This is a genomic window from Microbacterium sp. Root1433D1 (assembly GCF_001426835.1).
Classification (GTDB): Bacteria; Actinomycetota; Actinomycetes; order Actinomycetales; family Microbacteriaceae; genus Microbacterium; species Microbacterium maritypicum.
Genome location: NZ_LMFN01000003.1, coordinates 906,802 through 961,255, shown reverse-complemented (window position 1 = coordinate 961,255; position 54,454 = coordinate 906,802). Strand labels below are relative to the sequence as shown.

General features: G+C 68.9%; 59 protein-coding genes, 1 tRNA gene and 1 riboswitch (2 of these 61 running past the window's edge). Of the genes, 13 read left to right on the top strand and 47 right to left on the bottom strand.

Annotated elements, in window-relative coordinates; all coding sequences use genetic code 11:
• Positions 1-616 carry the 5' portion of a hypothetical protein gene (locus tag ASD13_RS15600; RefSeq protein WP_055871083.1) on the bottom strand. Its footprint begins 236 nt before the window's first position, so the window shows 616 of its 852 coding nt (coding positions 1-616); the start codon lies at positions 614-616; its stop codon lies beyond the left edge, outside the window.
• Positions 613-1,257, bottom strand: coding sequence for a SatD family protein (locus ASD13_RS15595; RefSeq protein WP_055871080.1), 645 nt, complete (start codon positions 1,255-1,257; stop codon positions 613-615). Before ASD13_RS15595 ends, ASD13_RS15600 begins: the two co-directional genes overlap by 4 nt.
• A 60-nt stretch (positions 1,258-1,317) precedes the next feature.
• Between ASD13_RS15595 and ASD13_RS15590 the strand changes: the two genes are divergently transcribed.
• Positions 1,318-1,914, top strand: a complete 597-nt coding sequence (locus ASD13_RS15590; protein ID WP_055871078.1) for a DUF1349 domain-containing protein — start codon at positions 1,318-1,320, stop codon at positions 1,912-1,914.
• Positions 1,915-1,941: 27 nt separating this feature from the next.
• Here ASD13_RS15590 and argH read toward each other — a convergent pair whose 3' ends face one another.
• From argH to ASD13_RS15495, 19 genes are all read right to left on the bottom strand, one after another.
• Positions 1,942-3,372 (bottom strand): argininosuccinate lyase, encoded by a 1,431-nt coding sequence (gene argH / locus ASD13_RS15585; RefSeq protein ID WP_055871075.1) that lies wholly within the window; start codon positions 3,370-3,372, stop codon positions 1,942-1,944.
• Positions 3,372-4,301 carry an ornithine carbamoyltransferase gene (gene argF / locus ASD13_RS15580; RefSeq protein WP_017828583.1) on the bottom strand — a complete coding sequence of 310 codons (930 nt, stop codon included), beginning with the start codon at positions 4,299-4,301 and terminating at the stop codon, positions 3,372-3,374. Before argF ends, argH begins: the two co-directional genes overlap by 1 nt.
• Positions 4,298-5,503, bottom strand: a complete 1,206-nt coding sequence (locus ASD13_RS15575; RefSeq protein WP_055871072.1) for an acetylornithine transaminase — start codon at positions 5,501-5,503, stop codon at positions 4,298-4,300. The genes argF and ASD13_RS15575 overlap by 4 nt, the downstream gene beginning before the upstream one ends.
• On the bottom strand, positions 5,500-6,417 hold the full coding sequence (gene argB / locus ASD13_RS15570) for an acetylglutamate kinase (protein ID WP_017828581.1): 918 nt from the start codon (positions 6,415-6,417) through the stop codon (positions 5,500-5,502). The genes ASD13_RS15575 and argB overlap by 4 nt, the downstream gene beginning before the upstream one ends.
• Positions 6,414-7,571, bottom strand: a complete 1,158-nt coding sequence (gene argJ, locus ASD13_RS15565) for a bifunctional glutamate N-acetyltransferase/amino-acid acetyltransferase ArgJ (protein WP_055871069.1) — start codon at positions 7,569-7,571, stop codon at positions 6,414-6,416. The genes argB and argJ overlap by 4 nt, the downstream gene beginning before the upstream one ends.
• Positions 7,568-8,620 (bottom strand): N-acetyl-gamma-glutamyl-phosphate reductase, encoded by a 1,053-nt coding sequence (gene argC / locus ASD13_RS15560; protein WP_055871066.1) that lies wholly within the window; start codon positions 8,618-8,620, stop codon positions 7,568-7,570. The genes argJ and argC overlap by 4 nt, the downstream gene beginning before the upstream one ends.
• A 239-nt stretch (positions 8,621-8,859) precedes the next feature.
• Positions 8,860-11,010, bottom strand: coding sequence for a bifunctional hydroxymethylpyrimidine kinase/phosphomethylpyrimidine kinase (locus ASD13_RS15555; RefSeq protein WP_055871063.1), 2,151 nt, complete (start codon positions 11,008-11,010; stop codon positions 8,860-8,862).
• Entirely contained in the window at positions 11,007-11,855 is an 849-nt protein-coding gene (gene thiM, locus ASD13_RS15550; protein ID WP_055871060.1) for a hydroxyethylthiazole kinase, read from the bottom strand. Before thiM ends, ASD13_RS15555 begins: the two co-directional genes overlap by 4 nt.
• A riboswitch (TPP riboswitch) is annotated at positions 11,846-11,940 on the bottom strand. Its footprint overlaps the gene before it by 10 nt.
• Before the next feature lie 6 nt (positions 11,941-11,946).
• Positions 11,947-12,909, bottom strand: coding sequence for an NAD-dependent epimerase/dehydratase family protein (locus ASD13_RS15545; protein ID WP_055871057.1), 963 nt, complete (start codon positions 12,907-12,909; stop codon positions 11,947-11,949).
• A gap of 82 nt (positions 12,910-12,991) precedes the next feature.
• Complete coding sequence (gene pheT, locus ASD13_RS15540; protein ID WP_055871055.1) at positions 12,992-15,502, bottom strand: phenylalanine--tRNA ligase subunit beta; 2,511 nt, start codon at positions 15,500-15,502, stop codon at positions 12,992-12,994.
• Positions 15,502-16,542: a phenylalanine--tRNA ligase subunit alpha gene (gene pheS / locus ASD13_RS15535; RefSeq protein ID WP_055871052.1), complete on the bottom strand. Its 1,041-nt coding sequence runs from the start codon at positions 16,540-16,542 to the stop codon at positions 15,502-15,504. Before pheS ends, pheT begins: the two co-directional genes overlap by 1 nt.
• Before the next feature lie 42 nt (positions 16,543-16,584).
• Positions 16,585-17,487, bottom strand: a complete 903-nt coding sequence (locus ASD13_RS15530) for an amino acid ABC transporter permease (protein ID WP_055871050.1) — start codon at positions 17,485-17,487, stop codon at positions 16,585-16,587.
• Positions 17,484-18,131, bottom strand: coding sequence for an amino acid ABC transporter permease (locus ASD13_RS15525; RefSeq protein WP_055871047.1), 648 nt, complete (start codon positions 18,129-18,131; stop codon positions 17,484-17,486). The genes ASD13_RS15530 and ASD13_RS15525 overlap by 4 nt, the downstream gene beginning before the upstream one ends.
• A gap of 80 nt (positions 18,132-18,211) precedes the next feature.
• Complete coding sequence (locus tag ASD13_RS15520; protein ID WP_055871044.1) at positions 18,212-19,129, bottom strand: glutamate ABC transporter substrate-binding protein; 918 nt, start codon at positions 19,127-19,129, stop codon at positions 18,212-18,214.
• Positions 19,130-19,184: 55 nt separating this feature from the next.
• Positions 19,185-19,934 carry an amino acid ABC transporter ATP-binding protein gene (locus ASD13_RS15515; RefSeq protein ID WP_017828570.1) on the bottom strand — a complete coding sequence of 250 codons (750 nt, stop codon included), beginning with the start codon at positions 19,932-19,934 and terminating at the stop codon, positions 19,185-19,187.
• Positions 19,935-20,185: 251 nt separating this feature from the next.
• A complete protein-coding gene (locus tag ASD13_RS15510; RefSeq protein ID WP_055871041.1) occupies positions 20,186-21,148 on the bottom strand; it encodes a TAXI family TRAP transporter solute-binding subunit in 963 nt (320 codons plus the stop codon).
• Entirely contained in the window at positions 21,145-22,521 is a 1,377-nt protein-coding gene (locus tag ASD13_RS15505; protein WP_055871039.1) for a sensor histidine kinase, read from the bottom strand. The genes ASD13_RS15510 and ASD13_RS15505 overlap by 4 nt, the downstream gene beginning before the upstream one ends.
• Positions 22,522-22,524: 3 nt before the next feature.
• Positions 22,525-23,196 carry a response regulator transcription factor gene (locus ASD13_RS15500; RefSeq protein ID WP_055871036.1) on the bottom strand — a complete coding sequence of 224 codons (672 nt, stop codon included), beginning with the start codon at positions 23,194-23,196 and terminating at the stop codon, positions 22,525-22,527.
• A gap of 35 nt (positions 23,197-23,231) precedes the next feature.
• Positions 23,232-24,044, bottom strand: coding sequence for a TrmH family RNA methyltransferase (locus tag ASD13_RS15495; protein WP_055871257.1), 813 nt, complete (start codon positions 24,042-24,044; stop codon positions 23,232-23,234).
• A gap of 57 nt (positions 24,045-24,101) precedes the next feature.
• On the opposite strand from ASD13_RS15495, the gene ASD13_RS15490 reads away from it, so the two are divergent.
• Complete coding sequence (locus ASD13_RS15490; RefSeq protein ID WP_082531531.1) at positions 24,102-24,554, top strand: ribosomal maturation YjgA family protein; 453 nt, start codon at positions 24,102-24,104, stop codon at positions 24,552-24,554.
• 8 nt (positions 24,555-24,562) lie between these two features.
• Here ASD13_RS15490 and rplT read toward each other — a convergent pair whose 3' ends face one another.
• The 3 genes from rplT to infC form a co-directional block, all read right to left on the bottom strand.
• Positions 24,563-24,949, bottom strand: coding sequence for a 50S ribosomal protein L20 (rplT, locus tag ASD13_RS15485; protein ID WP_017202428.1), 387 nt, complete (start codon positions 24,947-24,949; stop codon positions 24,563-24,565).
• A gap of 34 nt (positions 24,950-24,983) precedes the next feature.
• On the bottom strand, positions 24,984-25,178 hold the full coding sequence (gene rpmI / locus ASD13_RS15480; RefSeq protein WP_017828564.1) for a 50S ribosomal protein L35: 195 nt from the start codon (positions 25,176-25,178) through the stop codon (positions 24,984-24,986).
• A 73-nt stretch (positions 25,179-25,251) separates the two neighbouring features.
• Entirely contained in the window at positions 25,252-25,875 is a 624-nt protein-coding gene (gene infC / locus ASD13_RS15475) for a translation initiation factor IF-3 (protein WP_127482140.1), read from the bottom strand.
• Positions 25,876-26,130: 255 nt separating this feature from the next.
• Here infC and ASD13_RS15470 point away from each other — a divergent pair, with 255 nt between their 5' ends.
• Complete coding sequence (locus tag ASD13_RS15470) at positions 26,131-26,529, top strand: DUF1844 domain-containing protein (RefSeq protein WP_017828562.1); 399 nt, start codon at positions 26,131-26,133, stop codon at positions 26,527-26,529.
• On the opposite strand, the gene ASD13_RS15465 is transcribed toward ASD13_RS15470, so the two are convergent.
• The 7 genes from ASD13_RS15465 to ASD13_RS15435 form a co-directional block, all read right to left on the bottom strand.
• Positions 26,530-26,943, bottom strand: a complete 414-nt coding sequence (locus ASD13_RS15465; RefSeq protein ID WP_055871030.1) for a hypothetical protein — start codon at positions 26,941-26,943, stop codon at positions 26,530-26,532.
• A gap of 22 nt (positions 26,944-26,965) precedes the next feature.
• Entirely contained in the window at positions 26,966-27,763 is a 798-nt protein-coding gene (locus ASD13_RS15460) for an SseB family protein (RefSeq protein ID WP_055871027.1), read from the bottom strand.
• On the bottom strand, positions 27,747-28,493 hold the full coding sequence (gene priA / locus ASD13_RS15455) for a bifunctional 1-(5-phosphoribosyl)-5-((5-phosphoribosylamino)methylideneamino)imidazole-4-carboxamide isomerase/phosphoribosylanthranilate isomerase PriA (protein WP_017828559.1): 747 nt from the start codon (positions 28,491-28,493) through the stop codon (positions 27,747-27,749). Before priA ends, ASD13_RS15460 begins: the two co-directional genes overlap by 17 nt.
• Before the next feature lie 103 nt (positions 28,494-28,596).
• A complete protein-coding gene (gene hisH, locus ASD13_RS15450; protein ID WP_055871024.1) occupies positions 28,597-29,232 on the bottom strand; it encodes an imidazole glycerol phosphate synthase subunit HisH in 636 nt (211 codons plus the stop codon).
• Complete coding sequence (hisB, locus tag ASD13_RS15445; protein WP_055871021.1) at positions 29,229-29,846, bottom strand: imidazoleglycerol-phosphate dehydratase HisB; 618 nt, start codon at positions 29,844-29,846, stop codon at positions 29,229-29,231. The genes hisH and hisB overlap by 4 nt, the downstream gene beginning before the upstream one ends.
• Complete coding sequence (locus ASD13_RS15440; protein ID WP_055871018.1) at positions 29,843-30,928, bottom strand: histidinol-phosphate transaminase; 1,086 nt, start codon at positions 30,926-30,928, stop codon at positions 29,843-29,845. Before ASD13_RS15440 ends, hisB begins: the two co-directional genes overlap by 4 nt.
• Before the next feature lie 66 nt (positions 30,929-30,994).
• A complete protein-coding gene (locus tag ASD13_RS15435; protein WP_055871014.1) occupies positions 30,995-31,363 on the bottom strand; it encodes a LysM peptidoglycan-binding domain-containing protein in 369 nt (122 codons plus the stop codon).
• Positions 31,364-31,652: 289 nt separating this feature from the next.
• Here ASD13_RS15435 and lexA point away from each other — a divergent pair, with 289 nt between their 5' ends.
• Both lexA and ASD13_RS15425 read left to right on the top strand, forming a co-directional pair.
• A complete protein-coding gene (gene lexA / locus ASD13_RS15430) occupies positions 31,653-32,339 on the top strand; it encodes a transcriptional repressor LexA (RefSeq protein WP_017828554.1) in 687 nt (228 codons plus the stop codon).
• Positions 32,340-32,465: 126 nt separating this feature from the next.
• Entirely contained in the window at positions 32,466-34,346 is a 1,881-nt protein-coding gene (locus tag ASD13_RS15425) for a S9 family peptidase (protein ID WP_055871010.1), read from the top strand.
• 10 nt (positions 34,347-34,356) lie between these two features.
• On the opposite strand, the gene smpB is transcribed toward ASD13_RS15425, so the two are convergent.
• The 3 genes from smpB to ftsE all read right to left on the bottom strand — a co-directional run bounded on the left by smpB (position 34,357) and on the right by ftsE (position 36,908).
• Positions 34,357-34,833 carry an SsrA-binding protein SmpB gene (smpB, locus tag ASD13_RS15420; RefSeq protein ID WP_017828552.1) on the bottom strand — a complete coding sequence of 159 codons (477 nt, stop codon included), beginning with the start codon at positions 34,831-34,833 and terminating at the stop codon, positions 34,357-34,359.
• A gap of 63 nt (positions 34,834-34,896) precedes the next feature.
• The gene (gene ftsX, locus ASD13_RS15415) at positions 34,897-35,811 is read right to left on the bottom strand and encodes a permease-like cell division protein FtsX (protein WP_017828551.1); all 915 of its coding nucleotides are present in this window, start codon (positions 35,809-35,811) and stop codon (positions 34,897-34,899) included.
• Positions 35,808-36,908 carry a cell division ATP-binding protein FtsE gene (ftsE, locus tag ASD13_RS15410; protein WP_055871007.1) on the bottom strand — a complete coding sequence of 367 codons (1,101 nt, stop codon included), beginning with the start codon at positions 36,906-36,908 and terminating at the stop codon, positions 35,808-35,810. The genes ftsX and ftsE overlap by 4 nt, the downstream gene beginning before the upstream one ends.
• Positions 36,909-37,091: 183 nt before the next feature.
• On the opposite strand from ftsE, the gene ASD13_RS15405 reads away from it, so the two are divergent.
• Together ASD13_RS15405 and ASD13_RS17435 are read left to right on the top strand one after the other, a co-directional pair.
• Positions 37,092-38,153, top strand: a complete 1,062-nt coding sequence (locus ASD13_RS15405; protein WP_055871004.1) for a DUF2510 domain-containing protein — start codon at positions 37,092-37,094, stop codon at positions 38,151-38,153.
• A gap of 198 nt (positions 38,154-38,351) precedes the next feature.
• Positions 38,352-39,422, top strand: a complete 1,071-nt coding sequence (locus tag ASD13_RS17435) for a DUF2510 domain-containing protein (RefSeq protein WP_162246301.1) — start codon at positions 38,352-38,354, stop codon at positions 39,420-39,422.
• Between the two features lie 54 nt (positions 39,423-39,476).
• Here the strand turns inward: ASD13_RS17435 and prfB are convergent, their stop codons facing one another.
• Positions 39,477-40,586, bottom strand: coding sequence for a peptide chain release factor 2 (gene prfB, locus ASD13_RS15395; RefSeq protein WP_017828547.1), 1,110 nt, complete (start codon positions 40,584-40,586; stop codon positions 39,477-39,479).
• A gap of 121 nt (positions 40,587-40,707) precedes the next feature.
• Here prfB and ASD13_RS15390 point away from each other — a divergent pair, with 121 nt between their 5' ends.
• Together ASD13_RS15390 and ASD13_RS15385 are read left to right on the top strand one after the other, a co-directional pair.
• Positions 40,708-41,967 carry an MFS transporter gene (locus ASD13_RS15390; protein WP_055870998.1) on the top strand — a complete coding sequence of 420 codons (1,260 nt, stop codon included), beginning with the start codon at positions 40,708-40,710 and terminating at the stop codon, positions 41,965-41,967.
• Positions 41,964-42,524, top strand: coding sequence for an NUDIX hydrolase (locus tag ASD13_RS15385; protein WP_055870995.1), 561 nt, complete (start codon positions 41,964-41,966; stop codon positions 42,522-42,524). The genes ASD13_RS15390 and ASD13_RS15385 overlap by 4 nt, the downstream gene beginning before the upstream one ends.
• Positions 42,525-42,537: 13 nt before the next feature.
• Here the strand turns inward: ASD13_RS15385 and ASD13_RS15380 are convergent, their stop codons facing one another.
• Genes ASD13_RS15380 through ASD13_RS15350 form a run of 7 tightly spaced genes read right to left on the bottom strand, consistent with a single transcriptional unit; the run spans position 42,538 to position 47,022 of the window.
• Positions 42,538-42,978, bottom strand: coding sequence for a pilus assembly protein TadG-related protein (locus ASD13_RS15380; RefSeq protein ID WP_055870992.1), 441 nt, complete (start codon positions 42,976-42,978; stop codon positions 42,538-42,540).
• Positions 42,975-43,430 (bottom strand): hypothetical protein, encoded by a 456-nt coding sequence (locus tag ASD13_RS15375; RefSeq protein WP_055870988.1) that lies wholly within the window; start codon positions 43,428-43,430, stop codon positions 42,975-42,977. Before ASD13_RS15375 ends, ASD13_RS15380 begins: the two co-directional genes overlap by 4 nt.
• Positions 43,399-43,800, bottom strand: coding sequence for a TadE/TadG family type IV pilus assembly protein (locus ASD13_RS15370; protein ID WP_055870985.1), 402 nt, complete (start codon positions 43,798-43,800; stop codon positions 43,399-43,401). The genes ASD13_RS15375 and ASD13_RS15370 overlap by 32 nt, the downstream gene beginning before the upstream one ends.
• Position 43,801: 1 nt before the next feature.
• The gene (locus ASD13_RS15365) at positions 43,802-44,014 is read right to left on the bottom strand and encodes a hypothetical protein (protein ID WP_055870983.1); all 213 of its coding nucleotides are present in this window, start codon (positions 44,012-44,014) and stop codon (positions 43,802-43,804) included.
• Between the two features lie 21 nt (positions 44,015-44,035).
• Positions 44,036-44,911 carry a type II secretion system F family protein gene (locus ASD13_RS15360; RefSeq protein WP_235562616.1) on the bottom strand — a complete coding sequence of 292 codons (876 nt, stop codon included), beginning with the start codon at positions 44,909-44,911 and terminating at the stop codon, positions 44,036-44,038.
• Positions 44,912-44,971: 60 nt separating this feature from the next.
• The gene (locus tag ASD13_RS15355; RefSeq protein ID WP_055870978.1) at positions 44,972-45,829 is read right to left on the bottom strand and encodes a type II secretion system F family protein; all 858 of its coding nucleotides are present in this window, start codon (positions 45,827-45,829) and stop codon (positions 44,972-44,974) included.
• Complete coding sequence (locus ASD13_RS15350; RefSeq protein WP_200942489.1) at positions 45,826-47,022, bottom strand: CpaF family protein; 1,197 nt, start codon at positions 47,020-47,022, stop codon at positions 45,826-45,828. Before ASD13_RS15350 ends, ASD13_RS15355 begins: the two co-directional genes overlap by 4 nt.
• Before the next feature lie 142 nt (positions 47,023-47,164).
• On the opposite strand from ASD13_RS15350, the gene ASD13_RS15345 reads away from it, so the two are divergent.
• Both ASD13_RS15345 and ASD13_RS15340 read left to right on the top strand, forming a co-directional pair.
• A tRNA-Leu gene (locus ASD13_RS15345) sits at positions 47,165-47,246 on the top strand.
• 96 nt (positions 47,247-47,342) lie between these two features.
• Positions 47,343-48,122: a DedA family protein gene (locus ASD13_RS15340; RefSeq protein WP_055871254.1), complete on the top strand. Its 780-nt coding sequence runs from the start codon at positions 47,343-47,345 to the stop codon at positions 48,120-48,122.
• A 36-nt stretch (positions 48,123-48,158) separates the two neighbouring features.
• Here ASD13_RS15340 and ku read toward each other — a convergent pair whose 3' ends face one another.
• Complete coding sequence (gene ku, locus ASD13_RS15335) at positions 48,159-48,968, bottom strand: non-homologous end joining protein Ku (protein WP_055870975.1); 810 nt, start codon at positions 48,966-48,968, stop codon at positions 48,159-48,161.
• A gap of 90 nt (positions 48,969-49,058) precedes the next feature.
• Between ku and ligD the strand changes: the two genes are divergently transcribed.
• Positions 49,059-51,011 (top strand): non-homologous end-joining DNA ligase, encoded by a 1,953-nt coding sequence (gene ligD, locus ASD13_RS15330; RefSeq protein ID WP_055870962.1) that lies wholly within the window; start codon positions 49,059-49,061, stop codon positions 51,009-51,011.
• A gap of 16 nt (positions 51,012-51,027) precedes the next feature.
• Here the strand turns inward: ligD and ASD13_RS15325 are convergent, their stop codons facing one another.
• From ASD13_RS15325 to murI, 4 genes are all read right to left on the bottom strand, one after another.
• Complete coding sequence (locus tag ASD13_RS15325) at positions 51,028-51,948, bottom strand: cation diffusion facilitator family transporter (RefSeq protein WP_055870959.1); 921 nt, start codon at positions 51,946-51,948, stop codon at positions 51,028-51,030.
• 111 nt (positions 51,949-52,059) lie between these two features.
• Positions 52,060-52,653 (bottom strand): RdgB/HAM1 family non-canonical purine NTP pyrophosphatase, encoded by a 594-nt coding sequence (gene rdgB, locus ASD13_RS15320; protein WP_055870955.1) that lies wholly within the window; start codon positions 52,651-52,653, stop codon positions 52,060-52,062.
• 2 nt (positions 52,654-52,655) lie between these two features.
• Positions 52,656-53,393, bottom strand: coding sequence for a ribonuclease PH (rph, locus tag ASD13_RS15315; RefSeq protein WP_055870952.1), 738 nt, complete (start codon positions 53,391-53,393; stop codon positions 52,656-52,658).
• Between the two features lie 52 nt (positions 53,394-53,445).
• On the bottom strand, positions 53,446-54,276 hold the full coding sequence (gene murI / locus ASD13_RS15310; protein ID WP_055870948.1) for a glutamate racemase: 831 nt from the start codon (positions 54,274-54,276) through the stop codon (positions 53,446-53,448).
• Positions 54,277-54,339: 63 nt separating this feature from the next.
• On the opposite strand from murI, the gene ASD13_RS15305 reads away from it, so the two are divergent.
• A protein-coding gene (locus ASD13_RS15305; protein ID WP_055870944.1) for a nicotinate phosphoribosyltransferase crosses the window boundary here: on the top strand, positions 54,340-54,454 show its start. 1,211 nt of this gene lie beyond the right edge of the window; the window shows 115 of its 1,326 coding nt (coding positions 1-115); its start codon is at positions 54,340-54,342; the stop codon falls past the right edge of the window.

The following is a 54,454-nucleotide window of genomic DNA, read 5'->3' as shown; positions in this document are numbered from 1 at the left end:
TGAATCCGCTGCGCGGGTCGCGTGGCGCCGGCACCACGTCGGTGGCGGCGTCTCCCCCGGTGGCGGCGTCGCTCCCGGTGGCGGTGTCGCTCCCCGCATCGGAGGCCACCGCGACTTCGGCGCCCACGGTGGTGGGCGCCGTCGTCGGCGCCGAAGTCGGGGCCGACATCGGGTCGGTGGGACGCCAGGTGTGCTCGCCGTCGAGCGCCGCACGCACCACGAGGTTCGAGGACTCGAGGAGGAACACCCCGGCACCCAATGCCAGCATCGCGAGATCGAAAGGGACCTCTCCGAACGGCGATCGGAGTTGCCAGGTCGCGCCGATCAGACCGACGTCGGAGCGCGCACCGAGCCAGACGACGGCGCCGACGCTCACGATGGCGAGCAGCACGGCGGGCCAGAACCCCAGCGGCGCCGTGCGTTCGGTGGGCATGCACCACACCCAGAGCGCTCCGACGACGAGCGCGAGGACCATGGGCAGGAGGGCATCGCTGACGCTGCCCAGCAGCAGGAGGATGACGGCGACGGAGAGGTAGCCGATCCATCGACGCGGTGCGAACTGACGCACCAGGTCGGCCGCGCCGACCGCCAGGAGGATGAATCCGGCGACGATCATGCGCGTTCCCCTCGGAGTGCAGCGACACCCTCGATGAGCGCCGCCGTGCCGGCGGTGCGCAGCGACTTCGAGACGCTGGGCTGCGTGATGCCTTCTTCGGCCGCGAGTTCCTGCTGCGATCGTCCGAGCAGGCGGCCGTAGGTCAGGCGCCGTTCGCGCTCGCTCATCGCACCGACCAGCTCGTCGCGGACGAGGAGGTAGGCGTTCGAGGCGGCGATCGTGCTCTCCATGACCTCATCCTGCCGGGGGGCTCCGACAATCCAGGTCCGCGTGCGTGGCACGGAACGTCCCTCGCGCGCGTGCACGGTCTCGATCGCGGCCCGAGCCGCGTACCACCCCGGGCCGTCGGCGAGCTCGCCGTGGACGGATTCGACCGGCCGCACCTCGCCCACTCCGATGCCGAACCGGAAGGCGATGCCGTCGGGCAGCCTCAGCTGGATCATCAGGAGCGACACCAGCGCGTCACCCAGGTCGAGGTAGACACCCTGCTGCTCGTCTCCTACGGTGGGCGTGAGCGGCTGCGTCGCCAGCGGGAGATCGGCTTCGACTCCGGCGATGGTGTCGTCGAGAACACGTTGCGCGGCAGTGCGATCGTCGAGCCGCCGAGAGCCCACGATGTCAGCGAGTACCGCGATGACCATGGGATAACCGTAACACGAATAACTCTCGACTTATGCTCTATCCGGCTATATGTTGAGAACATGCCTGAATCGCACATCATCCCCTGGTCCGACGGAACCTGGACGAACGCTCCCACCTCCCCCTCCGAACTGCCGGTCGGATCCGAACACCTCGACGTCACGGCTGTAGAGGGCAGCGACGCCTGGCGGCACACCGCCTACGGCTTCGTGCACGACACCGAACACGCGCTGCTCGCCCCGCTCGCCGTCGGAGAGGCGATGGAGGTCTCGTTCCGCGCGCCGTGGGACGGCCAGTTCGACCAGGCAGGGGTGTTCGTGCGCATCGACGACGAGCACTGGATGAAGACCGGTCTCGAATACGCCGACGACCATCTCGGGCTCGGTGCCGTGGTCACCGCCGGAGGCTCCGACTGGTCGGTCGGCCACGTCGACGAGTGGCTCGAGAGCGAGATCACGGTGCGCGTCAGTCGCTGGGCGGACTCGCTGATCGTGCGCGCTCGCGCCGACGACGGCCCCTGGCGTCTCGTCAGGGTGGCACCGTTCGACGGACAGGCCACGGCTTCGGCCGGGCCCTTCCTCGCGGCGCCGACCCGCGCCGGACTCACGGTGCGGTTCACCCGATGGGAGCGGTCGGCGGCCGACACCGAGCTGCACTGAGCTGCGGGCGGCCGCCGACTCGCGCGGCTAGAGCCCGAGAGCGTGGGCGGCGGCCTGTGCGCGCGCGACGAGCTCTGCCCGCTGCTCCGCGACCCGGACCGGGGCGGTACCGCCGACGCCGGTCCGGGACGCGACCGATCCCTCGATCGTGAGGACTTCACGCACCTCGGGCACGAGATGCGGAGACACCGAGAGCAGCAGTTCGTCGGAGGCGTCCTCCAGACCGATCCCCTGCTCCTCGCATGCACGCACGAGCGCGCCCGAGATCTCATGGGCGTCGCGGAACGGCACCCGACGCTTCACCAGCCACTCCGCGACGTCGGTCGCGAGGGAGAAGCCCTGCGGTGCCAGCGCCGCCATGCGCTCGGTGTCGAAACGCAGCGTCGCGATCATGCCTGCGAAAGCGGGGAGCACGACCTCGAGCGTCTGCACCGAATCGAACACCGGCTCCTTGTCCTCCTGCAGATCGCGGTTGTACGCGAGCGGGAGGCCCTTGAGGGTGGCCAGCAGCCCCGAGAGGTTGCCGATGAGGCGCCCGGACTTGCCCCGCGCGAGCTCCGCGATATCGGGGTTCTTCTTCTGCGGCATGATGCTCGACCCGGTCGAGTAGCCGTCGTCGAGAGTGACGAAGCCGAACTCGCGGGTGTTCCAGAGGATGATCTCCTCGGACAGGCGCGAGATGTCGACGCCGGTCATCGCCGTGATGAAGGCGAACTCCGCCACCACATCGCGGGCGGCGGTGCCGTCGAGCGAGTTCTCGGCGGGGCGGTCGAGGCCCAGCTCGGTCGCCACGAGTGCGGGATCGAGGCCGAGCGTGGAACCCGCCAGCGCTCCCCCGCCGTAGGGCGAGACACCGGCGCGGCGACGCCAGTCCACGAGCCTCTCGAGTTCGCGCACCAGCGGCCAACCGTGTGCCTGGAGGTGGTGGGCGAGCAGCACCGGCTGCGCATGCTGCAGGTGAGTGCGTCCGGGGAGGATCGCTCCCGGGTGCGCCTCGGCCTGGGCGACCAGCGCATCGATCACCCGCAGGATGTCGCGGGCGATCACGCGCGCGTGGTCGATCAGATACATGCGCACGAGAGTGGCGATCTGGTCGTTGCGGCTGCGACCGGCACGCAGGCGCCCGCCCAGCTCCGGTCCCAGCTCGGCGATCAGCGCCTGCTCGAGTGCGCCGTGCACGTCCTCATCCGTCGGCACAGGGCGCAGGGTGCCGTCGGCGACCTTGCGCGCCACGGCATCCAGTCCCTCGTGCATCCGCTGCGCCTCATCGGGTTCGAGGTACCCGGCTGCGGCGAGCGCGGTGGCGTGAGCATGCGAACCGGCGATGTCGTACGGCGCGAGGATCCAGTCGAAATGCGTGGAGCGGCTCAGCTCCACCAGCTCGGGCGAGGGGCCCGTGGCGAAGCGGGCGCCCCAGAGCGCGCCCTCGTTGGTTCCTTTGTGCGTCGAATCGCTCATCACGCGTCCTTCTTGCCGAGAAGCCAGACCAGGAGCGCCTTCTGCGCGTGCAGCCGGTTCTCCGCCTCGTCCCACACCACGCTCTGCGGACCGTCGATCACGCTGGAGTCGACCTCGTAGCCGCGGTCGGCGGGGAGGCAGTGGATGAAGATCGCCTCGGGGTCCGCCAGGGCCATCGTCTCGGGGGTGACCTTGTAGCCGCCCAGATCGCGGATGCGCGCGATCTTCTCCTCTTCCTTGCCCATCGAGACCCAGGTGTCGGTCACGACGACGTCGGCACCGGCCGCAGCCTCGACCGGGTCGGTGTAGAGGGTGATCGAACCACCGGTCTCGGCGGCACGGCGATCGGCCGCCTCGATGACATCGGCGCGAGGGGCGTAGTCCTCCGGTGAGGCGATCCGCACGTGCATTCCCGCCGTGACCCCGGCGAGGGCGTACGAGTGCGCCATGTTGCTCTGCCCATCACCGAGGAAGGTGAGCGTGAGCCCCTTCAGGTCGCCCTTGTGCTCACGGATGGTGAGCAGGTCGGCGAGCAGCTGGCAGGGGTGGAAGTCGTCGGAGAGCGCGTTGATGACCGGCACCCGAGTGCCTTCGGCCATCTCCTCGAGCCCGGACTGCGCGTAGGTGCGCCACACGATGGCGGCGACCTGGCGCTCGAGCACGCGTGCGGTGTCGGACGGCGTCTCCTTGCCGCCGAGCTGGCTGCTCGCGGTCGAGATGATCAGGGGCGAACCGCCGAGATCGGCGATCCCCACCGCGAACGAGACGCGGGTACGCGTGGAGGACTTGTCGAAGATGACCGCGACCGTCTGGGGACCGGCGAGGCTCTTGTCGGCCCACCGATCCTTCTTCAGCTCGATGGCGAGATCGAGGATCTCGGCCTGCTCGGCGGGGGTCAGATCGTCGTCACGCAGCAGGTGGCGGGTCATGCGGATACCTTTCCGGCAACAGAGGCCTGGATGTCGGCGAGAGCGGCCGTGAACAGCTCGCGGAACTCGGCGAGCTCGGTGTCGCCGATCGTGAGGGCCGGCGCGATGCGGACCGTCTCGGGATTGGCGGCGTTGACGATGAGGCCGCGCTCCTGGGCGGCCGCGACGACCGCACCGGCGACCGGGGCGGTCAGAGCCACACCGACCAGCAGACCGCGTCCGCGCACACCCTCGATCAGAGGCGAGTCGATGCCGAGGATCATGTCGCGCAGCTCGACGCCGCGCTTCGCGGCGTTCTCGACCAGTCCGGCACTCTCGATCTCGGCGAGCACCGCGTCGGCGACAGCGGTCGCGAGCGGATTCCCCCCGAAGGTGGAGCCGTGCGATCCGGGCGTGAAGAGGGCACTGGCGGCGCCGAACGTGACCAGCGCGCCGATCGGGAAGCCGCCGCCGATGCCCTTCGCGAGAGTGATCGCGTCGGGAGTGATGCCCTCGTGGCTGAACCCGAACCACGCGCCCGTGCGACCGGCGCCGGTCTGGATCTCGTCCACGATCAGCAGTGCACCGTGAGCGAGGGACAGCGAGCGCGCGGCGGCGAGGTACCCCTCCGGCAGCTCGACGACTCCGGCCTCGCCCTGGATGGGTTCGACGATGAGGGCCGCGACGCGGTCGTCCATCGCCGCTTCGAGGGCCTCGATCGTGGCCGGGATGTGCTCGACACCGGCCGGCATCGGCTCGAACGGCGCACGCATCGACGCCTTCGCAGTGAGCGCGAGCGACCCCATGGTGCGACCGTGGAAGCCGTTGTCGAGCGCGAGGATGCGCGGCCGCTCGGTGCCGCCGTGCAGCCGGGCGAGCTTGAAAGCGGCTTCGTTGGCCTCGGCGCCCGAGTTCGAGAAGAACACCCTGCCGTCGATGCCGGCCCCCGCGAGACGCTTGAGCCGTGCGGCCAGGGCGAGCTGGGGCGGGGTGGCGAAGTAGTTGGACACATGGGCGAGCGTGGCCGCCTGGGTCGAGACCGCCTTCACGAAGGCTGGGTGCGCGTGTCCGAGAGAGGTCACGGCGATACCCGCCAGGAAGTCGAGGTGGCGTCGGCCGTCGGCATCCCACAGGTAAGAGCCCTCGCCGCGGACCAGCAGTGCGAGCCGCTCCCCTGCGTTGAGCACGAGATCGCGTGCCGCATCCTCCTGCCAGACGGTCATCCCGTCACCTCCGACTTCCCCAGGACCACTTCGGTCCCGATTCCCTTGCTGGTGAAAAGTTCGACGAGCACCGAATGCGGCACCCGCCCATCGATGATCGCTGCCGCGTCGACGCCGCCCTCGACCGCGTCGAGGCACGCCCGCATCTTCGGGATCATCCCCGACTCGAGCTTCGGCAGCATCTCGATGAGCGCTTCCGAGGTCAGGTGCGAGACGAGCGAGTCACGGTGGGGCCAGTCGGCATAGAGCCCCGGCACATCCGTGAGGATCACGAGCTTGCGCGCGTGCAACGACACCGCGAGGGCGGCGGCCGCGGCATCCGCGTTGACGTTGAGCGACTGACCGGGGTGGTCGAGGTCGGGCGCGATGCTCGACACCACCGGGATGCGCCCGGCTGCGAGGTGGTCGAGCACGGGGGTCGGATCGACCTCGACGACATCGCCGACGCGTCCGAGGTCGACCTCTTCCCCGTCGATCACGACACCGCGGCGGCGTCCGCCGAAGAGGCCGGCATCCTCACCGCTGAGACCTGTCGCGATCGGACCGTGCGAATTGATCTTGGAGACGAGCTGCGGGTTGACCTGGCCGGTGAGGACCATGCGCACGACGCTGATCGCCTCGGTGTTCGTGACGCGGTAGCCGCCCTTGAACTCACTGGGGATCTCGAGACGCTGCAGCATGTTCGAGATCTGCGGACCGCCGCCGTGCACGACCACCGGCATCACTCCGACATAGCGGAGGTAGGCGATGTCCTGCGCGAAGGCGTCTTGCAGCTCCTCCGACACCATCGCGTTCCCGCCGTACTTGATGACGACGATCTGGTCGCGGAACTTCTTCAGCCACGGCAGCGACTCGATGAGGGTGGTGGCCTTCTGCGCGGCGACCTCGGCCGGGGTGTCCTGGATGTCGGTCATGAGGCGTACGCGCTGTTCTCGTGCACGTAGTCATGGGTGAGGTCGTTGGTGAGGACGGTGGCCGTCGCCTCGCCGACCTTGAGGTCGATCACGAGGTGCGTCGCGCGCGGGGTGAGGTCGACCTCTTCGCGAGGACGGTCGGGACCGCCCTCGGTGCACACCCGGACGCCGTTCATCCAGACGTCCACGTCGTAGGGGTCGAACTGCGCGCTCGTGGTGCCGATCGCCGCGAGCACGCGTCCCCAGTTGGGGTCGTTGCCGAAGATCGCGGCCTTGAAGAGGTTGTTGCGCGCGACGGACCGGCCGACCTCGACGGCGTCCTGCTCCGACACCGCGTGCTGCACCTCGATCGTGATGTCGTGGCTCGCGCCCTCAGCATCGCCCTGCAGCTTGACCGCGAGCTCCTGGCACAGCTCGGTGAGCGCTGCGGCGAAGTCGTCGAGGTCCGGCACGACGTCGGATGCGCCGTTGGCGAGGAGGGTCACCTGATCGTTCGTCGACATGCAGCCGTCGGAGTCGAGGCGGTCGAACGTCCGGCCCGTCGCGCGGCGCAGCGCCTCGTCGGCCTGAAGCGGCTCGAGGATCGCATCGGTGGTGAGCACCACCAGCATCGTGGCGAGGCCGGGCGCGAGCATGCCCGCGCCCTTCGCCATGCCGCCGATCGTCCAGCCGTCGCGGCTGATGACCGCGGTCTTCGCGACCGTGTCGGTGGTCATGATGGCGTGCGCTGCGCTCTCGCCACCATCGGCGCTGAGCTCCGCGATCGCCTGCGCGGTTCCGGCGAGCACCCTGGCCCGGAACGTCTCATCCCCGGTGCCGATGAGACCGGTCGAGCAGATCAGCACGTCGCCGGCGCTCACGCCGAGGAGCTCGGCCGCCTTCTCGGCGGTCTGATGCGTGGTCTGGAACCCGAAGGATCCGGTGAAGCAGTTCGCCCCTCCGGAGTTGAGCACCACGGCCTCCACCACGCGGTCGGCGACGGCCTGCTGCGACCAGATGATCGGGTTGGCCTTGGCCCGGTTGCTCGTGAAGACGGCGGCGCCGACCTTGCGCGGTCCACGGTTGACGACCACGGCGACGTCCGGCTTGCCGGTCGACTTGAGCCCTGCGGCGACTCCGGCCGCTTCGAATCCTGCGGGGGCGGTGACGCTCACGGCGCGACTCCGTTCACTGAGAGGGCGCGGGCTTCGGGAAGCCCCAGCGCGATGTTCATGGATTGGATGGCTGCTCCCGCTGTGCCCTTGACGAGGTTATCGACGGCGGTGACCACGGTCACCCGGTTCGCGGCACGATCGATGGCGAGGCCGATCAACGCGGTGTTGGCGCCGAGCACGTCGGCCGTGCGCGGGAAGCGTCCCTCCGGGAGCAGGTGCACGAAGGTCTCGCCGGCGTAGGCGCTCTCCCAGGCGTCGCGGATCTGCGTGTCGGTCGCGCCATCGACGATCGGCGCGGTCGAGGTGGCGAGGATCCCCCGCGACATCGGCACCAGCACGGGGGTGAACGAGATCCGGATCCCGTCGGCGTCCGCGCCGGAAGCCGCGGCGAGCGCCTGACGGATCTCCGGGATATGCCGGTGCGTCCCGCCGACCGCGTAGGGGTTGGCGGTGCCGAGGATCTCGCTGCCGAGGAGGTTCGTCTTGAGGCTCTTCCCCGCTCCCGACGGGCCGACGGCGAGCACCGACACGATGTCCGAGGGGTCGATCACTCCGGCGGCGACGCCCGGAGCGAGGCTGAGGCTCACGGTCGAGGCGTTGCAGCCGGGGGCGGCGATGCGCGTCGCTCCCCGGAGGTGCTCGCGCTGCTTGGCCCCGCCGACGACGAGTTCCGGCACGCCATAGGTCCACGGATCGTGGAAGGCACCGCCGTAGAACGCATCCCATGCCGAAGCCGAGGTGAGCCGATGATCGGCCCCGGCATCGATCACGAGAGGGGCATCGCCCAGAGCGTCGGTGTACTGCCCCGACTGCCCATGCGGGAGCGCGAGGAACACGATGTCGTGGCCGGAGAGGATCTCCGGCGTCGTGTCCTGCAGGGTCAGGTGCGCGAGGGAGCGCAGGTGCGGCTGGTGGTCAACGAGAGGCTGTCCGGCGTTCGAATGCGCCGTGACGGTGCGGATCTCCACGTCGGGATGATCGGCCAGGAGGCGCAGAATCTCGCCGCCTGCGTAGCCGGATGCGCCGGAGACGGCGACGGAATACGTCATGCTTCTACCTTAACGGTCGGGCCCGCGAGGAAATCGGGGCCGGGGACGGGGCCGGAGGCGGCGACACCGGCACTCGACCGCCGTGCGGGCACAGGCAGGAGGGCGGGGTCGCCTACAGTCGGCGGCCGCGGCGTCGGCGCACAGCGATGACGCTCGGAGCGAGCGTCGAAGAAGCGGTGGCGGCCGAAGGCATGTCGCGACAGTAGCGCGGCCCCGGCGGCCACCGCAAATCCGCTCCGTCATCTGAGACGCTGCGGCCCCATCGGCGCGGCGAAGAACGCCAGCTCGTGGGCGCTCGACGCCTCGAACGCCCGGCGCATGCGTGCCCGTGTTCCGGGATCCGCCTGTGCCGCGGCGTCGGCGACGTAGGCGACCGCCGTCCGTGTGGCCTCCTCGAATGCCGGATCCGCGTACGTCGCGAGCCACGAGGCGTACGGATGCCCCGCAGCTCGCGCGTACTCCCCGAACTCCCCCGCGTGCAGGCGCCGCCCGAGATCGGTGTAGAGCCAGAAGCACGGGAGGACAGCGGCGATGATCTCCGCATAGTCGCCGCCGAACGCGACGGAGCGCAGATGGTCGAGGTATGCGGTCGTCGCGGGCGCCGGCTCTGCGGCGAAGGTGGCCGCACTCACGCCGTGCGAGGGGGTGAGCCATGAGGCGTGCAGCTCGAGTTCGCCCACGATGGAGCCGCGGGCGGAGTCCGCCCAGAAGGCCTGCTCGTCGGATGTCGGTGCCAGCCGGGCCGCCTCGGCGAGCACACGCGCGTACTCCCGCAGATACAGGGCGTCCTGTGCGAGGTAGAACAGGAACGGCGCGCGCTCCAGCGTCCCGGCGGCGAGCGCACGGATGAACGGCAGCTCCTCGATCCCCGTACGGATCGCGGCGATGCCCCGCCACCATTGCGTGGCGACGTCGCCCGCCGCGGGTCGGGTCTCGGCGCCCCCACGTTCCCAGAGTCCGGCGAAGTGGTTGATCGGCCCGTGTCCACGACCCACGCGCAGTGCGTCTCCTGCGCGCAGGGACTCGCGGAGCCAGTCCCGCGCGGCGCTGACGGCATCTCCGGGCTCTTCGCCACGAGCGAGCAGGGTCGCGAGCGCGGACGACAGCGAGCAGCCGGTGCCGTGCGTGTTCCGGGTCGGGATCCGGGGAGCGATGAACTCCTGGCGCAGCCCTCGCCGCGCATCGACCAGCGCATCGGGGGCCTCGTCGCCGGGAAGGTGGCCACCCTTGACGAGCACGGCTGCTCCCACCTCGGCGGAGAGCTGCTCGGCCGCGGAGATCGCGTCGTTCCAGTCGGCGAGGTCGCGCCCGGCGAGCACCGCCAGCTCGGCGAGGTTCGGGGTCACGAGCGTCGACAGTGCGAGGAGATCGCGCAGCGCCCGTTCGGCGTCCGGATCCAGCAGTCGGTCCCCCGAGGTCGCCACCATCACGGGATCGAGCACGACGACGGGCGGACGCACAGCGTCGAGCCAGGCTCCCACCGCGCGGATGACGTCGGCGTCGGCCAGCATCCCGATCTTCACGGCATCGATCACGATGTCGTCCGAGACCGCGTCGAGCTGCGCGCGGAGGAACTCCACGGGCGGAACGTGCACCGCTCGCACTCCCCGCGTGTTCTGCGCGGTCAGCGCCGTGAGCACGGCCATGCCGTATCCGCCGTTGGCGGCGATGGACTTGAGGTCGGCCTGGACGCCCGCGCCTCCCGAGGGGTCGCTTCCGGCGATGCTGAGCACCCTCGGGACGGAGCCGCTGAGCCAGCGTCGCCGGAACTGCCGGGCGGTGGTGGCGGGATCGTCGGCGGCACACAGCGCCGAGACCACGGCGAGCCCGGCCGCACCGGCCTCACGAAGGGCCTCGGTGTCATCCATGCCGACCCCGCCGATCGCCACGCACGGCAGCGCGCTTCGCGACACGAGGCCGCGAAAGCCCTCCACGCCGAGAGGGGCAGGGTGATCCGGTTTGGTGGTGGTCGGACGGATCACCCCGACGCCCAGGTAGTCGACCGTGCCGGAGGGCAGAGCCTCGACCGCGTCGAGGTGCGCCGGGCTGTTCGCGGTGAGGCCGATCAGAGCCTCCGGTCCGAGTACCTCGCGTGCACGCAGCACCGAGGCATCACCCTGTCCGAGATGCACGCCGTCGACCCGTGCGCCGCGCTCGCGAGCGGCCACGGCGGCATCCAACCGATCGTTCACGACCAGAAGAGCGCGGCCGTCGATCGCCTGCGACAGTGCCAGCAGCTGATCGACCGTCTCGGCGTCGGTCGCGTCCTTGTCACGAAGCTGCACGATGCGCACGCCGCCGTCGACCGCGCGGCGGACGGTCTCGACGACGCCACGGTCTCCGCAGAGGGCCGCGTCCGTGACGAGGTAGAGCGAGAGATCGGCGTTCACAGGGCACCGCCTTCGATGCGTGCGGCAGCTCGGATGTCGTCGGCGCCCACCGCGGCGAGCGCATCCAGCAGGGCGACGGCGAAGCTGCCGGGCCCTGCCGATACCGCTGCCGCTCGTTCCGCCGCGATCGTGTAGACCAGGCTCGCCGAGGCCACGGCGCTGAGCGCGTCATGCGTCGTCGCTCTGGCCGCTCCGAGGAAGGCGGCCATCACCGCACCGAGAGCGCAGCCTCCGCCGGTCACTCGGGTCAGCAGTTCGTGACCGTTGGACACGCGCAGCACCCGCTCCCCGTCGGTGATGAGGTCGACCGGCCCCGAGACCGCGACGACGCCGCCCGTGCTCCGAGCCAGCGAGAGGGCTGCATCGGCCGCGGAATCTGTGCTGTCGGTGGCATCTACCCCGCGACCGCCCGCGCTCAGCCCCGCGAGGGCCAGGATCTCGGAGGCGTTGCCGCGGATCGCGGTGGGGCGGTGCCCGACGAGCTGATGGGCGAGTGCGGTGCGAACCGGGAGCGCGCCGATCGCGACCGGGTCGAGCACCCAGGGCGTGCCGGACGCGACGGCACCGGCGACGGCCTCCAGAGTGGCCGCGCGCTGTTCGGGCGTGGGTGTCCCCAGGTTGATCAGCACCCCGGAGGCGATGCCGGCGAACATCCCCGCCTCATCGACGATGTCGACCATGGCGGGAGCGGCACCGAGAGCCAGCAGGACGTTGGCGGTGAACCCGGTGACGACCGCGTTGGTGATGCAGTGCGTCAACGGGGGCGCTTCTCGCAGCACCCCCAGCAGGGTCGCGGCATCGCCGGCGAGGTCGTGGGTGGTCTCAGGACGCAGAAGATCGCTCATCGCGACATCCCTTCGCTAGTACGAACTAGATCAGGTTCGACGGGTCTGTTCTCAGCCGCGGATTGCGGCACCCCGTGTCACTGCTCGCAGTCTAGCGATCGGCCAGCAGAGCCTTCTCCTGCGCCCGCGTGAGTCCGGCCCGGCGCTCCCTGTCCACGCCGCGCACCCGTTCGTCGGCGACGACGCGTCGAGCGGTGTCGGCGAGGGGGCGCAGGTGTCCCCCGCTGTCGTGGAATGCGCTGTTCGAGCGGGTCATGAAGCCGGACATCTCGGGAGGAAGCCACAGCGGAAGCGAGAGCGGACCTGCCCAGTGCGCGACGCCGTGTGCTCGCAGCCACTCCTCGTCGGCGACCACCGTCTCCCCGGTGTGCCCTGCCTCCTCGCGCACGGTCTGCAGCAGTTCGGCGAGGGGATGCTCGTCCCCGATCGCGTTGACCGCTCCGCTCCGCGTGGCGGCGACAATGTAGGCGGCCACGTCGTCGACGTCGATCACCTGCGCGCTGCGCCTCTCGAGCGGAGGCAGCAGCACGGGCTCCTCCCCGGCTCGGGAGAATGCCGCAGCCCAGTACCCGAAGCGGTCGCTGGGGTCGCCGTCCCCGACGATGAGTCCGGGTCGCACGATGAACGCGCGATCCCCCAGCATCGTGACGGCGTCTTCGGCCGCCGCCTTCTGCGGGCCGTACTCGTACTCGTCGCCGGGGCGGGCGGCAGGATGCCGCGGCGCCGATTCATCGGCGCCGACCGTGGCGTCATCGGCGTACACCGAGAGGGAGGACACGTACGTCCATCGCGCCGTGCGGTCTCCGAGAGCCTCGACCGCTGCCACGACGTGCGCGGCCTGAGAGGAGATGTCGACGACGTGATCCCAGTCCTTCCGCGCGAGCGCGGCGTAGATCCCAGGGTCGTCACGGTCGCCGGTCACGAGCACCGCTCCTGCCGGCGCGAGGCGCTCGCCCCGGGCCAGACATGTCACGGCCGCTCCGGACTCGAGCCATCTCCGGGCGATCCGCCCGGAAAGCCACCCCGTCCCGCCGAGGATCAGAACATTCGTCATGGCTCCATGCCACCAGCAACCGCTGCGAGAGGGAAGCCCTCTCCGCTCAGGGCAGAGGGCCCCCTCCGGGACAGCGCATCGCTCAGTCGCGGAGCGCTGCTCCGAATCGCTGCGCGGCGACGTCGACACCCGCGAGCTTGGCCGCGGTGGCCTCGGCCGCCGTCAGGGTGCGATCGTCGGCGCGGAATCGCAGAGCGAAGGTGAGGCTCTTGGAACCCTCCGGCACGCCGTCTCCGCGATAGTCGTCCACGAGACGCACCGATTCCAACAGCGCACCGGCTCCCTCGGCGAGGGCGGCCTGCACATCTGCGGCCGGAACTTCGGCGGGCAGTGTGAGCGAGACGTCCTGCGTGGCGGCGGGGAACGTCGACAGCGATGCGGCGACGACGCGACCACCGGCGAGCGACAGGATGCGGTCGAGATCGAGCTCGAACACGGTCGCACGCCCGGGGAGGTCGGCCCCTTCGGCCACGGCGGGGTGCAGCTCGCCGACGTAGCCGACCTCTTCGCCCGCGACCAGGAGCGATCCTGTGCGTCCGGGGTGGAGTGCCGCACGCTCGGCCTGCACGACGTCGATCTCGACGCCGGCCGCTGCCGCGATCACGCGGACGGCATCCAGCGCCTCGACGAGACCGGCGGCCTCGGCGGGGCGGCCGGGCTGGCGCGGGGCGACGTTACCGGTCAGCAGCGCCGAGATGAACCGGTGCTGCGGCGGGATGGAGGCGTTCAACTGCGCGAGGGTCTCGTCGGACGGACGCTCGCCCAGCGGCGGCACGTCTTCCGTGCCGTACTCCACTCCGGGCTCCGGCAGGAAGACGACACCCGTCTCGAAGATCGCGAGGTCGGTGAGACCCCGCGAGATGTTGCGGTGCGCGGTCTGCAGCAGGCCCGGGATGAGCGATCGACGCAGGTACGGAGCCTGCCCGTCGAGCGGGTTCGCCAGACGGATGCTCGGCAGGTGCGCGCCCGAGGCGGATCCGTGCAGGTCGTTCTGCACATCGGTGGTAAACGGGAATGACGGCGTCTCGACGAGCCCCGCTGCGGCCAACGCATCGGCCACCCGGCGGCGACCCTGCTGGTGCGCCGTGAGTCCGCGGCCGGACGGAGGCGTCGGCAGCACCGAGGGGATGCGGTCGAGCCCGTGGATGCGGGCGACCTCCTCTGCCAGCGTCCACTTGTCGGTGAGGTCGGGGCGCCAGGTCGGCGGGATCACGGTCCAGCCGGAACCCTCCTCCGACGCGGTGACATCGGCGCCGATGGTGGTCAGTGCGCCGGTGATCTCGTCGTCGGTGTAGTCGACGCCGATGAGCCCCTGTACGAAGCCGGCGGGAAGCTCGATCTCGCCGACGAAGACCTCGGCGAACAGTGCGCCACCCTCTTCGGTGAGCGTGCCTCCGGCGAGCTCGACCATGAGGTCGGCGGCACGGCGGGCGGCGACGAAGGGGATCAGCGGGTCGACGCCGCGCTCGAAGCGCTTGGATGCCTCGCTGGGCAGCTTGTGCCGGCGCGCCGACCGGGCGATGGTCGTCGGGTCGAAGTTCGCGGCCTCGATCAGCACGTTCCGCGTGGTGTCGCTCATCTCGGTCGTGCCACCGCCCATGACGCCGGCGAGGCCGATCGGGCCGGACTCGTCGGTGATGAGGAGGTCTTCGACGTGCAGCGTGCGCTCGACACCGTCGAGGGTGGTCATCTTCTCGCCGGGGTTCGCGCGACGAACGGTGATGCCGCCGGCGAGCTTGTCGAGGTCGTAGCCGTGCAGCGGCTGACCCAACTCGAGCATCACGTAGTTGGTGATGTCGATCAGCACGCCCAATGAGCGCATGCCCGCGAGGCTGAGCCGCGCGACCATCCACGGCGGCGTCGGACGCGAGGGGTCGACGCCCCGGACGACGCGCGTCACGAACTCGCTCGCGCCGATGTTCCCGCGCACGGGGGCGACGTCCTCGACGACGGTGGTGTGTCCGCTGCCAGGCTGCAGCTCGGCGAAATCACGCTCAGCGGGGTCGCGGAAGGTCGCCCCGGTGGCGTGCGAATACTCACGGGCGACGCCGCGCAGGGAGAAGGCGTAGCCGCGGTCGGGTGTGACGTTGATCTCCACCGCGACGTCGTCGAGACCGAGCAGCGCGATCGCGTCGGTGCCGACAGGCGCATCGATGCCGAGGTCCGAGAGCACGACGATGCCGTTGTGCTCATCCCCGAGGCCGAGCTCGCGGGCCGAGGCGATCATGCCGTCGGACACGTGACCGTAGGTCTTGCGCGCGGCGATCGGGAACGGACCGGGCAGCACGGCGCCGGGAAGCGTCACGACGACCTTGTCGCCGGCGACGAAGTTGTGCGCGCCGCAGACGATGCCGCGGATGCCACCGTGCTCTTCGCCGACATCGACCTGGCACCAGTTGATGGTCTTGCCGTTGGACTGCGGTTCGGCGTCGAGCGAGACGACCTGCCCGACGACCACGGGACCCGTGATGTCGAAGCGGTGCACGTCCTCTTCCTCGAAGCCGACGGTCACCAGCGCCGCGAGGACATCCTCGGGCGTGGCATCCGCTGCCAGATCGACGTACTCACGCAACCACGAAAGCGGGACGCGCATCACACCACCATCCCGTACTGCTCGCTGAATCGGACATCGCCCTCGGCCATGTCGCGCATGTCCTGGACGTCGCTGCGGAACATCAGTCCTCGCTCGATGCCCATGCCGAACGCGAAGCCGCTGTACACCTCGGGGTCGATCCCGGCGGCGCGCAGCACGTTCGGGTTGACCATGCCGCAGCCACCCCACTCGATCCAGCGCGCGCCGCCCTTGAAGGTCGGGTGCCACAGGTCGAGCTCGGCGGAGGGCTCGGTGAAGGGGAAGTAGTTGGTGCGGAAGCGTGTCTCAGCCTCGGGGCCGAAGAGCTGCTTGGCGAAGTGGTCGAGCGTGCCCTTGAGGTGTGCCATCGTGATGCCCTTGTCGATCACGAGACCCTCGAACTGGGTGAACACCGGAAGGTGCGTGGCGTCGAACTCGTCGGTGCGGTACACCCGCCCTGGGCACAGCACGTAGATCGGCACCTCGCGGTCGAGCATCGAGCGCACCTGCACGGGGCTCGTGTGCGTGCGCATCACGAGGTGGCGCGAGGTCGGGTCGACGTAGAACGTGTCCTGCTCCTGACGGGCAGGGTGGTCGACGTCGAAGTTCAGGGCATCGAAGTTGAACCACTCGTGCTCGAGCTCCGGCCCCTCCGCGATCTCCCAGCCCATGCCGACGAAGATGTCGCAGACCTGGTCCTGCAGGAGGGTGAGCGGGTGGCGCGCGCCGGCCCGCGTGCGCGAGGGCACGGCGGTGATGTCGACACGCTCGGCCTCGAGTCGCGCGGCGACCTCGGCCTCGGCGAGCTCGGCCTCCTTCGCGGCCAGCGCCTGGGTCACCTGCCCTCTCCCCTGACCCACGAGCTTGCCGAACGCGGCCTTGTTCTCGGGGGCGACCTGGCGCATCGAGGCGTTCAGGACCGCGAGCGGCGATCCGTCGGCGACGTGTGCGGCGCGAGCCGCTTTCAGCTCGGCGGTGTCGGCGGCTGCGGCGATCGCCGTGAGGGCGTCGGCGACAGCGGCTTCGACCGCTTCCGGGGTGATTTCAGGAGACTCTGACACGAGAATCGAGTCTACCGGGGGCTCGTGGGTCCCTTTCGCGGATCAACGCGTCTTCTCGGACCCGTCTCCCTGCAGGACGATGAGCGAGGTGTTCGTCTCGCCGCCGTGCTGACGGGGATCCTGCACCGCCGGCCCGGCTTTCGGCGAGCGCTTGGCCCGACGCTGCAGGCGGTAGGCGATGTAGGACAGCAGCAGACACACGGCCACGTACATCGATCCGCCGACGATCGCCGCGGGGATCAGCGGCGACCCGTAGGGCGCCTGGTTGCCGATCTGGTTGATGACGTAGAGGAGCTCCTGGTACGTGATGATGAACCCGAGCGCGGTGTCCTTCAGCGCGACGACGAGCTGCGCGATGATCACCGGCATCATCGCTCGCACGGCCTGCGGGATCAGGATGAAGTACATCACCCCGGTCTTTCGCAGTCCGATCGCGTAGCCGGCTTCCTTCTGCCCACGGGGCAGCGACTCGATGCCGGCACGCAGCACCTCGGCGAGCACGGAGCCGTTGTAGACGATCAGGGCGATCACGACGGCCCAGTACGGCGGCATCTTCACACCGATCACGGGGAGGCCGTAGTACAGCAGCATCATCAGGATGAGCACGGGCACCGCTCGCAGCACCTCGATGATCCACCGGACGGGCTCACGCACCCAGGCGTGCTCCGACAGGCGCCCGATGCCGAGCAGGAAGCCGAGGGCGATAGATCCGACACCGGCGACCGCGAATGCGGCCAGCGTGGCCACCAATCCCTCGCCGAACCGGACCCAGACCGCGGAGAAGGTGAAGATGTTCCACTTCTCCGCAGAGAACTGTCCCGTGGCGAAGAGTCTCCACACGACCCAGCCGAGCACGGCGAGGACGACGAGGACCGTTGCGGCTCCGATGAGCCGGTTGCGGACGACGGCACGAGGGCCGGGGACGTCGAAAAGGACGGAACTCATCGCGCGATCCTCCACTTGTTCTCGAGAACGCGCTGCACCCAGGCGAGCAGCAGCACCAGCACCACGAACAGGACCATGACCCACAGCAGGACGACGAGGGCGTTCTCCCCGCGCTCGCTGAGCGCCGCGCGGATGGTGCCGAGGTTGACGACGGAGAACCCCGCCGCCACCGTGGTGTTCTTCATGAGTGCGATGAGCACGCTCATCATGGGCGGGACGACCGAGCGCGTCGCCTGCGGCAGCACCACGTAGCGCATGACCTGTCCGAAGTTCAGGCCGATCGCACGCGCGGCCTCGGCCTGTCCGACCGGCACCGTGTTGATGCCGGCGCGCAGCGCCTCGGCGACGTAGGTCGCGGTGTAGAGCCCGAGGGCGATCACGGCCAGCAGGAGGGAGTTCACCCGCTCCCCCAGCAGGATGGGGAGGCAGAACGCGAAGAAGAACATGACGAGGGTGAGCGGCGTGTTGCGGATCCAGTTCACATAGATGCCGCCGACGGCTCGTGCGATCGGAACCGGCGATACTCTCGCGGCCCCGACGATGAGTCCGAGAACCAGCGCGATGATGCCACCGCCCAGGAACAGCACGATGGTTCCCCACAGTGCCTCTCCCCAGAGGTCGAGGTGGTCGGTGATGACTCCCACAGCTGCTCCTGTCGATTCGAGTTCTCGGATGTTCCTGCCGATGAGCGGGGCGGTCGAACCTGTCGACCGCCCCGCAGGAATCAGCCGATCGGGTCGACCTCGGGCTGCGTCGCCTTGACGCCGGAGGCACCCAGGTTGTTGTCGAAGATCTGCTGCCAGATCTTCGCGCCGTCGGTCAGCTGCGTGTTGAAGTACTCGACCAGTGCGTCATCGCCCTTGGCGAGTCCGATGCCGTAGCGCTCCTCGCTGAACGGCTCCCCGACGACCTTCAGCTTGTCCGGGTCCTGGGCCGCGTAGCCGATGAGGATCGCCTCGTCGGTCGTGACGGCATCCACCTGACCGTTCTTCAGGTCCTCGACGCACTTCGAGTACGTGTCGTACTCCTTGGTCGGCACGTCGGGGTAGTTCGTCTTGATGTTCTGGATCGGCGTCGATCCGGTCGCCGAGCAGACCGTCGTCTCGGCACTCAGGTCGTCGACGCTCTTGATGTCGCTGTCGGCGCCGACGAGGAGGCCCTGACCGGTGACGAAGTAGGGACCGGCGAAGGAGATCTGCTCCTTGCGCTTGTCGGTGATCGAGTAGGTGCCGACGTAGTAGTCGATGTCGCCGTTCACGATGGCCTGCTCGCGGTTCGCGGAGGCGATCGCCTGGAACTCGATCTTCTCCGGGTCGACGCCGAGCGATGCCGCCATCCAGCGGGCGATGTCGACGTCGAATCCGGTGCGGTCGCCCGTCACCGGGTCGAGGTAGCCGAGGCCCGGCTGGTCCTCCTTGACGCCGACCTTGATCGTGCCGGAAGACTCGATCCGGTCGAACGTCGGGCTGCCGTCGATGCTGACGTCGGTCAGGACGGTCCACGGGGTGCTGCTGGAGGCCTCGCCCTCGTCGCCGCCCTCCGGAGCTCCTGTGCTGGACGGCGTACCGCTGTTGCAGGCGGTGAGCGCCAGCAGCGCGGCCGCTGCGATTCCGATACCTGCCAGTGTCCGTGTGCGTCGCATGTGCGTCTCCTTCGTGTGCTGTGTGTGCAGGGTCTGTGTGGTCGGTGCGTGGACGTCAGTGCGTGAGGAGCTTCGAGAGGAAGTCCTTGGCGCGATCGCTCTTCGGATGCGTGAAGAACTCCTCGGGAGTCGCCTCCTCCACGATCCGTCCGTCGGCCATGAAGACCACGCGGTCGGCGGCCTTGCGGGCGAAGCCCATCTCGTGGGTGACGACGATCATTGTCATTCCGTCGTGCGCCAGCTCGACCATGACGTCGAGGACCTCGTTGATCATCTCGGGGTCGAGGGCGCTGGTGGGCTCGTCGAACAGCATCACCTTGGGCTGCATCGCGAGAGCGCGGGCGATCGCCACGCGCTGCTGCTGGCCGCCGGAGAGCTGGGCGGGGAGCTTGTTCGCCTGCTGGGCGACGCCGACGCGCTCGAGCAGCATCATCGCCTCCTTCTCGGCGTCGGCCTTCTTGATGCCGCGGACCTTGATCGGGCCGAGTGTCACGTTCTCGAGGATCGTGAGGTGGGCGAAGAGGTTGAAGGACTGGAAGACCATGCCGACGTCCGCCCGCAGATGCGCCAGGCCCTTGCCCTCGGCCGGGAGCTCCTTGCCGTCGATGCTGATGCTGCCGCTCGTGATCGTCTCGAGACGATTGATCGTGCGGCAGAGCGTCGACTTGCCGGAGCCGGACGGGCCGATCACGACCACGACCTCCCCCGAGTTGACGGTCAGGTCGATGTCGGTGAGCGCCTGGAAATCGCCGTAGTGCTTCTGGACGTTCTCGACCACGACGAGCGGGGTATCAGAGGTCATCATTTCTCCAAACTAGCCACGTCGGACGCGGGTCTCCAGGCACCTCGGTGAGATTTACACGTTCGTAATCACCTGATCGCGGCACCAATGCAGCTGTGCATGGGTACCCCGCGGCCCGCCCCCACGGGCCGCGGAATCGTCCTGCTGCAGCACCCCAAAGACAGTTGAGCAGCAGGCGACGATCGTTCACGATCGACCTCACAATGACAGAGGGTGGACCCCGGTGTCAGACTTCTTGAGGATTTCTTGAGCAGTCAGCCGCGCAGGTCCCGGTAGTAGTCCACGGCCCCGGGGTGCAGAGGGACGGGACCGGTGAAGATCGCCGAACGACGGTCCAGCAACGCCGCGGTGGGCACCTCCCCCGCGATGCGCAGACGCGCGTCGAACAGCCCGGCGAGCACGTCGCGCACGACGGCGTCAGGGGTCGCGGCTGCCGTGACGAGATAGTTGGGCACCGCCATCGTCGGCGCGGAATCCACGAGGCCGTAGGTCCCGGCCGGGACATCTGCCGGACGGTAGGCGTGCGAGTACCGCTCGTTCACCTCGTTGACCCACTCCTGCTCGATCGGGAGCAGGCGAACCGGCGACCTCTCGGAGAGCTCCGCCACTCCAGGGGTCGGCAATCCGCCCACCCAGAAGAACCCGTCGATCTCCCCGCGCTCCATCGCGCCGATCGACTCGCTGAGGTCGAGCTGAGGGTTGCGGACAGACCCGAGATCGACGCCGGCCGCATCCAGCACGCGGGCGGCGATCACGTTCACCCCGGAGTTCTCCGCGCCGAGCGAGATCGTGCGGCCGGCGAGATCGCCGACGTCGTCGATCTCGGAGTCTCCCCGCACCACGACCTGCACGTATTCGTCGTAGAGCCGAGCGAGGGCCTGCACCTCCAGCGGCGCGTCGAAGGCCCCGGTGCCGGCCACCGCATCGGCGGCCGCATCACCCTGCGCGAACCCGATCAGGGCCTCCCCCGAGCTGACCCGCAGCAGATTGTCGACGGATCCTGCTGTCTCCTGCGCACCCATCCTGATATCCAGCGATGCGGACAGCTCTTCGGCCAGGTGACTCCCGTAGTCGTAGTAGACGCCGGTCGACCCGCCACTGGCGATCGCGTACTCCGCATCCGTCCACTCGCTCGCACGGGGATTGCACGCGGTGAGCACCGCCAGGAGCGTGATCGCGAGCGCTCCGGCGACGAGCCGCCGCGCGAGGGCCCTCACGGCGTCGTCCCGTCATGGAGCACGAGCGCGACGGCGAGGCCGCCGCCCTTCGCCGAGGCCACGGAGAGTTCCCCGCCGACCGTCGCGAGCAGGTCGCTCGCGATGGCGAGGCCGAGCCCGGATCCGGGAGTGTCTCCGCTCTCGGCGCTGCGCCAGAACCGGTCTGTCGCCGCTGCCGCCTCCTCCGCGGTCAGACCGGGACCGTGATCGCGGACGGTGATCCGGCAGAGCCGGCCATCGCGTCGCGCACCGATCTCGATCTGCGCCCCCTCAGGGGAGAACTTCACCGCGTTGTCGATCACGGCATCCAGCGCACTCTCCACGATCGTCCGATCGGTCACGCTCATCACCGACGAGTCCCCCGTGGCGCGCAAGCCGACTCTGCGCTGTGCGGCGACGTCGCGCCACGCGTCGAGGCGCCGGGCGGCGAGGGTCGCGAGGTCGACAGCGGAGATGGCCGTATCCCCGCGTCCGCCGCGCGCGAGGCCTAGCAGCGTCTCGAGGATACGGGTCATCCGTCGCCCCTCCTCCCGCGTCTCCTCTACGTCGTGCTGCCACTGCGTCCCGAGTCCGGTCGCCAGATGCTCCACGCGCAGGAGGAGAGCGTTCAGGGGGTTGCGCAGCTCATGAGAGGCGTTGAGTGCGAACTCCTGCTGGCGCGTCATCACCCGTTCGATCTCGTCGGCCATCCCGTTGAACACCTGCGCCATGCGGCGCAGCTCCGGCGGACCGTCATCCGCCGCGACCCGCGCGTCCATCTCACCCCGCTCGATCGCGACCATCGCCTCATCGAGCCGGCGCACCGGCGACAGCACCCATCGAGCGAGGCGGAACACGAGGAGCACTCCGAGCGCGATGAGCACCAGCGCGATCGCGGAGATGAGGAGGAACTGCTGCAGGATCGCGGCACGCGGCGCTTCGACGTCACCGGTGACCAGCACGGCGCCGATCACGTCCCCGTCGTCGAACACCGGCTCGGCCAGCGCCGCATCCGTGACGGTCCAGGGGAACACGACCGTTGGCTGCTCGGCCCGCCGCCCGGAGAGGGCCAGCCTGACCCTCTCGGCGTCTTCCTCAGGAAGGACCGCCGGGTCCTGCTCGCCTGCGGCCCACACGCTGCCGCCGAGATCGAAGACGGTGACCTCGATTCCGTAGACCTCACGGAAGCGCATCACCTCGGCATCGATCACCGCCGCGCTGCCGGATCGCAGAGCCTGACGCGCGCTCGTGGCGAAGTACCCGAGGTCGCCGAGCTGCTGCGTGTAGAACGCCTGCTGCACGCCGTGGGCGGCGCTCCATCCCGCAGCCCCGCCGAGCGCGGCCAGGATGGCGACGAGCGGTACGAGGAAGACGATGATCAGACGGCGCCGCATGCGTCACGACCCCGCAAGCCGATATCCGACGCCACGCACGGTCTCGATGACCCCGCGGACTCCGGTCTTCTTCCTGATCGCGCCGACGTGCACCTCGAGGGAGTGCCCGAACCCTCGCCAGTCGGTGTTCCACACCTCGCGGATCAGGCGCTCCTTCGGCACAGCCACCCCCGGGTATCGGGCGAGGACCGCGACGATGTCGAACTCCTTGCGCGTGAGGTCGATCGGTGTGCCGTCGACGAGGACCTGCCGTGCGACGAGGTCGATCTCCACATCACCGTCATGCAGCAGCACACGGGCATCGGCCTCGGGTCGCATCGGTCGTGTTCTTCTGGTCACGGCTTCGATCCGGGCCAGGAGCTCGTGCACGTCATAGGGCTTGACCACGAAATCGTCGGCTCCGGCCCGCAGTCCTTTGATGCGCTCGGCGACCTGATTGCGCGCGGTCACGATGACGATCGGAACCTCCGAGCGGCCACGGATGCGACGGCACAGGTCGACACCGTCGATGTCGGGAAGCCCGAGATCGAGCAGGACGACCTCGGTGTCCGCACCCAGCAGGTCCAGAGCTGCCGCTCCGTCCGCCGCGCGCACGGTCGCGTATCCCGACCGAGCGAGGAACGCCTCGAGCGCGCCGGCGACGCGGTCGTCGTCCTCGACGATCAGAATCCTCATCGACTCCGTCTCCTGCTTCCTTCGGGGCCGAGAACTCAGCCGGCGGACGTCGCCCGCTGTGCGAAGGCGCTCTCGTAGAGGCACACGCTGGCGGCCGTCGCCAGGTTGAGGGATTCGGCACGGCCGAAGATGGGCAGCTTGAGCACCTGGTCCGCGAGCGCGAGCGCCTCGTCTTCGAGCCCGCGCGCCTCGTTGCCGAAGAGCCATGCGGTGGGCTCTTCGAGCACGCCCTCGGCGCGTGCCTTCAGCAGATCGTCGCCCTTCACATCGGCCGCGAGGATGCGCAGACCTGCGGCATGGGCGCGCGTGACGACATCGGCCAGGTCTCCCCCGACCGACACCGGCAGGTGGAAGAGCGACCCTGTCGTGGCGCGCACGACCTTCGGGTTGTACGGATCGACCGTGCGGCCGGTGAGCACGACGGCATCCGCACCGGCGGCGTCGGCAGCCCGGATGATCGTGCCGAGGTTCCCGGGGTCCCGCACCTCCTCGCAGATGGCCACCAGCCGTGGCGAGGAGTCGAAGATGTCGCGCACGGAAGTCGGTGTCTGCTGCACCACCGCGACCAGCCCCTGCGGGGTGACGGTGTCGGCCATCGCGTTGAGGACGTACTCGGTCACGTATTCGACATCGACCTCGGCCTCGGCGGCCTTCGCACGGATGTCGGGGTGCCTCTCCCAGCCGTTCGGCGTCGCGAACAGCTCGACGATCGCCTCGGGACGGTAGGTGAGCGCCTCGCGGACGGACTGCGGACCTTCCAGAAGGAACAGGCCCGTCTCGGTTCTCGCGCTGCGCTTGGTCAGCTTCGCGACGGCTCGGACTCGGGGCGAACGGGGGTTCTCCAGCACGATCACAGTCTAGAGAACGCGCGGCTGGTTCCCGCACCATCGGGATAGGGTGCCGGGATGAGCGACAGCCCCACGGTGAACAGCACTCGCCGACGGATCACCCTCGCCGTCGTCGCCGCCGTCACGGTAGGGATCGGTCTCGTCGTTCACCTCGGTGTGAGCGGGATGATCGGCGACATCGTGGGCGATGCCCTGTACGCCGTGCTCATCTACCTGCTCGTCGCGTTCCTCGCCCCGCGCCGGCCTCGTCCCGCGATCGCGGTCGTGGCATTCGTGTTCTGCGCCGCCGTCGAACTGCTCCAGCTCACCGGGCTTCCCCGCGAGTGGGCAGCCCGGTTCCCGCCGATCCGTCTCGTCCTCGGCTCGGGCTTCGATGTCCGCGACCTCGCGGTGTACGCCGGCGCGGTCGCCGTGGCGGCCCTCGTCGACGTGGTCGTCACCCGCGCATCCGCCGGTTCCGAGCCAACGAACGCCACAGGGCGCCCTCCCGAAGGAGAGCGCCCTGTGTGAAGAGATGCTTACGCAGCCGACTTCGGTGCGTTGACGTCGGAGGGCAGAGCCTTCTTCGCCGTCTCGACCAGCGTCGTGAAGGTCGCCGCGTCGTTGACCGCGAGGTCGGCGAGCATGCGACGGTCGACGGTAACACCCGCGAGGCCGAGGCCCTGGATGAAGCGGTTGTACGTCATGCCGTTCTGGCGAGCCGCAGCGTTGATGCGCTGGATCCACAGACGACGGAAGTCGCCCTTGCGCTTGCGACGGTCACGGTACGAGTAGACCAGCGAGTGGATGACCTGCTCTTTGGCCTTCCGGTACAGGCGCGAACGCTGTCCGCGGTAACCGGAGGCGCGCTCGAGGATGACCCGGCGCTTCTTGTGGGCGTTTACTGCCCGCTTGACTCTTGCCATTTTCCTGTGTTCCTATTCGTGCGTTCGGTGCGCGTCAGCGACCGAGAAGCTTCTTCGCGACCTTGGTGTCAGCCTTCGACAGCACCTGGTCCTGGTTCAGACGACGGGTGCGACGGCTCGACTTGTGCTCGAGGTTGTGGCGCATCCCGGCCTGCTGCTTCTTCAGCTTTCCGCTGCCGGTGATCTTGAAGCGCTTCTTAGCACCCGAGTGGGTCTTCTGCTTCGGCATCTTCTCTTCCTTCGTATGGCGCCTTCTCAGGCGACGGTGTCAACCCGCGGTGCGGGAGTTCTGGGGGCGGGGATCACTCCGCCGGAGCTGCGGCTGCGGGCGAATCGCTCTTCGCGTCGCGCGCCGCCTGCTTCTTGTCGGCACGCTGAGCATCGCGCACGGCGTTCTGCTCCTGCTTCGCCTCGGACTTGCTCTTGAGCGGAGCCACGACCATCACCATGTTGCGACCGTCGATGGTCGGGTTCGACTCGACGGTGCCGAACTCGGCGACGTCTTCAGCGAACTTGCGCAGCAGGCGGACGCCCTGCTCGGGACGCGACTGCTCGCGACCGCGGAACAGGATCATGGCCTTGACCTTGTCGCCGGCCTTGAGGAAGCCCTCGGCGCGCTTGAGCTTGGTCGTGTAGTCGTGCGCCTCGATCTTCAGACGGAAACGGACTTCCTTGAGGATCGTGTTCGCCTGGTTGCGGCGAGCTTCCTTTTCCTTCTGGGCGGCCTCGTACTTGAACTTGCCGTAGTCCATGATCTTGACGACGGGCGGCTTCGAGTTGGGGGCGACCTCGACGAGGTCGAGATCGGCTTCCTGCGCGAGGCGCAGCGCGGCCTCGATGCGGACAACGCCGATCTGCTCACCCGCGGGGCCGACGAGGCGGACCTCGGGGACGCGGATGCGCTCATTGGTACGGGGATCGCTGATGCGGAACTCCTTAGACGATGTGATTCGGCCACCGCGATGCTGTCTGCATCACGGGCGAAATCGGAATCGTCCCCGCCCACCGGCATTCAGACGCCGGCTCCGCACCCTTCCTGCCGGGTCCGTCTTGCGAACGGAGCCGGTGGAGTGCAAGACCCGGTAGCCTTGAACGGCAAGCGCGGGTGGGAAGTGAATCCTCTTTCGATCCGGAGCATGACGCTCCGGAGCCCGCCAAAGTCTAACAGAAAGCAAGGCGAAGTGACGAACCAGGCACCGGACGAGGCTGCACGTGAGCGCGAAGAGCGCTGGGCACGTCAGGAGGAGGCCGCATCGTCGGCCACCCGAGACATCGCCGATGTACCCGCTGTCGAGGTGATCACCACCGCCGCCGTGCACCTCATGAGCGCCGCAGCCGTCAAGCTCGGACTCGCCGACGATCCCGACGCCGCGGCGCAGATCGACCTCGACGAGGCGCGCAAGCTCATCAACGCTCTCGCCGGCCTCATCACCGCCGGCGCTCCCGAGATCAGTGACATGCACGCCCGCTCGCTGCGTGACGGTCTTCGTTCGCTGCAGCTCGCCTTCCGCGAGGCATCGACGATTCCCGACCCGATCGGCAAGGGACCGGGCGAGAAGTGGACCGGTCCGGTCAACTAGTCAGGGCTGCAGGATCAGGGGTTCCGCGGTGGAGGGGCCGGGGCAGGCGCCTCCGGTGTGGGTCCAGGCAATCGCCTCTTCAGCCTCGTGGATGAGGGTTCCCTGCGCGTCGAAGAGACGGATGTCGACGTCTTCCGGCGTGGACATGTCGAACATGAGGCTCCACGTCCCGTCGTCCTGACGGGACGTGGAGAACATGTTGGTCGAGGAGGTCTCGTCCTCCCCCGGCGCCGGTGAGCACTCCGCGTCCACGCAGAACTGGACGGCCGCGACCGCGGGGAATGCGCTCACGTCGACGACCGCCCCGTTGACGTAGCCGATTGCCGGGCACGCGGTGAAGCAGCCCGTGGTGCCGGTCGCGGCACCACACAGGAGCACGACCACGGCGAGGACTCGCATCAGACCGCGGGACATGCCCCGATCGTAGCGAAAGCGGTCAGGCGCTGCGGCGGAGCTTCACCGTGAGCGAATCCGCGAGCACGGCGATGCGGTCGTCGGACGCCCAGCGCTGAGCGAGGCGAGAGAGCACGGCGTCGAGCACCTCACGCTCCAGACCGTCGACGAGCTCGAGGATCACGATCAGCTCGGGGCCCCGGAGCCGTGCGTCGGGATCGCCCGCGGCCACCGCCACGTCGATCACGGCCAGTTCGTGCGCCACGCTCTCCTGGAGCGCGGTGAACACCTCGGTGGAGAGGAAGCTCGGCTCCCAGCGGTGCTCCTGAGCGATCGCCCACACCGCGGGGCGCCGGATGACGAACTCCGTCTCGGAGGTCGGGTCGAGCACGATCAGGTCGGTGTCTTCCGCGGAGGCCGCCAACGCGGCGCGAACCGCCTCGACCGGAATCGGTCGCGCGGTCGGATCCCAGGCCTGCATGGCCTGGACGGAGGAGAAGACCGGCTGCACGCGGCGTCCGTCGGGAGCCGCCACCGTCACGATGGACAGCTCCTGCGTCTTGTCGACGGTGAGTCCGTTCGGCGCGACGCCCTCGTCGCCCTTCTCCGCGATGAGCGGCACCAGCACCCGCGCACCCCGGAAGGCGTCGACCACCTCAGCCTGGCTGCCCTGTCCCGCACGGAAGCGAAGGATCGCGGCCAGGAGAGCGGGGTCTGCGGAGCCGTCGTCCCCCGCGTGCGGGTTCGACTCGAAGCTGCGCCCCTCCCAGGGGACGCCGGCCGAATCGCCGTGGTTGTGCGACTCGGGCCCGCAGGCGTGCGCGTCAGTCTCCTGCGACATCCAGTGCCTCAGCCAGCGTGAACGCGCCGGCGTAGAGTGCCTTGCCGACGATCGCTCCCTCGACGCCCAGCGGCACGAGCTCACGGAGCGCGGCGATGTCGTCGAGGCTCGAGATCCCACCGGATGCGACGACCGGCTTCGGGGTGCGCGAGGTGACCTCACGCAGCAGTTCGAGGTTCGGGCCGCGGAGCGTGCCGTCCTTCGTGACGTCGGTGACGACGTACCGGCTGCAGCCGGCGTCCTCGAGGCGCTCGAGCACCTCCCAGAGGTCACCGCCCTCCTTGGTCCATCCGCGGGCGGCGAGAGTCGTGCCCCGCACATCGAGGCCGACTGCGATGGCCTCGCCGTAACGACCGATCACGTCGGCAGCCCACTCCGGGTTCTCCAGCGCCGCGGTGCCCAGATTGATCCGGGTGGCGCCGCTCTCCAGAGCCGCCTCCAGCGTCGCGTCGTCGCGGATACCGCCCGAGAGCTCGATGTTCACGCCCTTGAACTGCTTGATGACCTTGCGCAGGATCGGCGCATTGCTGCCGCGGCCGAATGCGGCGTCGAGGTCGACGAGGTGGATCCACTTCGCACCCTGCGCGGCCCACTCCCCCGCTGCATCCAACGGGTCGCCGTAGCTGGTCTCGGTGCCGGCCTCGCCCTGGGTCAGGCGGACGGCCTTGCCCCCGGCGACATCGACCGCGGGAAGGAGCGTGAGCGAGGGGGACTGCGCGAAGTCGTTCATGGGGTCCTTGGATCGGGAAGCTCTTCGGCCCGGTGCGGGCACGAGAACCGAGGGTAGTCCGCCGGACGGCGGGGAACAAAACGGATGACGCCTGCCGGCGTCGTCAGAGGCTCTGGACCCAGTTGCGCAGCAGCTGGATGCCCGCCTCGCCGGACTTCTCCGGGTGGAACTGCGTCGCTGAGAGCGGGCCGTTCTCGACCGCCGCGAGGAAAGGATCCCCGTAGGTCGTCCAGGTGAGGACGGGCTCGGGGAACGGCGGGATGACGTCGAGCTCCCAGGACTGCGCGGCATAGGAGTGCACGAAGTAGAAGCGCTCCTGCTCGATGCCTCGGAACAGCACGCTGTCGGCACCGGGCTCGACCGTGTTCCAGCCCATGTGCGGAAGCACCGGTGCGTTGAGCTGGGTGACGGCCCCCGGCCATTCGCCGAGGCCCTCGGTGTCGTGGCCGCGCTCGACGCCGTGCTCGAACAGCACCTGCATCCCGACGCAGATCCCGAGCACGGGGCGACCGCCGGCCAGACGACGATCGATGATCTCGTCTCCGCCATGGGCGCGCAGGGCATCACGCACGGCCTGGAACGCTCCGACACCGGGCACGACGAGACCGTCGGCCTCGAGAGCGGTGGCGCGGTCGCGTGTCAGCACGGCATCCGCACCCGCGGCCACGAGCGCCTTGACCGCCGAATGGACGTTGCCCGACTCGTAGTCGAAGACCGCGATGCGAGGTGCAGCGCTCACAGCGCACCCTTGGTGGAGGGGACGCCGTCCACGAGAGGGTCCAGCGCCTTGGCCTGACGGAACGCACGGGCGAACGCCTTGAACTCCGCCTCGGCGATGTGATGAGGGTCGCGTCCGCCGAGTACGCGCACGTGCACCGTCAGAGCCGCGTTGAACGTGATGGCCTCGAACGAGTGACGCACGAGCGAGCCCGTGAAGTGCCCGCCGATGAGGTGGTGCTCGAACCCCGCGGGCTCACCCGTGTGCACGAGGTAGGGACGACCGGAGATGTCGACGACGGCCTGAGCGAGCGCCTCGTCGAGCGGAACGAGCGCGTCGCCGTAGCGGGAGACGCCGGACTTGTCGCCGAGGGCCTCGAGAATCGCCTGGCCGAGCACGATCGAGACGTCTTCGACAGTGTGGTGCGCGTCGATGTGCGTGTCGCCGGACGCGCGCACGGTCAGGTCGGTGAGCGAGTGCTTGGCGAACGCGGTGAGCATGTGGTCGAAGAACGGCACCGACGTGTCGATGCGACTCGCACCGGTGCCGTCGAGATTCAGCTCGAGCTCGACGGTGGACTCCGACGTGCTGCGCACGCGGCTCGCTGTGCGCGGGGTCAGTGCGGGGGTGCTCATGAAGCCGATCCTATCGAGGCCAGGGCGTCGAGGAACGCGGTGGTCTCGGCCTCGGTTCCGGCACTCACCCTCAGGTGGCCGGGGATGCCGACGTCGCGCACGAGCACGCCGCGGTCGTAGAGCTGCTGCCACGTCGCCTTCGGGTCGGCGACTCCGCCGAACAGCACGAAGTTCGACCACGTCTCGTGCGGCTGATAGCCGAGCGCCTCGAGGGTCGCCGTGATCCTGTCGCGCTGTTCGACGATCTCCTCGACCATCCCGAGCATGACGTCGGCGTTGCGCAGTGCCGCGATGGCCGCTGCCTGGGTGAGGGCGCTCAGGTGATAGGGCAGACGCACCAGCCGCAGCGCGTCGATGAAGGCCGGATCCGCCGCGAGATAGCCGACGCGAGCGCCCGCGAACGCGAACGCCTTGCTCATCGTGCGCGAGACGGCGAGCCGCGGACGCCCTTCGAGCAGCGTCAATGCGGACACCGCGTCGCGGGGAGCGAACTCCTGGTAGGCCTCGTCGACGATAACGATGCCCCGAGCCGCGTCGTAGACGGCTTCGACGACGTCGAGCCCCAGCGGCGTGCCGGTGGGGTTGTTGGGCGAGCAGAGGATCACCACGTCCGGGTCGGCGGCCCGCACCTGCTCGGCGGCCTCCTCCGGCGTGATCGTGTAGTCGGGCTGCCTGGTGCCGGCGATCCACCGCGCCCCGGTCCCCTGGGCGATCAGCGGGTACATCGAGTACGTGGGCGCGAAGCCGAACGCCGTGCGCCCCGGCCCGCCGAACGCCTGGAGGATGTGCTGGAGCACTTCGTTGGACCCGTTGCCCGCCCAGATCTGCTCGGGGGTGAGCCCGTGCCCCAGATACTCGGCGAACGACTCACGAAGGGTGCTGAACTCCCGGTCGGGGTAGCGGTTGACGTCGCGGATCGCCACGGCGATGTCGTCGAGGATGTCGCTGGCCACTTCATCCGGGATCGGATGTGTGTTCTCGTTCACGTTGAGCGCGATCGGAAGGGGCGCCTGCGGAGCGCCGTACGGCGTCAGTCCGCGAAGATCATCACGTAGCGGGAGATCGTTGAGGGAGAGGGTCACCCTTCCCATGTTAAGCGGCGCCCCGAGTCGATGACGCAAAGTTGCTGCAGCGACGCTGCGGCAGGATCAGTTCACGTACTGGGCCGGGATGGCCAGTGTCTGACCGATCTGGAGCTCGCCACCACGCAGCAGGTTCATCCGGCTGATCTCACCGATCACGTCGCGCGGGTCGGCGTCGGGGGCGACGCCGGTGGCGATCGACCAGAGCGTGTCGCCGGGCATGACCGTGACGGTCTCGACGCTGACGGCCGCGGTGTCTGCACCCGAGGCGATCGCACTGCCACCGCTGAGTGCGGCGAACGCGATGCCGACCGCGAGCGGCACGGAGGCGAAGGCCAGCAGCACGGCGCGGCCACGCGTCGTCAGTCGGAGTCGCGTCGAAGGACGGGTCGACGCCGGAACGACTGCTGCGGTGCTGAAGCTGATGCTGCTCATGTGGTGCTCCTTAGCCTGTCCCGGAGCCGTGAGGCGACCGGGGAAGTTGGCGTAGCGTTCGCATTCCCGCCTCGGCCGGGAGCCGTGAATGCGAAGCTACGTACCGAAGATATCTTCGAGTTCGAACATCTGTCAAGTATTCTTCGAAACCCCGCCGACGATAAGGCCGACACGCTCGAACAGATCTTCCAGATCGGCCCGATTCTCGGATACGGTTTCGATAAGGACACCCCACCACGGGCCTCCGACATTCGAAGAGGGACGTCGGATCACGCACTGAAGGAGCACCATGAGCGAGAACTCTGCCCCCGAGTCGGAGGCACCGCGCACGCGCCGCCGGAAGAGCCTCAGCCCGAAGCAGATGGCGATCCTCGAGGTCATCCAGAACTCGATCGCGCACCACGGCTACCCGCCGAGCATGCGCGAGATCGGCGACGCCGTCGGCCTCAAGTCCCTCTCCAGCGTCACCCACCAGCTCGGACAGCTCGAGCTCAGCGGCTATCTGCGCCGCGACCCCGGGAAGACGAGAGCTATGGAAGTGCTCATCGATCTGCCTGGTACCAGCACCGAGAGCCCCGCCGACGTGGCGACCCCGGTCGGAGACGCCGCGCTCGTCCCCCTCGTCGGGCGCATCGCAGCCGGCGTGCCGATCACCGCCGACCAGCAGGTCGAGGAGATCTTCCCCCTCCCCCGCCAGCTGGTGGGCAAGGGCGACCTCTTCATGCTCAAGGTCTCCGGCGAGTCGATGATCGATGCCGCCATCTGCGACGGCGACTGGGTCGTCGTCCGCTCCCAGAACAGCGCCGAGAACGGCGAGATCGTGGCGGCGATGCTCGACGGCGAGGCCACCGTGAAGGTGCTGCGTCGCCGCGACGGCCACACCTGGCTGCTCCCCCGCAACTCCGCGTTCGAGCCCATCCTCGGCGATGAGTCCGTGATCCTCGGCAAGATCGTCGCGGTACTGCGCGCGGTCTGAGACAAGACGGCACGACGAAGCCCCCCGGGTACCGGGAGGGGCTTCGTGGCGTCGGGCAACGGATCAAGACCGCGATGCTCCCGTCCTGACGCACGGGCGTCCACCTTCGACGCCTAGGCTCGAAGCATGTCGTCGTCCCCCTACGGTTCCTGGCCCTCGCCCTTCTCCGCGGCCTCCGTCGCGGCCTCCTCTCCGCGCATCGACGGAGCCCGCTTCGTCGGTGCGGAGATCTGGTGGGGTGAGTCGGTACCCGCCGAGAAGGGACGCGTGACGGTGCGGAGTTCTTCCGGCTCCGAAATCCTCCCCGCCCCCTGGAGCGCGCGCTCTCGCGTGCACGAGTACGGCGGAGGCGCCTGGACGGTCGATGAGCACGGCACGCTGTTCTTCGTCGATGCAGGAGACCAGCGGGTGCGCCGCCTGAGCGTCGGAGCCGAACCGGTCGCCCTTACCGCCCCGGGCCCCTCACACGGCGGTCTGCGCGTGCAGAACGGCCGCCTGCTGGCCGTGCGCGAAGACCTCTCGACCACGCCGCACCTCCGCTCGGTCGTCGAGATCCCGCTCGATGGATCCGCCGCCGAAGACCCGTCCGCGATCAGGGTAATCGTGCAGGGAGACGGCTTCTTCGCCCACCCCGCCCTCTCTCCCGACGGCACCCGCGCGGCATGGGTCGGCTGGGATCGAGGACGGATGCCGTGGGAGGACGCGCACGTTCAGATCGCAGAGGTCCCCGGCGGGGCGCCGCACACGATCCCCTCGCGGGCGGCGCTGCAGCCGGAGTGGCTCAGCGACGCGGAGCTGATCTTCGCCGACGATCCCGACGGTCGCTGGGCTCTGCAGCGTGTCACGCTCGATGGGGTGACTCCCACCGGGCCGGCGCGACCGTTCGCCCCTGCCGGCGCTCCTGTCGATGCGGACACCGGCTACGGGCTGTGGGTGCTCGGCAACCGCTGGTACCAGCCGCTCGACGACGGCCGCATCGTCGCCGTCCGTACGAACGGCCGCGACGAGGTCGTCGTGATCGATGCCGACGGCGGCGTGAGCGTGATCGACTTCCCCGGTGACGGCCACGTGAGCATCGATGCCGTCGACGGCACCAGGGTGCTCCTCTCCGGCAACGGCTCTCGGGCGACGGCGGGCCTGTGGTGCGTCGACATCGAATCCGGCGAGTTCACCGCCGTGCGCGGTGGCGAGCCGGTCGATCCGGAGTGGATGCCCGCGTCCATCCCGATCGAGATCGAGGGTCCCCGCGGCGCGGTGCACGCATTCGCCTATCCTCCGGCCAACCCCGACGCGTCGGCGCCCGACGATGAGCGCGCACCCTACGTCGTGCTGGTGCACGGCGGACCGACGGCGCACGTCACCGGCGCGGCGTCCGCGGCGATCGCCTTCTACACGAGCCGGGGCATCGGCGTGCTCGACGTGAACTACGGAGGATCCACGGGCTACGGACGCGCCTACCGCGAGCGTCTCGACGGCCAGTGGGGCGTGGTCGACGTCGACGACGTGATCGCGGCCGCCCGCGGACTCGCCGACGCCGGACTCGCCGACCCCGCCCGCATCGCGATCCGCGGCGGTTCGGCAGGTGGTTGGACAGTGCTGTCGGCGCTGGTCCGCGGTGGTGCCTTCGCCGCCGGGATCAGCCGCTACGGCGTGGCCGACCTGCGCATGCTGGTGGCGGAGACGCATGACTTCGAGGCGTCGTACATCGACGGCCTGGTCGGACCGCTCCCCGAGTACAAGCACCTGTACATCGAGCGTTCGCCGCTCACCCACACCGATCGCATCGATGTGCCCGTGCTGCTCCTGCAGGGTGGGGAGGACCGCGTGGTTCCGCCGTCGCAGTCCGAGGCGATCCGCGATGCGCTCGCGACCCGCGGCATCGACCACGAGTACGTCCTGTACCCCGCCGAGGGGCACGGCTTCCGCAGCGCGGAGACGATCGTCGACGCCCTCGAACGGGAGCTGAGGTTCCTCGGCCGCGTCTTCGGGTTCGAGCCGCGCCTGTGAGGGCCGGGGACTACTCCCCTACACGGTTGCGCAGCCGCATGGCGCGGTCGGCCTCTCGGGTGTCCTGACGCTCGCGCAGGGTCTGGCGCTTGTCGTATTCGCGCTTGCCCTTCGCCAGAGCGATCTCGACCTTGGCGCGACCGTCCGAGAAGTAGAGCTTCAACGGGATCAGTGTGTATCCGCCTGCTGACACCGCGTGTGCGATCTTGGCGATCTCCTCGCGGTGCAGCAGGAGCTTGCGGATGCGCTTGGCCGAGTGGTTCGTCCAGTGCCCCTGCGAGTACTCGGGGATGTGCACGGAGTCGAGGAAGACCTCGTTCCCCTTGACGAACGCGTAGCCGTCGCTGAGGTTGGCGCGCCCCTGACGCAGTGACTTGACCTCGGTGCCGGTGAGCACCATCCCCGCTTCGTACGACTTCTCGATCGTGTAGTCGTGACGTGCGCGACGATTGGTCGCGATGACCTTCTCTCCGCGTTCCCTGGGCATGATGCTCTCCTGTTGCCGTGATGAGCTCGATCGATCGATCCGACCGAGCAGCCTTTCAGGCTATCAGGTACGCAGCCAGCGTCGGATCGCGAAGCCGGCCGAGAGCGCGGCGAGGATGACACCGATGCCGATCAGCACGGGAACCACGAGCGCGGCATCCTGCATCGTCACCCATGTCGTGATGAACGGAACCCGGCCCCGCAGATAGCCGTTCACTCCGAAGTGCACGCCGGCCACGACCGCGGCGCTGGCCAGGGCGGAGCCGAGGAAGGCGGCGAACACGCCCTCGAGGACGAACGGCGTCTGGATGAAGCGGTTGGACGCTCCGACCAGGCGCATGATGCCGATCTCCTTGCGTCGGGCATACGCCGACAGTCGGATGGTGGTTCCGATCAGCAGGGTGGCGGCGATGAGCATGAGCACCGCGATGCCCACCGCGATGTATGTCGCGACGGTCAACGCGGAGAACAACGGCTCGAGGTATTGGAGCTGATCCTTGACCTGCTCCACACCGGCCTGTCCGCTGAACGCCTCGGCGAGCACCTGCGACTGGCCCGGGTCCTTCATGGTGACGAAGAACACCTCGAAGGCCTGGTCGGGCGTGAGTACGCTCGCCTGGTCGGCACCGAGCTGATCGACGAGCTTGGCGTAGGTCTCTTCCTTGGTGTCGAACGTCATCGAGCTGATGAGCGGCTTGAGCGCATCGCCCTCGAGCTGTGCACGGACGGCGGCGACCTGCTCCTCGCTCGCGGCACCGTCGAGGCAGGTCTCGGATTCCGAGACCGCGGAGCACATGTACACCGCGACCTGGGCGCGCTCGGCCCAGTAGCCGCGCATGACGCCGATCTGTCCCTGCATCAGGATCGCCGCACCCACGAACGTCAGGGAGACGAAGGTGACGAGCACGACGGAGATCACCATCGAGATGTTCCGCCGGAGCCCGCCCAGGGCTTCGGTCAGGATGAGTCCGATTCTCATGAGGTCGGGCCCACTTCCTCGTCGTCTTCATCGGAGAGGCCGAGGCGATCGGCGACTCCGAGCTCGGCGACGTCGACCGTCGGCAGCGTGATGGGGTGTGTTCGCGGGCGGATGACCGCCGGAGGTTCGACGGCGGCGGGAGGCTCCACGACGTTCGCGCCAGAATCAGCGGCCTGCGAACGTGCGGGCTCTGGGGGCTCGACCGTGCGCGGGGCCGGGGGAACCACGGTCTCCCCGTCGCGGTCGACCGCGGCCGCGGCCGCGGCCTTGCGCTGCGTGCTGAGCTCCTCCGCCAGGGCGGCACGCACCATGGAGAGGTCTGCGGTCTGACGCTGTACTTCCTGCACGGCGGTGAGCGCGGCCGCTGCCGCGGCCCCACGCACCTCCTCCGGGACGAGGCGCGGGATGTTGGAGGTGTCGCCGTACCCGCCGTGCACCTCATCGCGAACCATCTCGCCGTCACTCAGCTCGATCACGCGGCGCTGCATCTGGTCGACGAATCCGGCTTCGTGGGTGGCCATCAGCACGGTGGTGCCGCCGGCATTGATGCGGGCGAGCAGCTGCATGATGTCGACCGAGGTGGCGGGGTCGAGGTTTCCGGTCGGCTCGTCGGCGAGCAGCACCTGAGGACGATTGACCAGAGCGCGCGCGATCGCGACGCGCTGCTGCTCGCCGCCGGAGAGCTCGTGCGGCATCCGCTTCTGCTTGCCGTCGAGACCCACGAGCGCCAAGGCCTCCGGAACAGCCTGCTGGATGAAGCCGCGCGACGAACCCGTCACCTGAAGCGTGAAGGCGACGTTCTGGTAGACGGTCTTCGACGGCAGAAGTCGGAAGTCCTGGAAGACCGACCCGATGTGGCGGCGGAAATACGGCACCTTGCGGTTGGCGAGCGCCCGCAGGTCCCTGCCCAGCACAGCGACCCGCCCCGTCGTCGGGACGTCTTCGCGCAGGATCAGGCGCAGACAGGAGGATTTGCCGGAGCCCGAGGCGCCGACGAGGAAGACGAACTCCCCGCGCTGCACCTCGAAGTCGACACCGGAGAGGGCGGGCTTCGACGTCCCGCGGTAGCGTTTCGTGACGTTCTCGAACCGAATCATGGCGCTACGAGCCTAAGCGCGGGCTCTCCCCTGGCCGCGAGCGACACCCCGCACGACGCTTCCGTCCTCCGACCGGATGGGGATTGCTCCCCATCCACGACCCACTGCCACGTCGCCTGCCACTGCTATACATGAAGATGTCGGCTGCAGGAAGTGGCCGCCGAGTTCTTTCAAGGGGGACCCATGACTACGCCCGCAGGATGGTACGACGACGGATCCGGTCGACAGCGCTGGTGGGACGGCCAGCAGTGGACCGAGCACTTCGCCCCGGAGACCACCGATGCCCCGGCCGTCTCCGAGGAGCAGCTCGTCGTCGAGGAGCAGGTCGCCGAGACCCCATCGATCGATGACACCGTCGTCCGTCCGTCCGACGAGACGCCGATCTCCCCCGAGTCGTCGGATCCGTCGCAGACGGCTTCCGCAGGTCTCACCGCTCAGGATGTGAATGATGCTCCCGGGGCGACGGCGGCGACGACCCCGCTCAGCGACGACCTCGGCGCATACTCCGCCCCGGCGGCTCCCGCCTACCCGGTCGGCGCAGCCGCGCCGTCGTCGGATTCCTACCCGGGCGCCGCGCCGGCCTACCCCGGCAGCACGACGGGCTACCCCGCCGCCGCCGGGTATGGGCAGCCCGGTCCCGAGGAGCCGAAGAAGGTGTCGGTCCTCGGACTCGTCGGACTCGGGCTCGCGGCGCTCGGCACGATCCTGGTCTTCATCCCGGTGATCGGCTTCATCGGCTTCTTCCTGCTCGCCGCCGGGTTCATCGTCTCCCTCGTCTCGGTCTTCCTCAAGGGCAAGAAGTGGCCGGGCATCACGGGGCTCATCCTCGCGGTCGTCGGGACGATCATCGGCATCGTGATGTCGTTCGTCTACCTCTTCGCCTTCGCCCAGGGAGTGAGCGAAGAGATCGACAGGATGCCCACCTCTTCTCCGTCGATCGAGGCGACCGCGCCGAGCGAGACCGAAGGAACCGACGGCACCGAGGGAACCGATGCCGGCGTTCGCCCGACCGCTCCCGAAGTGGCTCAGGGACTCACGGCGATCCTCGCTTCCACCGGAGCCGAGGGATACACCGAGCCTCAGATCTCCTGCCTCGCGGACCTGTTCGTCGCCTCCGACCTCGACAACGCGACGCTGCGCACGATCGCCGAGAGCGATGGCGCGCTGACCGACACCGATGCCCTGTACGGCTTCGCCGAGGTGCTCGGGGACACGGACGCGGTCGCCGCGTGCTTCACGCCCTGACCACCGCAGAGTGACGTCGAAGGCCTCAGGAGCATCGCGCTCCTGAGGCCTTCTTCGCGCGGTCGTCCTGGCATTCGACACAGGGCGCCCAGCGCCGCTACCGTCGTCATGACGGCCACACCGCTGAGGATCGGCCGGCGTAGCGAGAATGACCTCACCACGCATTCGCCGACCGAGAAAGACACACGGGGAAGCCTGATGACAACACCTGCCGGCTGGTACGACGACGGCTCCGGGAACCGACGGTGGTGGGACGGTCAGCAGTGGACCGAGCATGTCGTCACGGGGAGGCCGGCGCCTAGCGACGAGTCGACAGCGTCTGAACCGACAGTGCAGGAGCCGACGGCTTCCGAACGGGCGCCGGAGGCTCCTGTGCCGGCCGCACCCATCACCCCGCCAGACGCCGCCGAACCGGCACCCTTCGTCCCGCCGTACACGCTCGCGGGCCAGATGCCCGCGCCCGCTGCGACCACGTCCCCTGCCGGTATGACGTATCCGGCATACGGCGGATACCCGGCGGCGTCGTGGCCGGTCGCACCGTCTCCGCAGCCCGCGACCGGAGTGCCGGTGGTGGGGATCATCGGACTTGTCGCCGTGGTCATCGGCGTCGTCTGCGCCTGCTTCCCGGTGATCGCGATCGCCGGTTGGGCGCTGCTCGCCGTGGGCTTCGTGATGTCGCTGATCTCGCTCTTCCTGCGCGGACGGAAGTGGCCCGGCATCACCGGACTGGTCGTAGCCGTCATCGGCGCGGTCCTCGCCGCCGCGGTCTCTTTCCTCGTGCTGGCGACGTCGTCGATCGCGGAGAACGGCGACAGTCCGTTCGCCGCTCCCGGCGATCGCCCGTCGTCCGAGGGCGATTCCTCCACCGGACGCGAGGATCCCTCCACCATCGAGGGTGCGGAGATGGTCCCCTTCGAGGAGCTCGAGGTCGGCGACTGCCTCCCCCTGGTCGAATACACCGACGACGACGTGATCTTCGATCTACCCGTCGTGCCGTGCGAGCAGCCCCACACCGACGAGATCTACCTCATCTTCGACGTCGAAGACGGCGAGTTCCCCGGCGACGACGCCCTGGGCGTCACGGCGTCGGACGGCTGCCTCGCGGCGTTCGAGTCGTACGTCGGCGTCTCCTACGACGTCTCCGAGCTCGATTACTACTACTACCAGCCGACGAAGTCATCCTGGAACCACGCGTCGGATCGCACCGTGCAGTGCATCCTCTTCAGCTACGAGGAAGTGACCGGAACCCTCAAGGGCGCGAACTACTGACCGACGACGCACACGAAGAAGGCCCCGGATCTCTCCGGGGCCTTCTTCGTGTGCTCAGTCCTCGATCTTGCGCTTACGCCAGCGGATGCCCGCCGAGATGAAGTCGTCGAGGTCGCCGTCGAACACCGCCGCCGGGTTGCCGGACTCCTGTCCGGTGCGGAGGTCTTTGACCAGCTGCTGGCCGTAGAGGAAGTACGAGCGCATCTGGTCGCCCCAGCTCGCGGTGATGTTGCCCGCGAGCTCCTTCTTCTTCGCCGCTTCCTGCTCCTTCTGCAGGAGCAGGAGTCGCGTCTGCAGCACGCGCATCGCGGCGGCGCGGTTCTGGATCTGCGACTTCTCGTTCTGCATCGACACGACGATGCCGGTCGGGAGGTGGGTGAGGCGCACGGCCGAGTCGGTCGTGTTGACCGACTGCCCACCGGGGCCGGAGGAGCGGAAGACGTCGACGCGGATGTCGTTCTCCGGGATGTCGACCTCGGTGGCCTCTTCCATCAGCGGGATGACCTCGACGGCGGCGAACGACGTCTGGCGCTTGTCGGCGGAGCCGAACGGGCTGATGCGGGCGAGGCGGTGGGTTCCGGCCTCGACCGAGATGGTTCCGAAGGCGTAGGGCGCATCGATCTCGAAAGTGGCCGACTTGATGCCCGCGCCCTCCGCGTAGGACGTGTCCATGACCTTGACGGGGTACTTGTGACGCTCGGCCCAGCGCAGGTACATGCGCATCAGCATCTCGGCGAAGTCGGTGGCGTCGTCGCCGCCGGCGCCGGAGCGGATCGTGATGATCGCGGCGCGCTCGTCGTACTCGCCATCGAGGAGCGTCTGCACCTCGAGCTGGTTGATGAGGTCGGTGAGAGCGGCGAGCTCGGCGCGGGCTTCCTGCGCGGAGTCCTCATCGCCCATCTCGTTGGCGAGCCCGATCAGCACCTCGAGGTCATCGAGACGCTGAGCGATGCCGGTGATGCGGGCGAGCTCGGACTGGCGGTGGCTGAGTGCGCTGGTCACCTTCTGCGCGTTCTCGGTGTCGTCCCAGAGGTCGGGGGCACCGGCCTCCTCGCTGAGACGCGCGATGTCGTCGCGGAGACGGGAGACATCGACGACCTCGCTGATGTCGCCGAAGGTGTGCCTGAGCGCCTGGATTTCGGCGGAGAGATCTAGTTCGAGCATGACACCTCAGCCTAACGTGCCGCCTGCCCGCGCGGGGACCCCGTCGTCGGAGACCTTTCCGCAACGGGAGTAGCGTGAAGCTGTGAGCAGTGCTTCGACGGTCCTTCGACAGTTCGGGCCCATGGTGTATCTGCCGACGATCCTCTTCGCCCTCGGCGAAGGCGCCGTGATTCCGCTCATCCCGGTGCTCGCCGCATCCATGGGCGCCGACGTGGCGTTCGCCGCCCTCGTGGCCTCCGCCCTCGTCATCGGTCAGTTGTGCGGCAATCTTCCTGCCGGCTGGGCCGTGGGCAAGGTCGGCGAGAGGTACACGATGGTCATCGCCGGCGTGATCGCCATCGTGGCCGGACTCGGAATGGTGTTCGCGCCCTCGCTCGGCGTGCTGGCGGCCTCGGTCTTCCTCCTCGGGATCTGCGCGGCGGCCTTCGGTCTCGCCCGGCACGCGTTCATGACCACTCGCGTGCCGGTCGCCTTCCGTGCGCGTTCGCTTTCGCTGCTGGGCGGCAGCTTCCGCCTCGGCATCTTCATCGGCCCCTTCGTGGCTGCGGGGCTCCTGCAGCTGTTCGGGAGCGAGAGTGCGGCGATCTGGTTCTTCCTGGGCTGCCTGATGGTCATGGTCGTGCTGGTGCTCTTCGGGCCCGACCCCGAGAAGATGATCCCGCCGGTACCGTCGACCACTCACGAGCGCTATCTGGAGGACTCCGGCGAGGCGGTGAGCGGGTCGATCCCGACGATCGAGCGCCTGGGCATCTTCCAGACCATGTGGCGTCAGCGCGCGGTGCTCGGCCGGCTCGGGCTCGCCGCCGCGTCGCTCTCCGCGGTCCGCTCGGCGCGACAGGTGGTGCTGCCGCTGTGGGGACTGTCGCTGGGATTGGATGCCTCGACCATCGCCCTCGTGGTCGGCGTCTCGGGCGCCATCGACTTCGCGCTCTTCTATGCGAGCGGCCAGGTGATGGACCGCTTCGGCAGACTGTGGGCGGCGATGCCGGCGATGGTTCTCATGGGCGCAGGGTTCCTCGCCCTGTCGTTCACGCACGACGTGGATGCGGCGGTTCTGTGGTTCGGCATGTTCGCCGCCGTCCTCGGTGTCGGCAACGGCCTCTCGAGCGGCATCCTGCTGACCCTGGGCGCCGACGTCGCCCCGAAGCGGGAACCCGCGGCGTTCCTCGGATCCTGGCGCACGCTCACCGATGCGGGCGGGGCGATCGCCCCGCTGCTCGTCTCGGCCATCACGGCTGTCGCCGCCCTGCCGTTCGCGGCGGCCGCGATGGGCGTGGTCGGCCTCGTCGGCGCTCTGGGGTTCCTGCGGTGGATCCCGCAGTTCGTGCCGCGGGAGCGACCGGAATCCGGCGACGACTCCTCCGAGGGGGAACAGGAATGACCCAGGCTCTGGAGGCGGATGCCCACCGACTGGTCTCGACCTTCGTGCCCCGATCGGAACGAGACCGTGCAGCGCGGGCCGACTTCAGGTCGTTCTTCGCGGCAGAGGGTGGCCCGGTGCATCGGGAGGCAGGACCCGACCACCTCACCGCGTCGTGCGTGGTGTTCGACGCATCACTGCAGCACACGCTGCTCGTCTTCCATCGCAAGGGGCAGTTCTGGGTGCAGCCGGGAGGCCACGTCGAGCACAGCGATGATTCGGTCGTGGCGGGAGCTCTACGTGAACTGCGCGAGGAGACGGGCATCGTGGTGGAGCCGACGCCCGCCCCTCTCGCCTACGACCTCGACCACCATGGGCTTTCCTCGCGCTTCGGCGCCTGCGCCTCGCACCTCGACATCGGCATCGCGGTCGTCGTCGACCGTGAGTCCGCGCTGACCGTGAGCGAGGAGTCGGAGGACGTGCGCTGGTGGCCGGTCGACGCCCTGCCCGCCGAGGTGCCGCCGCAACTCGTTCCCCGGCTCGACGGACTGCTCACGCAGCTGCGCGACCCTCGCTGAGCCGAGGCAACTGTCATCGCAGGGCCGTGCGGCTGGTGGCGGTCGATTCCAGCGGGACGCCGTCGGGCACGAACACGGACACCAGCGGAGGATGCCATTCCGCGGCGACGGTCACCCGGGCGGTGACGCCGTCGGGCGTGCCCGCGGCGGTGAGCGACGCCTCGCCCGGCAGCGCGCTCATGAGAGCGTCGGCCTGTTCCTCGACGCCGGCATCGGTCAGCTCGGCCCGCACGCTGTCGTCGTACACCGCCAGGGTGAAACCGTCCGCTCCGGCGAGCGCCGCGGAATCGGCGAGTGCGTCCAACCGCTTCTGGGCGATGTAGAGATCGGTGGCGCAGACGCACACGAAGATCACGGCCAGAGCGAGCAGTACGTAGCCGAGAGTGAGCAGCAGCACGCTCCCCTCCTCCTGGTCGCCGACCGCGCCGTGAGCTGTTCGGGTCTGCTCCCTCATCCCGTTCCCCACAGCCGCGACACCTTCTGCACCGCTTCGGCCTGCACAGGGACGGCCGTCGAACGATCGAGTCCGAGCACCTCCGGCACCAGCGGCAGCCGCACCCGCGTGGTGACGGTGACGACGATCGTCGTGCCGGCCGACGGACACTCCGCTGCGGGCGGTGCGCAGGAGAGCATCACATCGACCGCGTCCTCATCGAGGCCGTACTCGTCCACGATCCCTGCGAGAACCGCGTCGCTGCGGTCCGCCGCGGTCGCAGCGTCTGGCGCTCGCGCGATCACGCGGGCGATGTGCCGTGCTGCCGCTTCCGCCCCGAAGGTCTGCTCCTGGATCGCTCCGAGCGCGATGACGAGATAGATCAGCGGCACCAGGAGGATCACCCCCACCGCGATGAACTCCAGGGCGGCCGATCCCTCGTCATTCTTCCCCGAAAGTCTCGGCAGGTGCATGAGCCTCCACCTCCATCGCGAGGGGAAGGCCGATCAGTCCGAGCAGCGGAAACGTCGTGCGGACCCGGACGTCGACCGTCTCGTAGGGCGGGGCGCCGGAGACGCCGATTTGGATGTCCTCGGCGTAGTCCGCGCCGACCGCGCGGGAGATGACGTCTCTGGTGCGTTCGATGCCCTCCTCCGGGGTCGTATCGGCGAGAGCCGCGTGGTAGGCGCCTTCGACGGCGGCGTCGTGCACCACGTTGCGCACGTACACCGCGAACGCGAGCTGCAGCACAGCGAGCGTGAGGGCGGTGAGGAGCGTTCCGACGAGCACGAACTCCACCGGGCTGGAGCCGCGATCATCCGCGCAACCACTCCGGTCGTCCACGTCAGAGCCCCGAGACCCTCTGGATCGCCTGCTCGAACAGTGAGGTCAGAGCGGGACCGGCGACGGCCCAGATGAGCACCACCAATCCCGCAGTCATCAACGTGACGAGCACCCATCCGGGAACGTCACCCGCTTCGTCGTCGATGAAGGCGCGGAACCGGGTCTTGACGTCATGCCACCGGCGTCGCCGGTGCTCCTGTGTTCGTGCGGTCATGGTGGTCCTTTCGTCGGGCGGTCAGCCGATGCCGAGCCGGAGGATGAAGAGTCCCGGATACACGGCGAAGAGCACCGAGAGCGGAAGGATCAGGAAGACGAGCGGGAGGAGCATCAGGATCTCTTTGCGCCCCGCCTGCTCGATCAGTACGCGCTTCGCGTCTTCGCGTGCATCGCCCGCCTGCGCATGCAGGACGGCGGCGAGCGGGGCACCGTGCTCGAGCGCAGCGATCACCTGGTCGACGACGCGAGACAGTCCGGGAAGCTGCAGCCGTCGCGCCATCTCGTTCAGCGCATCGGCCAAGGGCGACCCGGTGCCGACCGCGAGCACCACCTGGCGCAGCTCGGCGGTGAGCTCACCCGACCCCACATCGGCGACCCGGCGCAGCGAATCGAGGAACCCCTCACCCGCGGAGAGACACAGAGCCAGGAATTCTAGCGTCGTCGGAAGCTCATCGGTGAGCCGCGCCCGGCGGGACCTGGCGCGCGCGGAGAGCTGCACGTCGTATGCGGCGGCGGCCGCCGCGCCGCAGAGCAGCGGCATCGCGCCCGTCGGCACTGACAACCGGCCAGTCACCGCCAGCACGGTCAGCACAACCGCGCCCACACCGATCCCGGCGAGACCCCACCCCAGCTGCCGCCCGCGGAACGCAGCCGGGTCCGTGCGCAGACCCGCCTGCGCCAGCCGCTGCCGGAGAGCCTCTCCCCCGCCGAGCATCCTCTCGAACCCGCTTCGCGCGCGCTCCCACAGCGTCCGCCCGCTCGCTGGCAGTGCTCCCGCAGCGGGAAGAACCCCGCTGGGCAGCTGATCATCGGCGACGACGTCGCGCACGTAGGGCCCGATCCGCACGGCCAGAGATGCCGCCCTCCACCGCGGGAGGGCGGAGAGGATGCTCATCACTCCCGCGGCGAAGCCACCCCCCGATCAGGATGGCGCTCGCGAGGACCGAGATCGCGCTCATCCGAACCACCGCCGAGGCTCGGGAAGCCGGCCGATGCGGACCATGACGTGGAAGGCGAGGACCGACACCGCCGCCCCCAGACAGATCACGATCACGCCTTCGGGCGTGCCGTATGCCGCAGCGCCCTCAGGTCGGAGCACCAGCAGGCCGAGGATCACCCACGGCGCGACGGCTCCGAGAACCGCGGCACCGCGGATCCACGACTGTCGCGCCTCGACCTCGCCCCGGAGCGCCGCATCCGCCCGCACCGAGCTCGACAGGGCGCGCAGCACACTGATCAGTTCCGTGCCGCCGACCTGACGCGCCATCCGCAAGGTCTCGGCGATGCGATCGCCGATGGGGTCGGCCAACGTGGACTTGAGCCGATCGAGGCTCGACTCGAACCTTCCGCTCGCCCGCAGATCTCTCGCGAAGACGATGAACGCCGGCCTGAGCATCTTCGGTGCGGACTCCGCCAGACTCGCCACCGCGTCGGGGAGCGACAAGCCCACGCGGATCGATGCGATCAGGAGATCGCAGACGTCCGGCCAGAGCTGTCGCCGCAATCGTCGCAGTCGCGTGCGGCGCCCTCGGAGGAGCATGATCGGCGCCGCCGCCCCCGCAAGGCCTGCCAGTACGGAGAGCACCGCGATTCCGGTCAGAAGCCACACCACGGACGCCGCGACCAGCCCGGCCGCGATGATGACGGTGAGAAAGACACGTCGCGAGAGCCCGTCGAACCCCGCCTCCTCGATCAGACGGACGAGCCGACCCTGTCGCGGGAGCGGTTCGGCCTCGTCCGACAGGGGCCACATCCATGGCGAGAGGCACAGGAGCACACCCGCAGCGAGGACAGCGCCCACGAGCACCGTCACGATGCGGCCTCGATCGGACGCAGGTCCCCGCGCTCCCTGCCGAAATCGTCGCTCTGCCGGGTTCGCGCCCGGTAGACCGACCTCGTGCGCACCTTCCCCTCGTCGATGTCGCCTGTCGGAGCGATGATCTCCTGCACGTGTCGCCGTCCTGCCCGATCTCGGACGCAGTGCACGACCAGATCGATCGACGCGGCGAGCGCCGGTGCGATGAATGCACGATCGATGTTCCGTCCGGCCAAGAGCGGGAGGATCGTGAGCTTCTCGATGGCTTCGGTCGCCGAGTTCGCGTGCACGGTGCACGCCCCGGGTACGCCGGTGTTGAGCGCGAGCACGAGATCAAGGGCTTCGGCGTCGCGGACCTCGCCGACGACGAGACGGTCGGGGCGCATGCGCAGCGCCTCCTTCACCAGTCGACGCAAGGTGATCTCCCCGGTCCCCTCGAGACTCGCCTGGCGCCCCTGGAGCGAGACGAGATCTGGCCCCTCCACGGCCAGTTCGAACGTCTCCTCCACGGTGACGATGCGCTGCGTACCGGCGCAGGAGGCCAGCAGCGCGCCGAGCATGGTGGTCTTGCCCGCGTGCGTCGCACCCGAGACGATCACGCTGCGGCCGTCGTTCATGGCGGTCGTCAGCAGCTCCGCGACGTCGGTCGGCATCATCCCCTGCGCCGCGAGCGCGTCGAGGGATCGATACTTCGGCAGGAACTTGCGGATGTTGACGGCCCAGGAGCCGCGCACCACATCGGCGATCGCCACGTGCAGACGGGATCCGTCCGGCAACGAGGCATCCACGAACGGCTGGCTGATATCCACCCGCCGGCCGGTCGACTGCAGCATGCGCTCGACGATGTCGCGCACCGCGACATCGTCGAGACGAAGGCCCGTCCGCTCTGCCTCGCCCTCGCGGGCGATGTGCACATGGCCGGATCCGTTCAGCCAGATCTCCTCGATCTCCGGATCGTCGAGCAGCGGCTGCAGCGCACCGAATCCGCTGAGCGACGCCATGACCTCTCTCACGCACGCCGCTTCATCGTCGATCAGCGCCTCGCCGCGAGCGAGGGCGAGATCGTCGTGGCGGCGAACCTCGGCGTGGGTGATGCGCCAGGCCGCCTGCGGATCGATCGACGGGTCGATACCCTCAGCGCGCAGACGCGACCGCACACGCTCGGCGACAAGGGCGGACGGATGACTCACCCAGGCATCCTCGCAACAATCGCCCTCCGCCCTCCGAAGTTATCCACAGCCGCCCTGGCGCGCCCGAGCGCTCAGGGGGAGACGGACTGCGGGCTGATCCCCAGACAGGCGGTTTCGACGATCAGTAGACTGTTTCCACCGCGCGGGAGTGGTGGAATTGGCAGACACGCAGGATTTAGGTTCCTGTGCCCCAGGGCGTGTGGGTTCAAGTCCCACCTTCCGCACGAGAGACGACGGCATCCTTCTCGGGTCGCCACGACATCGCTCTGTTCTACCGCCGACCATTCACGACCGACGGGACTCCCCCTGTGCTCGAAACCATGCTGCACGCGCCGACCGCTCTCATCCCCTGGCTCGACCCTGCGACGATCATCGGGACCGCCGGGCCGTGGGCACTGCTCGTGGTGTGCTTCATCATCTTCGCCGAGACCGGTCTGCTCGTCGGGTTCCTGCTTCCCGGTGACACCCTCCTGGTGATCGCCGGCCTCCTCTCGCACCCGATCGCGGGCTCCGAGCACGGCGTCTTCGGCATCAACGTCTGGTGGGTCGCACTCCTGATCGGCCTCGCGGCGTTCGTCGGCGGTGAAGTCGGATACGTCATCGGGCACAAGGGTGGACCGGCGGTCTTCGAGCGCAAGGAATCGGGCCTGTTCAGCAAGAAGAACGTCGAACGCACGAACGCGTTCTTCGAGCGCTTCGGCGGCATCACCGTGATCCTCGCGCGCTTCGTGCCGATCGTGCGCACCTTCGCGCCGGTCGCCGCTGGTGTGGGCCATATGCCATGGCGCAAGTACACCCTCTACAACCTGATCGGGGCAGTCCTCTGGGGCTTCGGGCTCACCATGTTCGGCTATCTCATCGGCTTCATCCCGCCGGTCGCCGAGTTCGTGGAGAGCTACATCGACCTGATCCTGCTTGCGGCCGTCGGTGGCACCGCGCTCGTCACCCTGTGGCACTACCTCTCCGAGCGTCACAAGGCCAAGAAGTCCGCTGCGGCAGGCGAAGACGTGGTCACCGACGCCGAGGAGGCACAGGAGCTCGTGCTCGACGCCGACGTCTTCGACCGTTCTCCCGACCTGGACGGCGACGGCAAGCACTGATCGCGCATCGGGGGCCGACTCCTCGGCACCCGATGATCACCCCGCGTTCTTGGCGCGCTCTTCCTTCGACCGCGCCACGCTCGCGCGCAGCGCTTCCATGAGGTCGATGACCTCGCCGCCCTCTGCCGCCTTCTCGGTTTCACCGAAGGTCTCGGCCACGTCGAACGTGTCGCCCGCCTCGATCTTCGCGTCGATGAGGGTGCGCAGTTCCTTCTGGTACTCGTCGACGAACGCCTCGGGGTCGAAGTCCGCCGAGTAGCTGTCGACGAGGGAGGCCGAGAGCTCCAACTCCTTCTTCGAGATCCGCACGTCCTCCTCCAGCGCCGGGAACGCGGCTTCGCGCACCTCGTCTGCCCACAGGAGCGTCTGCAGCACGAGCACCTTCCCTCGCACCCGGAGCGCGGCGAGGCGGGTCTTCTGCCGCAGGGTAAAGCGCACGATCGCCGTGCGGTCGGTCTGCTCGAGGGTCTTCCTCAGCAGCACGTAGGCCTTCGGCGACTTCGAATCGGGTTCGAGGTAGTACGGCTTGTCGAGTGTGAGCAGATCGACCTGGTCGGACGGCACGAACTCGACCACGTCGATCTCCCGGCTCTTCTCCGCCGGAAGCGCCGCGAGGTCGTCTTTTGTCAGCACGACGGTCTGGCCCTCATCGACGTAGGCGCGATCGATGTCCGCGTAGGCCACGGTCTCGCCGCACACCTCGCAGGTGCGCTGATAGCGGATGCGTCCGCCGTCCTTCTCGTGCACCTGATGCAGCGGCACGTCGTGGTCCTCGGTCGCGGAGTACACCTTGACCGGGACGTTCACGAGCCCGAACGTCAGTGCGCCCTTCCAGATCGTCCTCATCACACCAGTAGACACCAGCCGCAGCCGTCACGACCAGCCCCTTGACCACCCGACCCCTCGACCACGCGGACCCTTGACTACGCTGGCCCCATGGTCACAGAAGGGCAGATCGTGCAGGTCGACGGCCGACGCCTGCGTGTGACCAACCTCGACAAGGTCGTGTACCCCGAGACCGGCACCACCAAGGGCGAGATCATCGCCTACTACACGGCCATCGCTCCACTCCTGCTCCCCCTCCTCGACGGCCGCCCCGTCACCCGCAAACGCTGGGTGGAGGGCGTCGGGAGCGCGGAGGCCCCGGCTGACTCGTTCTTCACGAAGCAGATCGAGCCGGGCGCGCCGTCGTGGATCCCCCGTCACGCGATCCAGCACTCGGACGGCCCCAAGGAGTACCCCCTCGTCCAGGACGTCCCGACCCTCGTCTGGCTCGCGCAGGTCGCCGCCATCGAACTGCATGTGCCGCAGTGGCGCTTCTCCCCCGAGGGCCTTCCCGGCAAGCCCGATCGGCTCGTGCTCGACCTCGACCCCGGGGAGGGGGTGGGGCTGGAGCAGTGTGCCGAGGTCGCCCGCATCGCCCGCGTCATCCTGTCCGACATGGGGCTCGACCCCCTGCCGGTCACCAGCGGCAGCAAGGGCATCCACCTGTACGCATCACTGCCCGGCGAGCAGACGAGCGACGAGGTCTCGACCGTCGTCAGAGAGCTCGCGCGAATGATCGAGAACGACCACCCCGACCTTGCCACCAGCGTCATGGCGAAGGCGGTCCGTGGTGGCAAGGTGTTCCTCGACTGGAGCCAGAACAACGGCAAGAAGACCACGATCTCGCCCTACTCGCTCCGCGGTCGTGCGCAGCCCTGGGTGGCTGCTCCTCGCACCTGGGACGAACTCGACGACCCGGGCCTCGCCCAGCTCGACCTCGATCAGGTGCTCGCCCGCGCGGCCGCCGGCGTCGACCCCCTCGCGACGCTCCGCCCGCCCGAGACCGCTCCGCTCCCGCAACCGGCGAAGGCCCGACGCTCCCACCGGTATCCCCAGAGCTCTCCCGCGCCCGCCTCCCCTCCGATCCCGGCATCGGTGGCGCCGATGCTCGCCGAGAACGGCTCCCCCGGGGTCGCCCGCGCTCTGAGCGACCCCTCGTGGGTCGAGGTCAAGTGGGACGGCATCCGCGCGATGGGCACCTGGGCAAACGGGCGGATGCTGCTGCACGCACGCAGCGGAATCGACATCACCGCCCGCTACCCCGAGCTCACAGCCGACGGAGCGCCCTTCCTGCCGGTCGCAGACGCGATCGTCGACGGGGAGATCGTCGCCTTCGACTCCCACGGTCGCCCGAGCTTCTCCCTCCTCCAGAATCGGATGCACCTCACCCGCCCGCGAGAGATCGAGCGCGAGGTGGTGCGCACGCCCATCGTCTACATGCTGTTCGACCTGCTGCGTCTCGACGGACACGACCTCACCGGCATGCCTCTGCGGGAGCGTCGCACACTGCTCGAAGATGTGATCGCCGACCTCGACGCCCCCGTGCAGATCCCTCCCGTGTTCGACGACGTCGACGCGGCACTCGCTGCAAGCCGGGAGTTCGGGCTCGAGGGCGTCGTCGTCAAGGATCCGGTGTCGCGGTACCGCCCGGGGCAGCGCTCCCCCTCCTGGCTGAAGCTCAAGCACACCAGGATGCAGGAGGCGGTGATCGTCGGGATCCGCCCCGGCAAGGGCGACCGGGAGAGCACGCTCGGGTCACTGCTGCTCGCCGTGCCCGACCCGAACCGAAGTGGGGGCGGCCTGCGCTACGTCGGACGCGTGGGGACCGGATTCACCGACCGCATCCTGCGCGATCTGCTCACGCGACTCGAACCGCTGCGGGTGGACGCCGCACCGCTCGACGGAGTACCCGCCCCGGATGCCTCCGACGCCCTCTGGGTGCGGGCGGAAGTCGTCGGCGAGGTCGAGTTCGCGAACTGGACTCCGGACGGCGTGCTCCGTCATGCCCGCTGGCGAGGTCTGCGCCCGGACAAGAGCCCGGACGAGATCTCCGTCGAGGCCTGAGGCTCGATCGAGCAGATCAGGCGTGGTGCGGCTCGCAGTCCGACTGCTCGGCCGGCTCGATCTGGAAGGTGGAATGCTCCACGTCGAAGTGATCGGCGAGGCACGCCTGCATCTCGGTGAGCAGTTGGGCTGAACGGCCGTCGGCGTACAGCGCCGGCTCGATGCTGACGTGGGCCGTGAACACGGGTGCTCCGCGTGTGAGCTGCCAGACGTGCACATCATGCACGCCGACGACGCCCTCGTATCCGAGAAGGTGGGTACGGATCTCGCTCACCGCCGTGCCCTTCGGCGCGGACTCGGCGAGAACCGAGAACACCTCCCGCAGCAGGGCGATGGCCCGAGGGATGATCATCGCCGCGATGAACAGCGACGCGATGGCATCGGCCGGCATCCATCCGGTGACGAGGATGACCACCGCTGCCACGATGACCGCCACAGAACCGATCAGATCGCCCATCACCTCGAGGTAGGCACCGCGCACGTTGATGCTGGTGCGCTGGGCGCGACTCAGCAGCCACATCGACACGGCATTCGCGAGCATTCCCACCACCGCGACGATCAGCATGAGGCCGCCGGCGACCTCGACCTCTCCCGGATCGATGAGTCGCCCGATGCCCTCGATCGCGACCCAGGTCGCGAGGGCGATCAGGATGACGGCATTGATCAGCGCACCGAACACCTCGGCGCGCTGATATCCGAAGGTGCGCCTGTCATCCGCCGGGCGCGCGGCGACAGTCGCGGCGATGAGAGCGATCACGAGGCCGGAGGCGTCCGTGAACATGTGTGCCGCATCGGCGAGCAGCGCGAGAGAACCGGAGAGCAGCGCGCCGACGATCTGGACGAGCATCACCGTCGCGGTGAGGGACAGCGAGATCGCGAGCAGGCGTCTGCTGCTCGCGGAGCGGATGCCGCCGGGGGCGGGTGCGTGATCGTGCATGCCCCCAGGCTAGACCGGGACGACGGCCCGGAAGGCCTGTTCCGGCTAGTCGGGAAGGGTAACGATTCTCAGCTTCAGCAGCGGTTTCTCGCGACCGAGAGCCGAGCGCGCTCAGAGCGCGGCGAGCAGCGGAACCAGTTCGGCGAAGGCGCGGGCACGGTGGGACTGCGCCTGCTTCTCCTCGGAGGTGAACTCGCCCACCGACCGCTCCTCCCCTGCGGGCTGACCGTCCGGGACGAAGATCGGGTCGTACCCGAAGCCCCCTTCTCCCGTTGCCGCGTGGGCCAGGCGCCCCGGCCAGCGTCCCTCCACGACCTGCTCACGGCCGTCCGGCAGCACGAGGGCGATCGTCGAGGTGAAGTGCGCGGTCCGGTGCGGGTCGGCGATGTCACGCAGCTGGTCGAGCAGCAGCTCGAGGTTCGCCGCGGCGTCCTTCTTCTGACCGGCCCAATAGGCCGAGAACACCCCGGGAGAGCCGCCGAGAACGTCGACGCAGATGCCGGAGTCGTCGGCGAGAGCCGCGAGTCCGGTGTGAGCGGCGGCCGCCCGTGCCTTGATCAGCGCGTTCTCGGCGAACGTCACGCCGTCTTCGACCGGCTCGGGACCGTCGTAGCCGACGACCTCGAGATCGGGACGGGCCTGCGCCACGATCTGCTGGAGTTCCGCGACCTTGTGCGGATTGTGCGTCGCGAGCACGATCCGCATGGTCACTCCCCTGCCAGTGCGGCGAGCTGCGCGCCCTTCAGGTCGGCGCATCCGGCCAGACCGAGCTCGAGCAGCGCGTCGAGCTCCCGCTTGTCGAACGGAGCGCCCTCGGCCGTTCCCTGGACCTCGACGAAGAGTCCGCGGCCGGTGACGACGATGTTCATGTCGGTCTCCGCGCGTACATCCTCGACATATGCCAGATCGAGCATGGGCTCGCCATCGATGATCCCCACGGACACGGCGGCGACCGAATCGAGCAGCGGCGTGGAGTTCTTGCCGATGAACTTCTTCTCCCGGCCCCACTCGATGGCATCGGCGAGCGCCACGTACGCACCGGTGATGGCCGCCGTGCGCGTGCCACCGTCAGCCTGCAGCACGTCGCAGTCGATCACGATCGTGTTCTCGCCGAGCGCCTTCGTATCGACGACGGCACGCAGGGCGCGACCGATCAGGCGCGAGATCTCATGGGTGCGACCGCCGATGCGTCCCTTGACGCTCTCCCGGTCGTTCCGGCTGTTCGTGGCCCGCGGGAGCATGGAGTACTCGGCTGTGACCCATCCCTTGCCCTTACCGGTCAACCAGCGCGGAACGCCGTTGGTGAAGGAGGCGGTGCACAGCACCTTGGTGCCGCCGAAGCTGATCAGTGCGGATCCCTCGGCGTGCGCACTCCAGCCCCGCTCGATGGTGATCTCACGCAACTGATCGGTGGAGCGGCCGTCGACGCGGACGATTTCGGACATGTGCTTCTCTCAGGTCGGGGTGGCGGATCGAGTCGGAGCGACTCGATCCGGATTACTCGAAAGCGTTCTCGGGAAGAGTGATCACGCCGGTCTGGACGAGCTGCACGTCGCGGACCTCACGGCCCATCAGACGGTTGGCCAGAGCGGTGAAGTCGTCGGTCGACGCTCCGGTGGCCTCGTAGACGTAGCTCGCGGTGGCATCCGGCGAGGCGAGCAGGTCTCCGCGGACGAGCTGGCGATAGACGTCGCCGGCGGTCTCGTCGTCGCTGGAGACGAGCGTGACGCCCTCTCCCATGACGTAGCTGATGGCGCCGCGAAGGAACGGATAGTGCGTGCAGCCGAGCACGAGCGTGTCGACGTCAGCATCGCGAAGAGGGGCGAGATACTCCTCAGCCACAGCGAGCACCTCCGGAGTCCCGGTGATCCCGGCCTCGACGAACTCGACGAAGCGCGGGCAGGCGGCGGTGAAGACCTGCAGCCTCTCGTTGACCTCGAGCATGTCCTGGTACGCGCGTGAGCCGATGGTGCCGACCGTGCCGATCACGCCGACGCGCCCGTTGCGGGTCGTGGAGACCGCGCGGCGCACCGCGGGACCGATCACCTCGACCACCGGGATGTCGTAGCGTTCACGAGCATCGCGGAGCATGGCGGCCGAGGCGGTGTTGCACGCGATCACCAGCATCTTCACGCCCTGCTCGACGAGGGTGTCGAGCACCTCGAGAGAGTAGCGGCGCACGTCGGCGATGGGCTTGGGGCCGTACGGCGAGTGCGCGGTGTCGCCGATGTAGACGAACGACTCACGGGGCAGCTGGGCGCGGATGGCCCGCGCCACCGTGAGCCCGCCGACACCGGAGTCGAAGATCCCGATCGGCGCGTCGTTCATGACTCCCCAGCCTACCTGCGCGGGAGCTGCCGCGCGCATCAGCACGCTCACTAAACTGAGCGCATGACCACGTCGACGGCGCTGCTCACCGACCGCTATGAGCTCACGATGCTCGCCGCCTCCCTCCGGGACGGAACGGCATTCCGCCCCAGCGTCTTCGAGCTGTTCTCCCGGCGTC

What these genes read in the sequence shown, in the direction of transcription:
- ASD13_RS15405 (WP_055871004.1), top strand. Translation starts at nt 37,092, where the DNA reads ATGACTACGCCCGCAGGATGGTACGACGACGGATCCGGTCGACAGCGC.
- ASD13_RS15435 (WP_055871014.1), bottom strand. Translation starts at nt 31,363, where the DNA reads ATGAGCAGCATCAGCTTCAGCACCGCAGCAGTCGTTCCGGCGTCGACC.
- murI (WP_055870948.1), bottom strand. Translation starts at nt 54,276, where the DNA reads ATGAACGACGCGCCGATCGGGATCTTCGACTCCGGTGTCGGCGGGCTC.
- ASD13_RS15380 (WP_055870992.1), bottom strand. Translation starts at nt 42,978, where the DNA reads ATGAGGGAGCAGACCCGAACAGCTCACGGCGCGGTCGGCGACCAGGAG.
- argC (WP_055871066.1), bottom strand. Translation starts at nt 8,620, where the DNA reads ATGACGTATTCCGTCGCCGTCTCCGGCGCATCCGGCTACGCAGGCGGC.
- thiM (WP_055871060.1), bottom strand. Translation starts at nt 11,855, where the DNA reads ATGAGCGATCTTCTGCGTCCTGAGACCACCCACGACCTCGCCGGCGAT.
- rdgB (WP_055870955.1), bottom strand. Translation starts at nt 52,653, where the DNA reads ATGCGGATCGTGCTCGCGACGCACAATCCGCACAAGGTCGCGGAACTC.
- ftsX (WP_017828551.1), bottom strand. Translation starts at nt 35,811, where the DNA reads ATGAGAATCGGACTCATCCTGACCGAAGCCCTGGGCGGGCTCCGGCGG.
- ASD13_RS15425 (WP_055871010.1), top strand. Translation starts at nt 32,466, where the DNA reads ATGTCGTCGTCCCCCTACGGTTCCTGGCCCTCGCCCTTCTCCGCGGCC.
- ASD13_RS15595 (WP_055871080.1), bottom strand. Translation starts at nt 1,257, where the DNA reads ATGGTCATCGCGGTACTCGCTGACATCGTGGGCTCTCGGCGGCTCGAC.
- smpB (WP_017828552.1), bottom strand. Translation starts at nt 34,833, where the DNA reads ATGCCCAGGGAACGCGGAGAGAAGGTCATCGCGACCAATCGTCGCGCA.
- ASD13_RS15515 (WP_017828570.1), bottom strand. Translation starts at nt 19,934, where the DNA reads ATGATGACCTCTGATACCCCGCTCGTCGTGGTCGAGAACGTCCAGAAG.
- ASD13_RS15530 (WP_055871050.1), bottom strand. Translation starts at nt 17,487, where the DNA reads ATGAGTTCCGTCCTTTTCGACGTCCCCGGCCCTCGTGCCGTCGTCCGC.
- ASD13_RS15545 (WP_055871057.1), bottom strand. Translation starts at nt 12,909, where the DNA reads ATGACGAATGTTCTGATCCTCGGCGGGACGGGGTGGCTTTCCGGGCGG.
- ASD13_RS15365 (WP_055870983.1), bottom strand. Translation starts at nt 44,014, where the DNA reads ATGACCGCACGAACACAGGAGCACCGGCGACGCCGGTGGCATGACGTC.
- ASD13_RS15520 (WP_055871044.1), bottom strand. Translation starts at nt 19,129, where the DNA reads ATGCGACGCACACGGACACTGGCAGGTATCGGAATCGCAGCGGCCGCG.
- lexA (WP_017828554.1), top strand. Translation starts at nt 31,653, where the DNA reads ATGAGCGAGAACTCTGCCCCCGAGTCGGAGGCACCGCGCACGCGCCGC.
- ASD13_RS15375 (WP_055870988.1), bottom strand. Translation starts at nt 43,430, where the DNA reads ATGCACCTGCCGAGACTTTCGGGGAAGAATGACGAGGGATCGGCCGCC.
- priA (WP_017828559.1), bottom strand. Translation starts at nt 28,493, where the DNA reads ATGAACGACTTCGCGCAGTCCCCCTCGCTCACGCTCCTTCCCGCGGTC.
- rph (WP_055870952.1), bottom strand. Translation starts at nt 53,393, where the DNA reads ATGTCCGAAATCGTCCGCGTCGACGGCCGCTCCACCGATCAGTTGCGT.
- hisB (WP_055871021.1), bottom strand. Translation starts at nt 29,846, where the DNA reads ATGAGCACCCCCGCACTGACCCCGCGCACAGCGAGCCGCGTGCGCAGC.
- pheT (WP_055871055.1), bottom strand. Translation starts at nt 15,502, where the DNA reads ATGCGCGTCCCGCTTTCGTGGTTGCGTGAGTACGTCGATCTGGCAGCG.
- ASD13_RS15460 (WP_055871027.1), bottom strand. Translation starts at nt 27,763, where the DNA reads ATGTCGCAGGAGACTGACGCGCACGCCTGCGGGCCCGAGTCGCACAAC.
- ASD13_RS15325 (WP_055870959.1), bottom strand. Translation starts at nt 51,948, where the DNA reads ATGCACGATCACGCACCCGCCCCCGGCGGCATCCGCTCCGCGAGCAGC.
- ku (WP_055870975.1), bottom strand. Translation starts at nt 48,968, where the DNA reads ATGAGGACGATCTGGAAGGGCGCACTGACGTTCGGGCTCGTGAACGTC.
- ASD13_RS15505 (WP_055871039.1), bottom strand. Translation starts at nt 22,521, where the DNA reads ATGCGGCGCCGTCTGATCATCGTCTTCCTCGTACCGCTCGTCGCCATC.
- prfB (WP_017828547.1), bottom strand. Translation starts at nt 40,586, where the DNA reads ATGCTCGAACTAGATCTCTCCGCCGAAATCCAGGCGCTCAGGCACACC.
- rpmI (WP_017828564.1), bottom strand. Translation starts at nt 25,178, where the DNA reads ATGCCGAAGCAGAAGACCCACTCGGGTGCTAAGAAGCGCTTCAAGATC.
- argF (WP_017828583.1), bottom strand. Translation starts at nt 4,301, where the DNA reads ATGACCCGCCACCTGCTGCGTGACGACGATCTGACCCCCGCCGAGCAG.
- ASD13_RS15390 (WP_055870998.1), top strand. Translation starts at nt 40,708, where the DNA reads ATGGTGTATCTGCCGACGATCCTCTTCGCCCTCGGCGAAGGCGCCGTG.
- ligD (WP_055870962.1), top strand. Translation starts at nt 49,059, where the DNA reads ATGGTCACAGAAGGGCAGATCGTGCAGGTCGACGGCCGACGCCTGCGT.
- ASD13_RS15490 (WP_082531531.1), top strand. Translation starts at nt 24,102, where the DNA reads ATGAGCGACAGCCCCACGGTGAACAGCACTCGCCGACGGATCACCCTC.
- argB (WP_017828581.1), bottom strand. Translation starts at nt 6,417, where the DNA reads ATGACCGACATCCAGGACACCCCGGCCGAGGTCGCCGCGCAGAAGGCC.
- ASD13_RS15575 (WP_055871072.1), bottom strand. Translation starts at nt 5,503, where the DNA reads ATGACCGTCTGGCAGGAGGATGCGGCACGCGATCTCGTGCTCAACGCA.
- ASD13_RS15385 (WP_055870995.1), top strand. Translation starts at nt 41,964, where the DNA reads ATGACCCAGGCTCTGGAGGCGGATGCCCACCGACTGGTCTCGACCTTC.
- ASD13_RS15360 (WP_235562616.1), bottom strand. Translation starts at nt 44,911, where the DNA reads ATGAGCATCCTCTCCGCCCTCCCGCGGTGGAGGGCGGCATCTCTGGCC.
- ASD13_RS15465 (WP_055871030.1), bottom strand. Translation starts at nt 26,943, where the DNA reads ATGTCCCGCGGTCTGATGCGAGTCCTCGCCGTGGTCGTGCTCCTGTGT.
- ASD13_RS15340 (WP_055871254.1), top strand. Translation starts at nt 47,343, where the DNA reads ATGCTGCACGCGCCGACCGCTCTCATCCCCTGGCTCGACCCTGCGACG.
- ASD13_RS15500 (WP_055871036.1), bottom strand. Translation starts at nt 23,196, where the DNA reads ATGAGGATTCTGATCGTCGAGGACGACGACCGCGTCGCCGGCGCGCTC.
- rplT (WP_017202428.1), bottom strand. Translation starts at nt 24,949, where the DNA reads ATGGCAAGAGTCAAGCGGGCAGTAAACGCCCACAAGAAGCGCCGGGTC.
- ftsE (WP_055871007.1), bottom strand. Translation starts at nt 36,908, where the DNA reads ATGATTCGGTTCGAGAACGTCACGAAACGCTACCGCGGGACGTCGAAG.
- ASD13_RS17435 (WP_162246301.1), top strand. Translation starts at nt 38,352, where the DNA reads ATGACAACACCTGCCGGCTGGTACGACGACGGCTCCGGGAACCGACGG.
- argH (WP_055871075.1), bottom strand. Translation starts at nt 3,372, where the DNA reads ATGAGCGATTCGACGCACAAAGGAACCAACGAGGGCGCGCTCTGGGGC.
- ASD13_RS15590 (WP_055871078.1), top strand. Translation starts at nt 1,318, where the DNA reads ATGCCTGAATCGCACATCATCCCCTGGTCCGACGGAACCTGGACGAAC.